General features: G+C 53.4%; 52 protein-coding genes (2 of these 52 cut by a window edge). 18 read left to right on the top strand and 34 right to left on the bottom strand.

Annotated features, from left to right (window positions below):
• A protein-coding gene (locus O59_RS03120) for a tryptophan halogenase family protein (protein ID WP_007639423.1) crosses the window boundary here: on the bottom strand, positions 1-629 show its start. It extends 877 nt beyond the left edge of the window; the window shows 629 of its 1,506 coding nt (coding positions 1-629); it begins with the start codon at positions 627-629; its stop codon lies off the left edge, out of view.
• Between the two features lie 141 nt (positions 630-770).
• Between O59_RS03120 and O59_RS03115 the strand changes: the two genes are divergently transcribed.
• Positions 771-1,661 carry a transporter substrate-binding domain-containing protein gene (locus O59_RS03115; RefSeq protein WP_157152440.1) on the top strand — a complete coding sequence of 297 codons (891 nt, stop codon included), beginning with the start codon at positions 771-773 and terminating at the stop codon, positions 1,659-1,661.
• Positions 1,662-1,664: 3 nt separating this feature from the next.
• Here the strand turns inward: O59_RS03115 and O59_RS03110 are convergent, their stop codons facing one another.
• From O59_RS03110 to O59_RS03080, 7 genes are all read right to left on the bottom strand, one after another.
• A complete protein-coding gene (locus tag O59_RS03110) occupies positions 1,665-2,090 on the bottom strand; it encodes a group 1 truncated hemoglobin (RefSeq protein ID WP_007639419.1) in 426 nt (141 codons plus the stop codon).
• A 2-nt stretch (positions 2,091-2,092) separates the two neighbouring features.
• Positions 2,093-2,989, bottom strand: a complete 897-nt coding sequence (locus O59_RS03105; RefSeq protein ID WP_007639416.1) for a DUF3034 family protein — start codon at positions 2,987-2,989, stop codon at positions 2,093-2,095.
• A 19-nt stretch (positions 2,990-3,008) separates the two neighbouring features.
• The gene (locus O59_RS03100) at positions 3,009-5,336 is read right to left on the bottom strand and encodes a bifunctional diguanylate cyclase/phosphodiesterase (RefSeq protein WP_007639414.1); all 2,328 of its coding nucleotides are present in this window, start codon (positions 5,334-5,336) and stop codon (positions 3,009-3,011) included.
• Positions 5,337-5,348: 12 nt separating this feature from the next.
• Positions 5,349-5,996 carry a methylamine utilization protein gene (locus O59_RS03095; RefSeq protein ID WP_007639412.1) on the bottom strand — a complete coding sequence of 216 codons (648 nt, stop codon included), beginning with the start codon at positions 5,994-5,996 and terminating at the stop codon, positions 5,349-5,351.
• Positions 5,993-7,726, bottom strand: coding sequence for a GGDEF domain-containing protein (locus O59_RS03090; protein ID WP_007639410.1), 1,734 nt, complete (start codon positions 7,724-7,726; stop codon positions 5,993-5,995). The genes O59_RS03095 and O59_RS03090 overlap by 4 nt, the downstream gene beginning before the upstream one ends.
• A 151-nt stretch (positions 7,727-7,877) precedes the next feature.
• Positions 7,878-8,528: a thiol:disulfide interchange protein DsbA/DsbL gene (locus O59_RS03085; protein WP_040391089.1), complete on the bottom strand. Its 651-nt coding sequence runs from the start codon at positions 8,526-8,528 to the stop codon at positions 7,878-7,880.
• A gap of 189 nt (positions 8,529-8,717) precedes the next feature.
• On the bottom strand, positions 8,718-9,401 hold the full coding sequence (locus O59_RS03080; RefSeq protein ID WP_007639404.1) for a c-type cytochrome: 684 nt from the start codon (positions 9,399-9,401) through the stop codon (positions 8,718-8,720).
• Between the two features lie 225 nt (positions 9,402-9,626).
• Here O59_RS03080 and yihA point away from each other — a divergent pair, with 225 nt between their 5' ends.
• Positions 9,627-10,283: a ribosome biogenesis GTP-binding protein YihA/YsxC gene (gene yihA / locus O59_RS03075; RefSeq protein WP_007639402.1), complete on the top strand. Its 657-nt coding sequence runs from the start codon at positions 9,627-9,629 to the stop codon at positions 10,281-10,283.
• A 549-nt stretch (positions 10,284-10,832) separates the two neighbouring features.
• Here yihA and polA read toward each other — a convergent pair.
• Complete coding sequence (polA, locus tag O59_RS03070) at positions 10,833-13,631, bottom strand: DNA polymerase I (RefSeq protein ID WP_040391423.1); 2,799 nt, start codon at positions 13,629-13,631, stop codon at positions 10,833-10,835.
• Between the two features lie 410 nt (positions 13,632-14,041).
• On the opposite strand from polA, the gene O59_RS03065 reads away from it, so the two are divergent.
• Together O59_RS03065 and O59_RS03060 are read left to right on the top strand one after the other, a co-directional pair.
• Positions 14,042-14,299 carry a hypothetical protein gene (locus O59_RS03065; protein ID WP_007639391.1) on the top strand — a complete coding sequence of 86 codons (258 nt, stop codon included), beginning with the start codon at positions 14,042-14,044 and terminating at the stop codon, positions 14,297-14,299.
• A 357-nt stretch (positions 14,300-14,656) separates the two neighbouring features.
• Positions 14,657-14,956 (top strand): hypothetical protein, encoded by a 300-nt coding sequence (locus tag O59_RS03060; RefSeq protein ID WP_007639390.1) that lies wholly within the window; start codon positions 14,657-14,659, stop codon positions 14,954-14,956.
• On the opposite strand, the gene O59_RS03055 is transcribed toward O59_RS03060, so the two are convergent.
• Positions 14,909-15,862, bottom strand: a complete 954-nt coding sequence (locus O59_RS03055; protein ID WP_007639388.1) for a zinc ABC transporter substrate-binding protein — start codon at positions 15,860-15,862, stop codon at positions 14,909-14,911. The two genes, O59_RS03060 and O59_RS03055, sit on opposite strands and share 48 nt — an antisense overlap.
• A gap of 138 nt (positions 15,863-16,000) precedes the next feature.
• Between O59_RS03055 and O59_RS03050 the strand changes: the two genes are divergently transcribed.
• The 10 genes from O59_RS03050 (at position 16,001) to O59_RS03005 (ending at position 24,829) form a co-directional block, all read left to right on the top strand.
• Positions 16,001-16,504, top strand: coding sequence for a Fur family transcriptional regulator (locus O59_RS03050; RefSeq protein WP_007639383.1), 504 nt, complete (start codon positions 16,001-16,003; stop codon positions 16,502-16,504).
• On the top strand, positions 16,501-17,304 hold the full coding sequence (gene znuC / locus O59_RS03045; protein ID WP_007639380.1) for a zinc ABC transporter ATP-binding protein ZnuC: 804 nt from the start codon (positions 16,501-16,503) through the stop codon (positions 17,302-17,304). Before O59_RS03050 ends, znuC begins: the two co-directional genes overlap by 4 nt.
• Positions 17,297-18,082 carry a zinc ABC transporter permease subunit ZnuB gene (znuB, locus tag O59_RS03040; protein WP_007639377.1) on the top strand — a complete coding sequence of 262 codons (786 nt, stop codon included), beginning with the start codon at positions 17,297-17,299 and terminating at the stop codon, positions 18,080-18,082. Before znuC ends, znuB begins: the two co-directional genes overlap by 8 nt.
• A gap of 146 nt (positions 18,083-18,228) precedes the next feature.
• A complete protein-coding gene (locus tag O59_RS03035) occupies positions 18,229-18,456 on the top strand; it encodes a hypothetical protein (RefSeq protein WP_007639376.1) in 228 nt (75 codons plus the stop codon).
• Between the two features lie 83 nt (positions 18,457-18,539).
• Positions 18,540-19,394 (top strand): UDP-2,3-diacylglucosamine diphosphatase, encoded by an 855-nt coding sequence (locus O59_RS03030; protein ID WP_151054967.1) that lies wholly within the window; start codon positions 18,540-18,542, stop codon positions 19,392-19,394.
• 105 nt (positions 19,395-19,499) lie between these two features.
• Complete coding sequence (locus O59_RS03025; RefSeq protein ID WP_007639374.1) at positions 19,500-20,012, top strand: RNA polymerase sigma factor; 513 nt, start codon at positions 19,500-19,502, stop codon at positions 20,010-20,012.
• Positions 20,013-20,026: 14 nt separating this feature from the next.
• Positions 20,027-21,013: a FecR family protein gene (locus O59_RS03020; protein WP_081489622.1), complete on the top strand. Its 987-nt coding sequence runs from the start codon at positions 20,027-20,029 to the stop codon at positions 21,011-21,013.
• 21 nt (positions 21,014-21,034) lie between these two features.
• On the top strand, positions 21,035-23,935 hold the full coding sequence (locus O59_RS03015; protein WP_050976934.1) for a TonB-dependent receptor: 2,901 nt from the start codon (positions 21,035-21,037) through the stop codon (positions 23,933-23,935).
• A 119-nt stretch (positions 23,936-24,054) separates the two neighbouring features.
• Entirely contained in the window at positions 24,055-24,303 is a 249-nt protein-coding gene (locus O59_RS03010) for a hypothetical protein (RefSeq protein ID WP_040391088.1), read from the top strand.
• Between the two features lies 1 nt (position 24,304).
• Positions 24,305-24,829, top strand: coding sequence for an AlpA family transcriptional regulator (locus O59_RS03005; protein ID WP_040391087.1), 525 nt, complete (start codon positions 24,305-24,307; stop codon positions 24,827-24,829).
• 8 nt (positions 24,830-24,837) lie between these two features.
• Here O59_RS03005 and O59_RS03000 read toward each other — a convergent pair whose 3' ends face one another.
• From O59_RS03000 to O59_RS02965, 8 genes are all read right to left on the bottom strand, one after another.
• On the bottom strand, positions 24,838-26,310 hold the full coding sequence (locus O59_RS03000) for an alkaline phosphatase PhoX (protein ID WP_007639367.1): 1,473 nt from the start codon (positions 26,308-26,310) through the stop codon (positions 24,838-24,840).
• 223 nt (positions 26,311-26,533) lie between these two features.
• Positions 26,534-29,176 carry a TonB-dependent receptor gene (locus O59_RS02995; protein WP_007639363.1) on the bottom strand — a complete coding sequence of 881 codons (2,643 nt, stop codon included), beginning with the start codon at positions 29,174-29,176 and terminating at the stop codon, positions 26,534-26,536.
• A gap of 165 nt (positions 29,177-29,341) precedes the next feature.
• The gene (locus O59_RS02990) at positions 29,342-30,091 is read right to left on the bottom strand and encodes a ZIP family metal transporter (protein WP_007639357.1); all 750 of its coding nucleotides are present in this window, start codon (positions 30,089-30,091) and stop codon (positions 29,342-29,344) included.
• The gene (locus tag O59_RS02985; RefSeq protein ID WP_007639355.1) at positions 30,088-30,504 is read right to left on the bottom strand and encodes a thioesterase family protein; all 417 of its coding nucleotides are present in this window, start codon (positions 30,502-30,504) and stop codon (positions 30,088-30,090) included. Before O59_RS02985 ends, O59_RS02990 begins: the two co-directional genes overlap by 4 nt.
• 9 nt (positions 30,505-30,513) lie before the next feature.
• Entirely contained in the window at positions 30,514-31,314 is an 801-nt protein-coding gene (locus tag O59_RS02980; RefSeq protein WP_007639353.1) for a 2-keto-4-pentenoate hydratase, read from the bottom strand.
• Positions 31,315-31,471: 157 nt separating this feature from the next.
• A complete protein-coding gene (locus O59_RS02975) occupies positions 31,472-32,875 on the bottom strand; it encodes an HDOD domain-containing protein (protein ID WP_007639351.1) in 1,404 nt (467 codons plus the stop codon).
• A 317-nt stretch (positions 32,876-33,192) separates the two neighbouring features.
• On the bottom strand, positions 33,193-35,322 hold the full coding sequence (gene recG / locus O59_RS02970; protein ID WP_007639349.1) for an ATP-dependent DNA helicase RecG: 2,130 nt from the start codon (positions 35,320-35,322) through the stop codon (positions 33,193-33,195).
• 12 nt (positions 35,323-35,334) lie between these two features.
• Positions 35,335-36,249, bottom strand: coding sequence for a hydrogen peroxide-inducible genes activator (locus O59_RS02965; RefSeq protein ID WP_007639348.1), 915 nt, complete (start codon positions 36,247-36,249; stop codon positions 35,335-35,337).
• A gap of 160 nt (positions 36,250-36,409) precedes the next feature.
• Here O59_RS02965 and O59_RS02960 point away from each other — a divergent pair, with 160 nt between their 5' ends.
• A complete protein-coding gene (locus O59_RS02960) occupies positions 36,410-37,273 on the top strand; it encodes an SDR family oxidoreductase (protein ID WP_007639345.1) in 864 nt (287 codons plus the stop codon).
• On the opposite strand, the gene O59_RS02955 is transcribed toward O59_RS02960, so the two are convergent.
• From O59_RS02955 to ftsY, 9 genes are all read right to left on the bottom strand, one after another.
• The gene (locus O59_RS02955) at positions 37,270-38,061 is read right to left on the bottom strand and encodes a rhamnogalacturonan acetylesterase (protein WP_007639344.1); all 792 of its coding nucleotides are present in this window, start codon (positions 38,059-38,061) and stop codon (positions 37,270-37,272) included. The genes O59_RS02960 and O59_RS02955 overlap by 4 nt on opposite strands.
• A gap of 168 nt (positions 38,062-38,229) precedes the next feature.
• Complete coding sequence (locus O59_RS02950; RefSeq protein ID WP_007639343.1) at positions 38,230-41,466, bottom strand: TonB-dependent receptor; 3,237 nt, start codon at positions 41,464-41,466, stop codon at positions 38,230-38,232.
• A 650-nt stretch (positions 41,467-42,116) separates the two neighbouring features.
• Positions 42,117-43,160, bottom strand: a complete 1,044-nt coding sequence (locus tag O59_RS02945; RefSeq protein WP_040391086.1) for an OmpA family protein — start codon at positions 43,158-43,160, stop codon at positions 42,117-42,119.
• A 194-nt stretch (positions 43,161-43,354) separates the two neighbouring features.
• Complete coding sequence (gene trmB / locus O59_RS02940; protein WP_007639341.1) at positions 43,355-44,101, bottom strand: tRNA (guanosine(46)-N7)-methyltransferase TrmB; 747 nt, start codon at positions 44,099-44,101, stop codon at positions 43,355-43,357.
• Positions 44,102-44,140: 39 nt separating this feature from the next.
• Entirely contained in the window at positions 44,141-44,524 is a 384-nt protein-coding gene (locus O59_RS02935) for a DUF423 domain-containing protein (protein ID WP_007639340.1), read from the bottom strand.
• A gap of 92 nt (positions 44,525-44,616) precedes the next feature.
• Entirely contained in the window at positions 44,617-45,477 is an 861-nt protein-coding gene (rpoH, locus tag O59_RS02930; protein WP_007639339.1) for an RNA polymerase sigma factor RpoH, read from the bottom strand.
• 119 nt (positions 45,478-45,596) lie between these two features.
• On the bottom strand, positions 45,597-46,667 hold the full coding sequence (gene ftsX, locus O59_RS02925; protein WP_007639338.1) for a permease-like cell division protein FtsX: 1,071 nt from the start codon (positions 46,665-46,667) through the stop codon (positions 45,597-45,599).
• The gene (gene ftsE, locus O59_RS02920; protein WP_007639335.1) at positions 46,664-47,332 is read right to left on the bottom strand and encodes a cell division ATP-binding protein FtsE; all 669 of its coding nucleotides are present in this window, start codon (positions 47,330-47,332) and stop codon (positions 46,664-46,666) included. Before ftsE ends, ftsX begins: the two co-directional genes overlap by 4 nt.
• Before the next feature lie 23 nt (positions 47,333-47,355).
• Positions 47,356-48,483, bottom strand: a complete 1,128-nt coding sequence (ftsY, locus tag O59_RS02915) for a signal recognition particle-docking protein FtsY (RefSeq protein WP_007639333.1) — start codon at positions 48,481-48,483, stop codon at positions 47,356-47,358.
• 26 nt (positions 48,484-48,509) lie between these two features.
• Here ftsY and rsmD point away from each other — a divergent pair, with 26 nt between their 5' ends.
• Positions 48,510-49,214, top strand: coding sequence for a 16S rRNA (guanine(966)-N(2))-methyltransferase RsmD (gene rsmD / locus O59_RS02910; RefSeq protein ID WP_232283025.1), 705 nt, complete (start codon positions 48,510-48,512; stop codon positions 49,212-49,214).
• Positions 49,215-49,250: 36 nt separating this feature from the next.
• Here rsmD and O59_RS20860 read toward each other — a convergent pair whose 3' ends face one another.
• Positions 49,251-51,548, bottom strand: a complete 2,298-nt coding sequence (locus O59_RS20860; RefSeq protein WP_050976933.1) for a carbohydrate-binding protein — start codon at positions 51,546-51,548, stop codon at positions 49,251-49,253.
• A gap of 198 nt (positions 51,549-51,746) precedes the next feature.
• Between O59_RS20860 and coaD the strand changes: the two genes are divergently transcribed.
• Positions 51,747-52,226, top strand: coding sequence for a pantetheine-phosphate adenylyltransferase (coaD, locus tag O59_RS02900; RefSeq protein WP_007639327.1), 480 nt, complete (start codon positions 51,747-51,749; stop codon positions 52,224-52,226).
• Between the two features lie 7 nt (positions 52,227-52,233).
• Here the strand turns inward: coaD and O59_RS02895 are convergent, their stop codons facing one another.
• The 6 genes from O59_RS02895 to radC all read right to left on the bottom strand — a co-directional run bounded on the left by O59_RS02895 (position 52,234) and on the right by radC (position 56,702).
• On the bottom strand, positions 52,234-52,746 hold the full coding sequence (locus tag O59_RS02895) for a hypothetical protein (RefSeq protein WP_007639325.1): 513 nt from the start codon (positions 52,744-52,746) through the stop codon (positions 52,234-52,236).
• 81 nt (positions 52,747-52,827) lie between these two features.
• Complete coding sequence (mutM, locus tag O59_RS02890) at positions 52,828-53,640, bottom strand: bifunctional DNA-formamidopyrimidine glycosylase/DNA-(apurinic or apyrimidinic site) lyase (protein WP_007639324.1); 813 nt, start codon at positions 53,638-53,640, stop codon at positions 52,828-52,830.
• A 45-nt stretch (positions 53,641-53,685) separates the two neighbouring features.
• On the bottom strand, positions 53,686-55,092 hold the full coding sequence (locus O59_RS20855; RefSeq protein WP_007639323.1) for an HDOD domain-containing protein: 1,407 nt from the start codon (positions 55,090-55,092) through the stop codon (positions 53,686-53,688).
• Positions 55,093-55,327: 235 nt separating this feature from the next.
• Positions 55,328-55,483 carry a 50S ribosomal protein L33 gene (gene rpmG / locus O59_RS02880; protein ID WP_007639321.1) on the bottom strand — a complete coding sequence of 52 codons (156 nt, stop codon included), beginning with the start codon at positions 55,481-55,483 and terminating at the stop codon, positions 55,328-55,330.
• 15 nt (positions 55,484-55,498) lie between these two features.
• Positions 55,499-55,735 (bottom strand): 50S ribosomal protein L28, encoded by a 237-nt coding sequence (rpmB, locus tag O59_RS02875; RefSeq protein WP_007639320.1) that lies wholly within the window; start codon positions 55,733-55,735, stop codon positions 55,499-55,501.
• A 292-nt stretch (positions 55,736-56,027) separates the two neighbouring features.
• A complete protein-coding gene (gene radC, locus O59_RS02870; protein ID WP_007639319.1) occupies positions 56,028-56,702 on the bottom strand; it encodes a DNA repair protein RadC in 675 nt (224 codons plus the stop codon).
• Positions 56,703-56,949: 247 nt separating this feature from the next.
• Between radC and coaBC the strand changes: the two genes are divergently transcribed.
• Positions 56,950-57,671, top strand: the 5' portion of a protein-coding gene (gene coaBC, locus O59_RS02865; RefSeq protein ID WP_007639318.1) for a bifunctional phosphopantothenoylcysteine decarboxylase/phosphopantothenate--cysteine ligase CoaBC. Its footprint extends 487 nt past the window's final position; 722 of the gene's 1,209 nt are visible here — the first part of the coding sequence; its start codon is at positions 56,950-56,952; the stop codon falls past the right edge of the window.

Raw genomic sequence — 57,671 nt, 5'->3', positions numbered from 1 at the left:
ACAAAAAAATCAGCAGCAATAATGCGCTCGTCCGCCAACTGCACGCTGGCAATATCACCATTTTCCCGTTGCTGTACCGCAACGACATGCGCAGACTCATGAATAACCCCCAGAGCCAGCGCTTTTTTCCGCAAAAATTGCCCGAGCAATGTGGAGTCAAAGTGATAGCCATAATGCACGTCAAACGGAAAATGCTCCGGCGCTACAGGTGCAAGGCATTGTTGTGCCAGACGCGCAGCAATAAAAAAGCGATCGGGTTGAGCGTAAACATCCGCACCACGCAAACGCATTTGCGCGTTGTGCATAAACATCGGCAAGGTCTGGCGATCCAAGGCCGCCGAAAAAGGATGGAAATAGGATTCAAAACCAGCGTGGGTTGACCAGCCATCAAAGCGAATACCGCACTTGTAGGTGGCGTTGCATGCGGGCATCCACTCACTTTCAGCGATATTCAAACGATCAAAAAATAATTTAAGTGCAGGTGTTGAACCTTCACCCACGCCGATAATGCCAATGTCGGGAGATTCAATTACACGAATACTGACGCCCTGCTGAATCCACTCGCGCGCCATAACCAACGCACTCATCCAGCCAGCGGTACCACCACCGACAATCACGATATTTTTCATAATAATTCTTTAGCAAACTTGCGAAGGATTCATCTTAACCTTACCAGCGGGAGATGTAACCGTTATCATAAATTTCGCGCAGGAATTTTTCGTAAAGCGTCGTATAGTTACGACATGCTCTCTCAAACTGTGTGGTGACAAATGATGGCTTCTGCTCAAGTGTTGATTACGCGTGTCCTTTGCGTGATAGGCATGATCGCGTTTTCCACGCTTGCCCAGGCTAATAGCGACTTATTACAGGTTAAATATATTGGCAATAACCATCAGGTCAGCGAACAATATTATCTTGCGCTGATTGCCGCCGCGTTAGAAACAACACGGGCTAGCCATGGTCCCTATCAGATTAATTTTACCGAACAGACGCTCCCGTCTGAACGCAAACACGAGTTATTAATTGCTGGGGACGCAGTTAATATTGATCGCTTGGTTGGCTTTCCGGTAGCGCAGGGGCCGCGCTTGAAATTGTTGCGGGTAGACCACCCCATTTTGCAGGGGGCCATGGGCTATAGGGTATTGGTGATTCACAAAAACAAACAAGCGCGGTTTAACAAAATTCATTCGTTAAATGAACTGCGCCAATTACGCATGGGCTTTGGGCGCGGCTGGGAGGGGCATGTCTACACCCATAATGGATTAAATGTGACTGAGTCACTCAACATGAGCAGTCTGTTAAAAATGTTGGCGGCGCAGCGCTACGCGTTTGTGCCGTTGAGCATTATTGAAGTTGAAGACAATTACCTGCTGGACGGTAGACGTGCGAATAACCTGGTGATTGAAAATAATCTGCTGCTCTATATGCCGCTGCCAGTATATTTTTATGTGAGCCCCAGCGCTCCCGAGTTAGCAGAGCGGCTGCAAATCGGCTTACAAATATTGACCGAATCAGGCGCAATAGATGATTTATTTCAGCACTACTTTGGCGCTCGATTAGCGCGCTTGAATTTATCCAAGCGCCGTTTGATTCCGCTAGAAAACCCCGATAAAAATGACAACCACCCCGAAGCAGACCATGAGTGGCTGAACAATTTTTAATACCTAGTGATACACAATATCTTTATAAGTCGGCGCCAGTTTAGCGAGTAATCTGTTTTGCGTGGCGACTGGCACATCGCATTGCTCCATGGCCAAAATCAAATCATCCACAATCGCATTAAATTCGGTATTGGTGTAGTTATACCCGGCGTGAATGGTTTTCATGGAGTCACCCTGGTATTCGCAAGGGCCTTGCACCAGGGCGCAGACATAATTGGTAAATCCGATTTTAAATTTCTGCATATTCACTCCCTTAAAGCGATGTTTTACCCGCTCATCTTGCGCGAAATTTAAAATCATCTGATGGGTGATATTGGCAATGCCCTCCTGTTGACCCAGCGCGTCGTAAAGCGACTGCTCTCTGGGTGAATTTGTGCAGGCGGATAGCAACAAGAAAATGCAAATGATGAATATCTGGCGCAGTAACATTATTAAAAACTCCCCTGCAGCGATAAATACCAACCGGTTTGATCTTTAAAGGTGGCCACTTCACCCAAGTCCACATAAGCAGCAACCAGCGCTACGCGTTTGTTAGGAAACCAGCCAACAAATACTGTCTGCCAGTCATCCTCTTTAATGAAGGATAAATTGTTGGGCTTCTGGCGATATTCCGCTCCCACTAACCAATGGCGATTGACTAAGACACCCGCGGATATCTCCGGCAGCAATTCATAGTCATCATTTTTATCGCCGCCAAAACCCACCAATCCGGTTTGATTGGCCTTGGTATAACGCAAGTTGGCATTGAGTAATAAATTGCGATGCAACAATCCACCCAGAATTAATTTGGTGGCAGTGAAATTGATATCGGTGCCTGAGTCGTCTTTTGCACCAACCGCCGCTGGCACCAAAAAATCCAAATTCTTTTTATGCTGAACACCGATACTCAGTTGCGGCATTGGTGTGTAAATTAAATCGCCCGCTACCCGCACCTTGGCAGAAACAATTCGCTGGCTAATGGAATCACTCGGCAGGGACAGCGCGGTAGTTAATGAATCGTGAGTCAATTTTTGCTGCGCGATGGATAGCTCCACACGATTGCGCCAACTCCAGCTACCGCCAATCGCTTCCAATTGATAATCGCCAGTATCCACATAACTCGCAAAGGCGGTAGCACTCTGCTCTTCCTGCGCGCCGTAACCGGAAATAACCGCCATAGGCACTATGCCACCACCGGCACTGCCTTCAATAGTTGTTGCGCCGCCGGTTGCCAATAAGCGACTGCGCTCAACGGGTTTATCAGCGGCCAAATCAGCTTCGGTCACCGCTTGCGCAAACAATGCTGGCAGCAATAACACAATACTCAATAATATTTTTTGCACAGTCATTTTTTGATAGCCCTTATTTTCATGCGCGCAGCTCCGCCAGATACCGATTCACCCACTGAATAAAATCTTCCGCTGGTAGCGGCTTGCTATACAAGTAGCCTTGAGCGGTATCGCAGCCGTAATCTTTTAATAACGTTTTAATCGCCTCAGATTCAACACCTTCCGCCGTAATGCTCAAGCCGAGGGTATGCCCTAAATCAATCGTGGAGCGCACAATCAATTGATCATCAGCGCTGGTGTCCAAATTTAAAATAAAGGATTTATCAATTTTTAATTCCGAAACCGGCAATTTTTTTAATTGCGAGAGCGACGAATAACCAGTGCCAAAATCATCAATCGACAAGGTCAAACCCAGGTCGCGCAAACGGCGCAAATTATTCAGGCATTTATCGGCCTCGCGCATGATGGCGCTCTCGGTAATTTCCAATACCAAATGCTCGGCAGGCACACGTTGTGACTGCAACAACTCGGCGACATAGGCGGGCAGGTCATCCACTAACAGGTCAAGCGCCGAGAGATTTACCGAGCAGGTGATATTAATTTGCATATCCAATAAACGACGCAAATGCGTTACTGCCGTTTTTAACGCCCAGCGCGTAAGCAAAGTAATTTGCCCGGAACTTTCTATGACGCTGATAAATTCATCCGGGCTGACAAAACCCATCTCCGGATGGTGCCAGCGCACCAGCGCTTCCGAACCCAGTTTGTCGGGCTGATCCAAATTAATTTTCGGCTGGTAATACAGGCTGATATGACCGGCATTTAACGAGGACTCAAATTCACGAAACAAATGCAAACGACGCAAATGTTTTTCATCCCACCCCGATTGATACCAACAGCTGCGCTGCTCACTCGCGCGTCCCTCATTTAAGGCGAGATTAGCGCGACGCAATAACGAATCCGCCGAATCGGCATCCGCCGGATAGGTCGCCAAACCGATATTCATTTCCACACTGACTTGAATACCGCTGACCTGTAGCGGCGTTTTAAACCCGGCATGGATCAATTCAACCAGCTCATTCACCGTCTCTTTATCGGGCGCCATTAAAATAGCTAAAAACTCATCGCTACCAAACCGCAATACTTCACCGTGCGTTAACAACCGGTGAATTTTTTGGCCGACTTCGCGCAACACCGCATCGCCAATTTCCTGGCTGAGTTCATCGTTGATCTGGGTGAAATTTTTAATATCTATCACTAACAAAAATACGGCTTGTTTCAGCGGTCGCGAGCGCGAAATCGCCTCTTCCAAACGCGGAAAAATCACCAGCCGGTTGGGCAGGCCGGTCAGCGGATCATGCTCTGATTGATACAATACTTGCTGTTCACGCTCGCCAATCGCTTTTTGCATGCTGATAAAAGCGCGTGCCAAATCGCCCAACTCATCATTGGATTTCACCGCAATCGGGGTGGAATAAAAACCACCGGCAATGCGCCGCGCAATTGTGGCTAACAAGGTCACCGGGCGCGTGACGCTGCGCGCTAAAAATAATGCCGCTATACCGGCAAGCACAGAAAACACCAACGCCAGCACAAACAACTGCACATTTAAATGCGAAAAGTGCGCGAGGGATTGGCTTAAAGATACCTGTAATACGGCAATCAACTGCTGGTTTTGACGCGCCGCCGGCACCGCCAGGGAAATAAAATCGTCATAGATAAATACATCGCCCAACTTCTCGCGCTGTGTTAATTGGCGAATTAAATTCTGTGGTTGCTCATGGCTAAGCGTGCCGTTGAGATAATGAAAGCCATCGTCTAACTGACTGACAAACGACACTTCCAGACCGGTCAGTTTGCGCAGTTCTGCGCTGAAATCCTGTTTTATTTCAAAACCCATTCCCGCAAGGCCAATTACCACTGGCGCCTTGACCGTAAACATTACAAATTGGTAGGCGCGACCATCCACAAAAATAATGTCATACGCCTGACCGCGACGCTGGGCCTGATCTTGCAAGTTGGCAAATTCATCGCCCACCTGCAATGCAAAACTTTCACTGCTAGCCACTAATTTGCCATCGCGACCAATCATCACACCGATATCCGCTTTTACCCGCGCCGAGTGATTCATTAATGCCGAGGCAATGGTTTTTTCGTCGTTAGTGGCTACCGCATCTTTAAAGCCAAAATCTTCCGTAAGCACTTTTACCGAGAGCGCCAACTGCTCAACATTTTTTTGCATGATGCGCGTAAACAACTCGCCACCAGCGAGTAATTCAACACGCGCATTTTGTGTCACCGCTTTATTAATGATGACACGTGTCGCGAGGTAGGAAATCGTTTCCAGCACAATCACTAACCCGATTAAAAAAGTTAGTAATTTGAGCAGATAACTAAACTTTGGCATTCCGGGTTCCGGTTAAAACAAGTTGGAGTAATCGTCTGCTGGCGCAGCGTTATCGGGAGGGTTCAGCTTCTCCAGGCGAATAGTCTGCGCTGCTGCACTCTCATTCAATTGCACCGCACTTGCCGGATAGTCGCCGGGCAAACGGGGATGATAGACCTGTAATTGATAGCTGCCTGCAGGTGCGCTGATGCTCACCTTGCCGGTGTTATCGGTCACTGCAAAATACTCGCTGTCCACCACATAAATATAGGCCACCATGGAATCGTGAATATTGCAGCCCAGCACTACAGTGCCGGGTTTATCAAACACTACTGGCTCCGCGGTCATACCGTGATAGAGACGCAACTCAAATTTTTTCGCTGGCGAAAAGGAATAGACGTGGTGGCGAACATCGTCGCCATTGGGAAAACGCACCTGGGTATTGGTACGAATGGCGAGCACCTTCGGCACAAACATATTCTGCCGCTGGTCCATCAGTGCGGTAGGTACATCGGTGTAATTGGGTTGCTGCGCGGGAATCAGGGCGATAACCCCATCTGCCAGCGGTGCACCGTCGGCGTCTACCAAGGTCGCCGTAAATTGCGCCGCAGCGACATTCATGGAAATAAGAAAAAAGCTGCACCACAAGGGGACTTTGCTAACCCAAAAAAAATATTTCATTGTGCAATATCTCTTATTAATTCGCAGCGATTGCGACCATTGGCTTTGGCGCGGTACAGCGCTTTGTCGGCACGTTCAAATGCACTGGCTAAATCATCGCCCGCTTTAAATTCGGTTAATCCAATAGAGATGCTGATGGACATAGGTTGGTTTTTGTAATTAAACGCCGCCTTGGCAATTGCCTCACGCAATTTTTCCAACACCACGAGCGCAGAGTCGGCATCGGTTTCCGGCATAAATGCCACAAATTCTTCGCCGCCATAGCGACAGAAAAAATCCACTTCACGCAGGCGTTTGGCAATCGAGCGGCCAATCACTTTAATCACTCGGTCGCCCGCCTGATGACCAAAGTTATCGTTTATCTTTTTAAAATAATCGATATCAAAAATCGCAATCGTCAATGGCCGTTGATAGCGCTGCCAGCGCTGAACTTCTGCTACGGCGCGTTCGTTATAGGCCTCGCGGTTAGGCAGCTCAGTGAGCGGGTCATGCAATGCTTTGTGCCGATGTTTTTCCAAACTGGAGCGATTTTGCTCCGCTTCGGTTTCCATCAGTTTTATTTTTTCGCCCAGCGTCGCTAACTGCTGCGCCAATTGATGTTGGTTGATATCGCTGCTCTGGTACTGATCAATTGCCTGGCGAATATTGCCAATCTGGGATTTCACCCGGTCTTTGAGTTGATTGATGTCGGTGGCACTATTGGCACTGGTTTCCAAATCACTCATCTCGCGCATTACGTCGTCTTGTAACTTGCGCGATGCCGCGAGTTCCTGTTGGTTATTTTTAACCGCGCCGCCCAACAACCCATAAATTTCGGCCAATTCCTGATTGACGTTTTTTAAATAATTGGCAAACGCCCGATTCGCCGCGAGGTAGGCCTCCATCACCAGATCACGCACAGCCTCCAGTGTTGGGATTAGCGCTGTTTGTGCCAACCCATTCGCCACCTGGCGGCGGATAGCGTCAACCTTTTCCTTTATCGCCGCTTCATTTTCAAGGCTGAGTAAAAACTGGTTCAGCACCCGTGCAATTTCCTCAGCATATTCCGGTGCCAGTTCAGGCACCTGACTTTTGGCGCGCGGGGCAATGTTCAGGGAAACGCGCGCCTCCTCGCGATGCTGTTCCAGCGCCGCTTGCGATTCTTCCTGTGCCAATGCATCAGGGTTATCCATATCTGCCAAGAGATCGGCGGCAGTCGTTTTAGGCTCCGCTTTGGCTCCCAGTAAGCGTTCAAAAAAACCGGTCTTTGGCTGTTCGATTTCCTCCAGCGCCAACTGTTGGATTTTGGCCAGCTGCTGCAACAGCGCCGGATAGAGGCGCACTTTCTTACTACGCTGGGGCAGCTGGGAAAGATAATCGCCCAACTCTTTTTTTACACTGCGCGACAATTTGAATTGCTGCAACGGTTTGGTCACGTCCATCAACGCCTGGCGCACATCCTGCGAGCCCTGTTCGCGCTGCTGCTCAAAGCTCAACGCCGCACGCTCCAACTGTTGGAGAATGTCGGACATATCCACCGTGCTCATATCGCCACGCAGCTTTTCACGCAGGCTGGCGAGAATCCGATCCAGTACTTCATCCTGTCCATCGGCGGCAATGCTCACGCGCACCAACGCGCTGCGCAAAATGGCCTGCTGCTCGGCAAACTTTTTTTCCAGCTGATCCTGTTCATCAAGCGCATTCAAATACTTTTCGCGCCAGTTATTTTTATCGCTGTTATTTGCTGTCATACAACCTGTGGGGACCTGCTTAATCGGGGCGTTGAAAAGGGAGTCTGTTGAGTATAGCCAGTGCTGCTTAAATCACATTTTTAGCGTCACAGAAAAACAAAACCCGCGCAGCGTAACGCGGCGCGGGTTTCAGGCAACAGCCTGGAAAAAGTTATTGCGCGGGCGCTGTGGTACCGCGTTCAGCGCGAATCTTGGCGACCAGAAAATCCACTACTTTCAGCATCTCGGCATGGCCACCCGCCAAACGCGAGCTGATGCGATATTTGCCATCAACTACCATTTCCGGTGTGCCGGTGATTTTGTAGCTGCGTGCACGGGCTTCGGCTTGTTTGATCTGGCTGGTAACACCAAAGGAGTTATAGGTGCTCAGTGCCTTGGCCTTGTCAACGCCGTAGGTAGCGAAAAAGTCAGCCCACTGTTCAGCACTATTGATTTGTTTGCGCTCCAAATGCAGGGCGTTAAAAACGGCCATGTGGGTTTTTTCTTTCAGCTTAAGCGCTACAGAGGTGTAGTAACCACGCACCAGCGGCTCCATCTGCGGATTCCACATAGCATGGGTTTGACTCAGGTAAACATCTGACCCCTGCTTTTTTTCCCAGGCTTGCAGCATGGGTTCAAAATCAAAGCAATGCGGGCAGGAATAGGCGAATACTTCCGCTACTTCAATTTTGCTGGGGTCACTGGTGCGTACCGGCTGCTCCAGTACCACGTAGTGTTGACCTTCTTTATAAGTATCAGCTGATTCCTGGGCACAGGCACTCAGCGAAAACACCAGCCCTAACAGGGCAACCAAAATACGCATAAACCGCTCCTCAATACTTATATTGTTGATGTAATAGTTGTGCAAAAACCTGTGGGTTTAGTCCTGCAATAGACTGACTAGTTCCCAACTTGGGCCGGATTCTGCGACCCAAGGTCATATCTGTAAAGAGCAGATACAAAAAAGGCGACCGGAGTCGCCTTTTTTAACACTTGTTAACTCTCGCCGCGATCAGTGCAAACCGGCGATGTAGTTAGCCAAAGCAACTATCTCGGCATCACTCAACGGGGCAGCAATCGAACGCATGGTCATTTGGTCGCCATCGTTAGTGCGATCACCCGCGCGGAAAGCGCGCAATTGTTTTTCGATATATTCCGGATGTTGCCCGCTTAAGCGTGGGAAACCAGCAGCAACGTTGCCCTTGGCATCCGGTGCGTGACAACCGGTACAAGCAGGGACACCCGTACTGATATTACCTGCGCGAAAGGTGCGTGCACCCAAGGCCAGGGCATCCACTTTCAAACCGGAGTTGACCTGCACTTGCAATGGTTTGGAACCAGACAGTTGCATAGTTTGAGCCGCGTAGTGAGCGGCTATGTCTGCCAGATCCTGCTCATTCAAGTTGGCCAACAAACCTACCATTTCCGGCACTTTACGGCCGGTAGTTTCTTTTTTGGCGGCATCCTGCTCCAGGTCCCAGGCTTGAATATCCTGCAACTGTTTAACAAGGTATTTCTCGCCCAAACCAGCCAATTTCGGGAAGGTTCCAACCAGGCTATTGCCGTCGGCGCCGTGACAGGCACCACATACGGCTGCCTTGGCAGCACCCGCTGTAGCATCACCAGCCGCCATAGCGCCCTGGGCAACCGCTACCAGACCCAGTGATAAAAGTGCATTTCGTACGATATGTTTCATTGGCTAATCCGATTTGATCGATGAATCTGATTGTTATGCGTGCGTCTTTGGTGGCAAGTATATACGCAAGAAATTCGGGTTAGGTTCGCTTAATGACAAGTCAACAAGCTACAATCTCACCCCTATTCCGCATGAATCCCGCTTTTGGCGCGCACGGCGGCCCGAAAAGCGCCGGCATTATATTACCAACGCGCTAATAACACACTATTTTGAAGGGTTATTATCTTGACCGAGATCGTATTTACCAAGGCTTATTTCACCAAGAGCGCACCCAGTATCCGCGAGTGTCCTCCAGAGACTGGCTATGAAGTCGCCTTTGCGGGTCGCTCCAACGCCGGTAAATCCAGTGCGATTAATGCGCTGACCAACCAAAAGCTGGCGCGCACCAGTAAAACCCCCGGTCGCACCCAGTTAATCAACTTTTTCAACCTGAGCGATACCCAGCGCCTGGTGGACTTGCCCGGTTACGGCTACGCCAAGGTTTCGCGCGATCAAAAAGAAAAATGGCAGCGCGACTTGTCGGAATACCTGCAAAAACGCCAGTGTTTGCAAGGTTTGATCCTGCTGATGGATATTCGTCACCCACTGCAGGACTTTGACACCACCATGCTCAACTGGGCGATCAAGGGCAATATGCCGGTGCACATCCTGCTCACCAAAGCCGACAAACTCAGTCGTATGCAGGCCAATAATTCCCTATTCGCGGTGCAAAAGCAGCTCAAACAAGCGAAGCTCGATCAATTGGTCAGTATCCAGTGTTTTTCAGCGTTGAAATATGCTGGCCTCGATGAACTCAAAGCGAAATTACAATCCTGGCTCGCACCGGAATCGGCCCAATTGGATACAGCTGGCACAGCGCTAGGCCCGACATCGCAGCAATAGAACCCCCAATAAAAAAATCCGATGATTTGTGAAAATCATCGGATAAAAAACTGGCACCCTTGGGGTGGCGCCAGATGGGCTAGAGTAAAACAACCAAAGACGGGAGGAAAATACACACGTTAAATCAATAAGTTGGCTTAACTGGTTACTCTGACCTAAGGGCTGGCAATAAAGTTCAGTGAAATTTTTCAAATACGCTCGGTGCAACATTTTTTGCACAATTTAGTGATCGAGATCACCTCTCGCGGCATCAAAACCATCCAATCGTCACCTTATCCCCCTGAATACCGCGCCTGTGATGACCAAATAACAGGCAAAAAAAACCCCGATAAAATCGGGGTTGGCTTAGCTTAATTGACTTCATGCTCAGCTGGCTTAAACGCCATTAGGGGAGGAGTTAGCTCATGATCGTAAAACACACATAACTGAGACCCACCCCTTTCAAATTAAGTTCAACAAATTTGTAAATAAATTTGCACAATCTTTGGTTAATTCAGTAAACATTAATAAAAACAAAGCCTTAGCTTGTTAAAAAAATTTACACAGCGCTTAATGTGCCTCATCCCAGTTATCGCCCACACCCGCTTCCACCAGTAACGGCACCTTCAGCGACGCTGCCGCCGACATGCGTTCAATTAACCCTGCACGTACGCTATCGAGTTGTGACTCAGCGACTTCCAGTACCAATTCATCGTGTACTTGCATGATGATTTTGGCATCCAATCCCGTTTCATCCAGCCAGGCCTGCACCTTAATCATCGCGGTTTTGATGATATCGGCAGCCGTACCCTGCATGGGGGCATTAATAGCGGTGCGCTCGGCGCCCATTTGCAGGTTTTTGTTTTTGGCGTTGATCTCCGGCAGATATAGGCGACGACCAAACAAGGTCTCCACATAACCCTGCTCATGGGCAAGCGCGCGGATATTGTTCATATAGCGCTGCACACCCGGGTAGCGCTCAAAGTAGCGGTCGATATATTGCTGTGCTTCGTTGCGCCCGAGATGTAGTTGTTTGGCGAGACCAAAGGCCGACATGCCGTAGATCAAACCAAAGTTGATCGCCTTGGCACTGCGACGCATTTCCGGGCTGACCGCATCCAACGCCACGCCAAATACTTCGGCGGCGGTGGCACGGTGTACATCCAGCCCTTTTTCAAAGGCGCTGAGCAGGCCGGCGTCATCCGACAAGTGCGCCATAATGCGCAGTTCAATTTGCGAGTAGTCCGCCGCTACCAATTTATAACCTTGGGGGGCGATAAACGCCTGGCGAATACGGCGCCCCTCTTCCGTTTTAATCGGAATATTTTGCAGGTTGGGATCTTGCGAGGATAAACGCCCGGTCGCAGCTACCGCTTGATGATAGCTGGTATGTATGCGGCCAGTGCGCGGGTTAATCACCAGCGGCAATTTATCGGTGTAGGTCGATTTTAATTTTGCCAGACCGCGATACTCCATCAACACTTTGGGCAGCGGATAATCCAGTGCCAACTCTTGCAACACCTCCTCTGCAGTTGAAGGCGTACCTGTCGGTGTTTTTTTAATAACGGGCAGCTTCTGTTGTTCAAATAAAATCGCGCCTAATTGTTTGGGCGAACTTAAATTAAATTCTTGCCCGGCAATCTCATAGGCTTTGCGCTCAAGTTGTGTTAATCGCTCACCTAATTCAATACTGTGTTTGCCGAGCAACTTGGCATCCACCAAAGCGCCGTTGCGCTCAATACGCGACAACACTGGCACCAACGGCATTTCAATATTTTCAAATACATTTTTTAGCGATTCGATTTTTTCTAACTGCGGCCAAAAAAATTGATGCAAGCGCAGAGTGATATCGGCGTCTTCCGCCGCGTAGTGTCCGGCGTCCTCAATTTTTAATTGGTTAAAGCTGAGCTGTTTTACACCTTTGCCCGCCAGCTCTTCAAAGGTGACGGTTTTGTAATCCAGATAATTTTGGGCTAGGTCATCCATATTGTGGCGACTGCCTATGGAGTTCCATACATAGGATTCCAGCATGGTATCGAATTTAATACCGCGCAATTCGATGTTGTAATTGAGCAGCACACTGCGATCGTATTTTAAATTCTGACCAATTTTTATTTTATTGGCATCTTCCAAAATGGGTTTTAATTGCTCCAGCACCCACTCCAGCGGCAGTTGCTCGGGTGCGCCCATGTAGTCATGACCGCAAGGCACATAGGCGGCAATACCGGCTTCAATCGCAAAATTCACCCCGACAATTTTGGCATCCATAATTTCCAGCGCGGTGGTTTCAGTATCAAACGAAAAAGCGCTGGCGTTTTGCAGGCGCAGCAACCACTCGGCAAATAAATTTTTATCAGTAATGATGTCGTAGCGAATTTCCTGCGGAGCAGCAGCACTAACAGGTTCAATTTTTTCTTCATCATTACTGAGCGTAAGATTATTCGCGGCGCCAGGTTGCTCTGCGGCATGTTGCGCGATGGCGCTTTCACCTAAATCTTTTACCCAACTTTTAAATTCCAACTCTTCAAATAATTCGCGCAAGCGCTGATTATCAGGTGCTGAAAGATGAATAGATTTCGGGCTCAGCGGCAATTCCACATCCACTTTAATCGTGGCCAAGCGATAAGACAGATAAGCCATATCGCGATGTTCAATTAATTTTTCCGGCATGGTTTTGGCGCCGCGAAATGACAGGGTGCGCACTTTTTCCAAATCGGCATAAATTGCATCCAACCCGCCCATGCCCTGAATTAATCCCTGCGCGGTTTTTTCACCCACACCGGGCACACCGGGAATATTGTCGACCTTGTCGCCCATAAGCGCGAGGTAATCAATCATCAACTCCGGACCAAAACCGTACTTGGCATTAACGCCGGGAATATCCAATACCGTTTCAGTCATGGTATTGACCAAAGTGACATGCTCATTCACCAGCTGCGCCATGTCTTTATCGCCGGTGGAAATCACCACATCGCGTTTTTGTTCGGTGGCTTGGCGCGCGAGGGTGCCAATCACATCGTCGGCCTCTACTCCCTCTATTACCAATAGCGGCAACCCCATGGCTTGCACTATGTCGTGAATGGGTTGCACCTGGGGGCGCAAATCGTCGGGCATAGGCGGGCGATTGGCTTTGTATTCGGCAAACATGTCGTCGCGGAAGGTTTTGCCTTTAGCATCAAAGACTACGGCGATAGGGCTGCGTGGGTAGTCCTTCACCAACCGACGCATCATATTTACCACCCCTTTGACCGCACCCGTGGGCTGGCCTTTGGAATTGGTGAGTGGTGGCAGGGCGTGATAGGCGCGATAGAGGTAGGAAGAACCATCAACAAGCACCAGAGGCGGCTGATTTTGGAGAGTCTCGGTCATAGAAATATCTGCACTAAAGGGGCTGTAAATAGGCCGCAGGATACACCAAAGGCCCAGCGATCGAGCCAGAGCCATAATGCAATCCCCCCAAAGGTAACAATCAGGGAAGCGATGATTACAAAAGTGTTACCACAACAAAAATGTGTTACCAGACGACAAAGCTCGTGCGATTTATAGGATAACCGGCTAAGTTTCGGTATTTATTCACATTTTATAGATTTCAATAACAAAAAGATTTAACCAACCACTAGCCAATCAAATTTAATGTGTTACCATGAGTAACATAAGGTAACAAAAGAGCTTAACCCGCTTCTGATGTTACCCAAACGCAAGACCTAAACACTTTACCCAAGACAACTAGGTTGCTCACAAGGCAACTGGAATTGAATGATCCATCGGAGGAACCCACGATGAAAAAGACCACACTGATATTTGCCACTTTGTTACTGACCGCAACCGGCGCTTATGCCGATGATGCCAAGAATCAAGAATTGACCCTGGCCGCTGCCGATTTAGGCGTAAAGGCGACTTGGGTTGAAACTCAGGAAGACGCGGAAGCGCGTATTGCTGATGAATTGACTGCTAAAGAAGATGCTCTGAACGACAAGGCACACGCCAAACTCGAAGAGCAATTGGAAGCCAAACTGGCCAAGCAGTTCGAACTCTGATTGAAACACTGAAACACCGGTTGTAGCCGGATTGGTCAACCGCTAATCCGGCAAGTATTTTCTCGTTATTGTTTTGTTTGACCCTTTATTTTCTCCTCGTGTATTAGCCCTGCAAAGACTTGATAAGTGTTATCGAGCCGCTGCGGGGCTCTTTTTTTGTACAGAATCACAAATTTGTCATTTGCTTTTTAGGTTGGCGTCAAAACAAACATCAGTAACTGGCAGCTGACCTAGACTGATCAGGAACGCTGCTTTTGTAAGCCGTTTTTGCGTGCAGATGTATCAGCCACAGCAATAAACCATCGCGATGTTTATTCTTTCTGTCGGGTATTAACCCCTATTTGCACAGGACTGTTTATGGATACTTTAATCTTCTCGCAAACGGCGATTTTTCGCCTGCAACAATTAGCCAGCTGCATTTATCACAAAACAGGAATTCGCCATCGCATGGCGACACAAGAAGGAATGCTGGAACTGCTGCGCGATGGCAGCGCGTCACGCGATGCGGAGGTGCGCGAGTATTACGATTCATTTGTGCTGGAGTTAAACAAACGCCAGCTGGACATGCTGGAAGCGCGCAATGTAAAACTGCGCAAACCCTTTCACAGCTCAGTGATTGGCGGCGCCACTGTCAGCACTATCCGCAAGACAGCGTAAAAAACTCTGCCCTAATTGCTCCATCAACATGCGATAGCTGGATACTTGCTCATTACCCACAGGGTCCAGCATACCGATATTCAAGCCCAACGAATGCGCCATTTCCTCTAGCGAACTGCTGTTATGGTAGGGCTCCAAAAAGACACAGCGCCCCTCTTTTGCTAGTACATCGCGCAATTCCTGCAAATGTTTCGCGCCCGGGCGACGCTCCGGCGTGAACGTTACATAGGCCAATTGATGCAGGCCGTAATGGCTAACAAAGTGGCTGTAGCCCTCGTGATACACCGCAAAACCCAAGGGCTTTACCGGCGCCAACTGCTTGAGCAACTGCGCATCCAACTCCACTAACGACTGACTAAAACGCTCGGCATTGAGGGTAAATTGTGCGCCCGACTCAGGCGCAATTTGAGTCAGGCGCTCGGCCAGTGCACGGGCGATAACCGCCGCATTGCGCGGATCCAGCCAGATATGTGGATCGCCGCTGGTGTGCTGATGCTGATTGTCGCGACTGGTATGGGCATGATCGTGATTATCGAGTTCAGGCCAAAATAAATCGCCCAAGCCATAGGTTGTCAGCACTTGTTGCGCCGGCAAACTGGCGAGTGGGCGCGCCAGAAAACTCTCCAATTCCGCTCCCACCCACAGCACCAAATCCGCATCGCGCAGGCGACGGTGATCGGACATTTTGAGCGGATAATCATGGGCTGAAGCTGTTACAGGTAGCAGAGTATCGATATCCGCATGACCGCCAGCCACCTCCTGGGCGATAAGCGCCAGTGGTTTAATGCTGGCCAACACCTTGGGTTTGGCCGCCGCCGTGCTCGCCAATGAACATAGCAACAACGCCACCAAGGTGCGACGAATAAAGGCTAGGGGGAAAACAAAACCCAAGCGGGGTAAACCCATGATTGTGAATCCTGTAACACCGCGCAACGGCGGCAGTGAAATAAATGCCCGAACAAAGGTTATATAGTAACATAGCCAACTCATTCCTCGCCTGCCCCACACAGAGATGGGCGCGCGCCAACCGACAGTGACAACGCTATGGAACACACACCGCTCGCCTGCAGCCATCACGATCACGGCCATTGTATTAGCGATGCATTAGAAGCCGCGCGCCAACTGTGCCTGAGCCGCAGTGTGCGCCTGACCGATTTGCGCTTGCAGGTGCTGGAGCTGATCTGGCAAAACCACAAACCGCTCGGCGCCTATACCCTGATGGAGATGTTGGCCAAAGCCAATACCCGCCGTGTGGCGCCGCCAACGGTGTATCGCGCGCTGGATTTCCTGCTGGAGCAGGGGCTGATCCATCGTATTAATGTACTCAATGCCTTTATCGGCTGCCCGTCGCCCGGCACCAAACACCAGAGTCATTTTTTGATCTGCCGCGCCTGTGGCATTGCGGTGGAACTGGATCAACCGCAGTTGAGCGAACAGATTCTGGCGGTCGCGCAAGACGCAGGTTTTACCGTGGAAACCCAGGCGCTGGAAGTATCTGGACTCTGCGCCAACTGTGCCAACCACACACCTGAGCGAGCGACGGCATGAGTGAGTTATTGATTAAAGCCCGCGGCCTGGGTGTGCTGCGCAATGGACGGCAGATTCTGCAAAACGCCGATCTGGATCTCGCGGCAGGCAAAATCGTTACCCTGATTGGCCCTAATGGCGCAGGCAAAACCACACTGGTGCGTGCCGTACTTGGGCTGATTAAGATCGATCAGGGCAGCATCGAAAAAGCAGCGGATTTACGCATTGGCTATATGCCGCAAAAGCTCCATTTGGATGCCAGCTTGCCGCTCACTGTGGCGCGCTTTCTGGCGTTGGGTGGCAAAGCGCGGGTGGATTTGGGCGAGATACTACAACTGACCGGTATCGATAAACTGATCAACATGCCGATCCAATCCCTCTCGGGCGGCGAAACCCAACGGGTCTTGCTCGCGCGCGCGCTATTGCGCGACCCACAACTTCTGGTACTGGACGAACCGGTGCAAGGTGTGGATGTGGGCGGTCAATCGGCGCTCTATGCTCTGATTAACGAGATCCGCAACCAGCGCCAATGCGGCGTGTTATTAGTCTCCCACGACCTGCATTTGGTGATGGCAACTACCGACACCGTGATCTGCCTCAACCAGCATGTGTGCTGCCACGGCCACCCGGAACAGGTCACCAATCACCCGGCCTACCTGGCGCTCTTTGGCGATGCGCTGGGCGGGGCGGTGGTGACGCCGCAAGTCGCCATTTACACCCATCACCACGATCACCAACACGATGCCCACGGTAATGTCATTAACGCCGCACCCGGCGACCATGTACATACCAGCAGCTGCGGACACAACCACCATGCCTGATTTTTTACTGCTCGCCTTGCTCGCCGGTATCGCGGTGGCGCTCGTCGCTGGCCCACTGGGTGCATTTGCTGTGTGGCGACGCATGGCTTATTTTGGCGACACCCTCGCCCACTCGGCACTGCTGGGTGTGACCTTTGGTTTGCTGCTGGATATCAACCTCAACCTCGCCATCGCGCTCGGCTGCCTGCTTCTGGCGCTGATTTTGGTCGCGCTGCAAAACAACCGTTTTCTCGCCACCGATACGCTGCTGGGCATTCTCTCCCACTCCACTCTCGCCCTCGGTTTGGTATGTGTCAGTGTATTTAGCGAGAGCCGCATCGACCTGCTCGCCTATTTATTTGGTGATATTTTGTCGGTCAGCCAAGGAGACGTGATCAGCATCTGGGTAATTTCCCTTGCGGTACTGGCGGCGCTGATCTGGCTCTGGCGGCCCTTATTGGCGATTACTGTGCACGAGGAATTGGCGCAGGTGGAAGGTGTACCGGTGACGCGGGTGCGCACCGCACTGATGTTATTGATGGCGCTGGTAATTGCGATTGCGATGAAAGTGGTCGGTGTATTGCTGATTACCGCGCTGCTGATTATCCCCGCTGCCGCAAGCCGCCGCCTGAGCCGCACCCCGGAACAGATGGCCATTATCGCCAGCCTGTTGGGCATGCTGGCCGTAGTTGCCGGTTTGGGCGCGTCTTATTTATGGGACAGCCCCGCCGGGCCCGCGATAGTGCTGTCAGCCACCGTTATGTTCAGCCTGACCCTGCTTAAAAAGCAGCAGAATTGAATCGGCGATGATCGGTTTGTAAGCCAAAGCGCACAAACAATAGCGAAATTTGCGACTGTTTTCACATTGTCGCTTGGTAGATACTGCGATCTGTCGTGCCGCACCCAATGACTGGAGTGGCGGCTAAATCAGCAAGGACAGAACCGATGACTACCCTCAATATTGGCAATCAGGCATACAACAGTCAGGATGTTGCGCACAAAGTGCAAAGCGACATCCAGTTTTTGGAGTCACGTATCGCCCTGCTGCGCGAGCAAACTAACCCCAACCCGCAAGTGCTGCAAATCTACGCACAAATGCTGGAGAGCCGTCAGGCCGTACTCGGCTGGCTCAACCAGAGTGAAATGCAAAAAGCCCTGGATAAATTGGGCTAGCTGTCACCCAAACTTCATCAAAATGTTGCGTTTCCGTCATGTTTTCGCCGCAATATGCTGCGAAACAGCTCAGGAAACGCACTATGAATACTTCTGCCAATCACCTCGCTGCTGCTCTAGCCCTACCTGTTGTCGCTGTGGACAACACCCCCAAACCCACCGCCAGTTTGATTAATGCGCGCACCGTGTGGATCTCCGATATCCACCTGGGCTTTCGCGATTGCAAGGCCGATTACCTGCTCGATTTTCTCAACCGGATTCACTGCGACACGCTTTATCTGGTGGGTGATATTGTTGATTTATGGTCACTCAAACGCCGCTTCTGCTGGCCCGCCAAACACTATCAAGTGATGCTCAAATTCTACGAACTGGCGGCTAAGGGTATGCGTGTAGTCTATGTGCCAGGCAATCACGACGACCCCATGCGCCACTTCAGCGGCGAACTCTTTGGCCCAATCGAAATCGCCCACGAACATGAATATGTCACTGCCGATGGCAAGCGTTTACTGATCATGCACGGTGATGCGATGGACGCCTACATCAATCACAGCTGGTTAAAACGCGTGATTGGCGATCACGGTTACGAGTTATTGCTGTTTATCAACCGCTGGTCAGACCGGTTGCGCAAGCTGGTGGGACGACCTTATTTTTCGCTCGCGGGTCTGATTAAAAGCAATATCAAAGGCGCCAAAGCGGCGATAGCAACTTACGAGAAAGAAGCCTTAGCGGAGGCAAAACGGCGCGGCTACGACGGTGTGGTGTGCGGACACATTCACTACCCGGCGCTGCGTGAAGAAGGGGGTTTGCGCTACGCCAATTGCGGCGATTGGATCGAAAGCTGCACGGCACTGGTGGAGGATCACCAAGGTGTGATGCGCCTGTTGCATCACAGCGACACCATTCAATGGCAGGAGCTGGAGCAGCTGCGCCAGGCTTAAGGCACAAGCTATACAACAAAAGGCGCCGCCACTGGCGCCTTACTCATCGAATTGTCATATTTACTGATTAAGCTGGCGCGCTAGTTAACTGCGAGACTTGCCACCATGCTTGATCCTCATCGACCTGGCCTTGAGCCAGCACCACTGGATGAGCGCCTGACTTCTGCGACTGGCCCGCTCAAGCGTTATATCCAGCGAGTTGCACCGAATAGCAGCGATGCAGCTGATATCTACCAAGAATCTATCCTGCGGGTGATAGAGCAAGCCCGCACCCAACCACTGCGCAACCCGCTGGCCTATGCGGTGCGTGTAGCGCGCAATTTGCTGCTGGGTGGCAAACGCCAAACCTTGTCACTGGACACCCTGGATGACCTCAGCAGCCCACTCCCCTGCCCTGAAGAGCGCACCAGCCAACACCAGCGCGCCGAACTGCTCAAGGGCTTTTTAGCGACCATGCCCGCCCAGCGGCGCGAAGTGTTAATTCGCCGCCGCCTGCGGGGTGAATCACGCGAGCAGATAGCAGCCGCGATGGGCTTGAGCCAGGAAGCCGTTAAAAAACACATGACCCGCGCGCTCGCCGATTTGCAGCGTTTTTTAGACAACCATCGCCACTTTTAAGCCTTTTGATTGCAATGAATACGATTCCTGTGAATAGCGACAATGATGATTACCAGACGGCGGCCGAATGGCTGGAACAGCTGAGTGAACAACCGCTGGATGAACTTTCCAAACGCCGCCTATTGCTCTGGCTGGATGGCGACAACGAACGCCGCGCGCTGTTTGAACGCATGCTGGACACCTGGGGTGACCCGGCGCTCAGCGCCGCCGTGCAAACTGCAACAGGGGTCAAGCGCCAGACGCGCGACAAACCCGTCACCGATTTCCGCCGCGGCGCCAGCTGGGCACTGTGCTTGAGCCTGTGTATCGCCCTGCTGGTGAGCACCCGGTTTTTAGGCGATGCTCCGGCGACCGGCAAAACCCTACCCTTTGCCACCGCCACGGGCATTCGGCACGACCTGCAACTGGAAGATGGATCAGTGTTGGAAATCAGCCCCGCCAGTCGCCTGGCGATCACTATTGATGGACAACAGCGCAATATCGAGCTGCAAGCGGGGGCCGCCTATTTCCGCGTCGCCAGGGACAAAAATCGCCCCTTTGCAGTCAGTATCGGCACGGCCAGTGTGGTGGCGGTGGGCACTGAATTTAATATCGACAGATTGGCGCAAGCAACCGAGGTCACTGTGTACGAAGGTGCCATAGACCTGCGCGCTCATCCCGCAGACACACCGACCCGCCTGGTCGCGGGGGATAGGGCGCAGGTCAGCGACTATGGCATAGCGCTACAAAAAGTGGAGCTGGCCGGACTAGTGGACTGGCGCTCCGGCTGGCTGGAATTGGATGAGGGCAACCTGGGGCTTTTGGTAGAGCAGCTCAATCGCTACAGCAGTAACCAGATCCAACTAGCCGACCCGGGCTTGGCCGCGCTGCCGCTGGCTGGTCGCTTCCAACTGAAAAATGTGACCGCCAGCCTCGAACTCCTCACCGAATTGCACCCATTGGAGCAGCGGCGCATCAACCGACAGGGCGTCGCCATAATCCAGCTGGCGGCGCGCAACTAGGCCGCCAGACCGGTGCCGCCAATGACATCGGGCCTCAGCAACCTCCTGACAGGGTTGATTATTAGCGGCCTGCTACTGACGCTCGCCACCAGCGGGCCAAGGGCAGAAACCCAAACAAGGTCGCCCGCTTACGCTTGGCAATTACCCGCGCAGCCATTGGGTGACACCCTTACCCACGCGGCGCGCCAACTGCAGGTGAGTATTGTGTTCGACCCACGCGCACTGGCAGGTGCCACAGCACCGGCGCTACAAGGATATTTCAGCCCGGAACAAGCACTGCAGAAATTGCTGGCGAACACCGATTTTATCGCCCTGCAGCGTCCCTCCGGCTGGTTGATTCAAACGCGTCCACCGCTCATCCCCCCTGTGCCACCGGCAGTACCAACCAGCACAACACAAACTGTGGAGCAGCTGTTGGTGCTGGGTAGTTACAGCAACAACCAGCAGACCGCCATCGATCAGAAACGCAGCAATATTCGCTTCATGGAGAGCATTTTCGCCGAAGATATCGCCAAATTCCCCGCCCACAATATTGCCGAGGCGATTCAGCGCAGCCCCGGTATTTCGGTGGTGCGCGACCGCGGCGAGGCACTGTTTTTAAGCATTCGCGGCCTACCCACCCAGTTCAATCGCGTCAGCCTGAATGGCCACCCGCTCACGGTGAACGAAAATGTACGCAACTCCGAGCAGTACGGGCGCCGCTTCCACTACGACACCTTCCCCGCCGAGTTGGTGGCCGGGGTTGAGGTGCGCAAAAGCACAGCGGCGAGCGATGAAGAAGGGGCAATTGGCGGCAGTGTGGATATCCGCTCCTTTGCGCCGCTGACGATTGGAGAGCCGCGCCTAAGCCTGAGTGCAAGCGCCAACAGCGCCGAGCTAGTGGGTGATTGGCGCCCCAAGTTGGCGGCGCTGGGCAACTGGGTCAACGGCGACCGAACGTTGGGTTTTACTCTCGCAGGCGCTTACAACCAACACCATTTGCGACAGGATCGCGCACTCAATTTCCGCTGGGAGCACCTATCTGTAAACCAATTGCCAACAGGGGGCGACCGCGACATGTTAGTCACCCCCGCCGGGGTGCGCCCCACCCTGGAACTGGAACAGCGTGAACGCTTGGGGTTGAGCAGCAGCGTGCAGTGGCACCCCAGCGAATCCTGGCAGTTGGATGTGCATTGGCTGCAGCTGCACCAGCAGATCGATTATCAGGAATACAGCTACAGCGCCGACTATGACAGCGAGGGTTTGCTGGGCGATGCCATCCAAACCCGCGGCAATGCCTTGGTCGCGGGCAGCACCCACACCGGCTCAGTGCAAATCGGCCACGAATCTGCCGGTTTGGAAGATAACAATCGCATGCTGGATATCACCCTCGGCTGGCAGGGCGACGACTGGCAACTTAGCACCAGTTGGGTGAACAGCCGCGCCAACAGCGGCAACCCAGAGGCGGTAAAACGCACCCGCCTGCGCCGCACCCGGGATGTGAGTTTCAGTTTTGATTACACCGCCAACAAGGCGCTGCCGCAAATTGACTATCAGAATATCGACCTGCTCGACCCTAGCAATTTCCCCGGACGTCGCCTGGAATGGCGCAGCACCCGCAGCACAGACAGTGACAATGCGCTCAAGCTGGATAGCACCCGCACACTCGATCACCCGCTCTGGCACAGCCTGGACATAGGCCTGCACTGGCGCCGCCACAGCCGCGACTACTGGCGCAAGGATCGCCTCGTGAGCGAAGGCATAACCGGCGTTTATTTCCCCAGCGACTATTTTGTCGCCCTGCCGGTCGCTGACTTTTTGGGCAATACCCGCCTCCTGCCCCACAACTGGTTGGTGCCGAGGGCGGAAAAATTTTGGCAAGGTGTTGATGAACAAGCGTTTTATCAATCCTCCTTAAGCAACGAGGACTTACAAAATAGCTACCGCATTAGGGAGGACAGCCGCGCGCTTTATCTCCAGCTGAATTTGGATGCCAGCCAAGGCCGCTGGCCGCTGCGCGGCGGTATAGGATTGCGCTGGGTGGCAACCGACCAAGAGGCACAGAGCGGCGTACAAACCGCGACCAACGAGCAGAGCTATAAGCAGACCTACCAGCAACTGTTGCCTGCCGCGAATCTGGTACTGGAGCTGGACGAACAACTGCTATGGCGCTCCGCACTGGCAAAGGTGATGGCGCGCCCCGAGTTTCAGGACCTGGCGCCAAGGCTCACCCTCAACTCCGGCGACATAGCCACCGCCACCGGCGGCAACCCCGAATTAAAACCCGTCACCGGCTGGCAATGGGACAGCGCACTGGAATACTACCCTGCCGAAAAAATGCTGTTATCGGCAGGGATATTTGCCAAAAACCTGGATAACTTCTTCCAAACCAGCACCCGTACTCAAGTGATTAACGGTACTGCCTACGAACTCACCCGCCCCGACAATGGCGCTCGCGCCGACATCGCCGGCATCGAACTCGCGTGGCAACAAACCCTGCCCGAACCACTGCAACACTGGGGTGTAAACGCCAATTACACCCACACCTGGACGCGCGCCAGCTATCGCACCGCAACAGGAACTGGCGATAATTTAACCGCTGGCATTACCCGCGACCGGCTCGCCGATGTCGCCCGCAACAGCGTCAACCTGGGAATCTATCGCGAAACCGACCAGTGGCACTGGCGCGCCCACTACAACTGGCGCGATCAAGTTCTCAATCAGGTCGCCAGCACCAACCTCTCGGCACAAAACATAGAAGCTTTCGGCACCCTGGACATGCACCTGAGCTGGCATCTGAATTCCAATCTCAGCCTCAGCATGGACGCCACCAACCTCACCAACGCCGCCCAGTGGGAAAGTGTGTTGGATGGCGAATTCGCTGGTTACACCCACTACGGGCGCAGTTTTTGGGTGGGTGTGCAGTGGCGACTGGAGGAGTAGTATCGTCTAAGCTAACAACTCATTCATTAGCAGATATTTCCTGCCTTCATAAATCATAGGTTGTCACTTGACAACCAATCAACTCAGGATTAGCCTATAACCATCAACAAGGAGTGATGATGCCCAGACGTAAACACCCTCACAAAACCATTGAGGCCGCACTTGATTATGCCGAACAACACGGCTGGCAAGTTGAGCCGGGAGGCAGCCATGCCTGGGGCAAAATCTATTGCCCATTCAATGATCAGCAGTGCCGCTGTGGAGAATTCTGTATCGCAAGTATCTGGAGCACACCCAAAAATCCGGAAAATCACGCCAAACAGATTCGCCGAGTCGTCGATAACTGCACGACTAAAACGGAGAAATGACATGCAAACATTCACGTTCACGTTGAAATTTACCCTACCATCAGGGCTGAATGCGGATCAGTGTATCAGCCGATTAGAGGCAGTCGATTGTGATGATGCATTGGTTGGTATAGGCCAGTCAGGTCGACTTGCATTGCAATTTGACCGCACCGCCGCGAATGCACTAGAGGCACTGGTCAGCGCCTTGAGTGCAATAAAAATAGCTATTCCCGACGCGCGTTTGGTAGAAGTAGCACCGGATTTGGTAGGGCTAAGTGATATTGCCGGACTATTGGGTTTTAGCCGCCAGAACATGCGCAAACTCATGATCAAACACAGCAGTGAGTTTCCCGCACCAGTCCATGACGGCAGTGCCACAATCTGGCACTTGGCGACTGTGCTGGAATGGTTCGTTCAACATCAACAAAAGCCGGTAGCACCAGATTTATTAGCCATTGCCAAGGCGGCAATGCAACTGAATATTGTCAAGGAAAGCGCACATTTAGAAGCTGGCCTTTCCCAACGGCTCATCGCATTAACCGCTTGACGATCAGGTCAGCCCAACTTATCAATCCCCTTGGCGCGGCTGCGCAGGTTGCCCCAGGGGCCGGTAATGGCGAGGGTGAAGCCGGGGCGCTGGATATTAACGAACAGTGTGGTGCCGTCGGGGGAGAAACAGGCGCCGCAGAATTCACCTTTGTCGGGGTGGGCGTTCATCGCGAGGGTGTAGATGCGCCCGTCCGGAGTGAGGCCGCGCAGGTAGTTCACCGTATCCGGGTTTTCCGAGTAGCTGTCTTCGCAGATGATCAGGTCGCCCCACGGCGCCACCGCGATGTTATCGCAGGATTCCAAAATGGCGCGGTTGTGGGTTTCGTAAACTAATTCCATCACCCCCGGCTGCTCTGTTTCTCGCGCCGTGCCTTCAAAGGCGCTGGGTTGATAGCGCCACACCTGGCCGATTTTGAGCGGGCCGCCACCAGTCGCCGCAAAGAGTACTTCGCGGGTTTTGTCGTCGCGCAGGGCAAAGGCGATACCTTCGCCGCGTGCAAAAATCGCCGCACCTTTGGCTTCCCCGCGAGTATTCAAATCACCCTCGGGTGCGGTGACATTCTCCAGGTCGATCCACTCACATTCAAAGCGCTGGCGCATAGCGACGGGTTGCGCATTCTTGTCCTGCGCGTCTTCCTTCCAATTGCGGGTATTGGCGCTTGGCCAGCCGCGGATGGCGAGGGCTTGCAGCTGTCCGCCCTCCGCCAGTTTGCCCGGGGTTTTGGGGATAAAGCGGTAAAACAGGCTGCGATCCGTATCTTCCGAGAGGTACACAATGCCGTTGGTGCTATCGACCGCCGCCGCTTCGTGTACAAAACGCCCCATATCCTTGAGCGGCACCGGGTCGACCAAGCCCTTGCCGAGTGACGGCACTTCAAAGATATAGCCGTGTTCGCGGCCGTAGCCCTGGGCTTTGCCGACCAGCGTCTCCTCACAGCTGAGCCAACTGCCCCAAGGCGTGGCGCCACCGGCACAGTTGCGTGCGGTGCCCACCAAACTCAGGTGACTGCGCTCCACCCGCTGGCTGCGATGGCTGTAAACCAGGGTGCTGGTGCCGCCATTGACGGGCAGACCGCCGAAGCTGTCGTAACCTTTGCGGCCGACATGTTTGCGCGCCAAATCCTTATCGCCGCCGAAGGCATCAATTTCCTCGCCCACGGAATCCAGTTCGTGGTTGCGCACCAGAATGCATTTGCTCAGATCACCCGGCAGCGGGAAGGCGGCCATACCGTCCATCGCGCTGGGGGTAATCAACCCATCGCTCATGCGGTCGCCGGTGCGGGCGATAATTTTGTAACTGAAATCGCGCGGCAAATTGAGAATGCCCGCCGGGTCGGCCAGCAGCTGGCCGACTTTATCGATCCCGTAAACCGGGTCTTGGGCGTAGACCTGTGCCTGCAGTTGCAAACTGCGCAGGCCGCCCAGTGCGATGGCGGTAGCGCTGGCATTTTTAAGAAAGTGACGACGGGTTAAACGCATAAAAAAACATCCACAAAAGTAAATAACAGACATTGGAAAACCAGCGCTGTTTTTGACGCAAAAATATGACTATTAGATGACAACCAAGCACAGCGCCAAAAAAAGGCTGAGCTGAAATGACTGCCAAGCCTGAAATTGGGAAATGCAAACTTCGTCATACCCGCGAACGCGGGTATCCACAAAATGCCTCTGGACTACTGCGTTCGCAGGAGTGACGAATGGCTTAGAAACTGGCGCGCACCCCCAAGGAATAGGTGCTGCCGTAGTCGGTATAACTGCGGAATTCATCGCCCTGCACAAAATCCTGCTGGGCTTGGTCGGTGATGTTGATACCTTCCACAAATACCGTGACATTGTCCGACAGGTCATAAGACGCGCTTAAATCCAGGGTGCCGAACTCCGCTTTGTTTTCCGAGGCGAGGCTGTTGGTGCCGATCTGGTTGAGCACACCATCGCGCCAGCTGTAGCTCAGGCGCAGACCGAAGCCGTCCTTTTCATAAAAGGCGGTGATGTTGTAGCTGTTTTTGGCGACATCTTCCAACTCGCCTTTGACCGATTGGTCGTTGTCCACATAGACGGCGCTAGAGTCGGTCCAGGTGTAGTTGGCCTGCAGACCCAGACCATCAAACGGCGCGGGCAGTTGGTCAAATACCTGTTGATAAGCCACTTCCATCCCGGTCACTTCGGCGTTGGAGCCGTTGACCTTGGAGCTGAGTTCATAGACCACACCGTTGAACAGCAAATCCGACTTTTGGGTTTGGATAAAGGTTTCAATATCCTTGTAGAAAACACCGGCCGAGAGCGCGGTTACCTTGTCCAGATACCATTCCAGCGTCAGGTCGTACTGCCAGGCTTCAAAGGGGTTGAGCAGCGGGTTGCCGCCACTGGCGGTGTTGACGTCACCGGAGTTAAAGGTCAGGCGCGGCGCCATGTCTTGCAGATCCGGGCGGGTAATTACCTTGGCCACGGCAGCGCGGGTGAGCAAATCGTCCGTCCAGTTGAGGGTGAAGTTGGCCGAGGGCAGCACATCGGTATAGTCCTCGTCAAAGCTCACCGGCGTAGTCACACCGCCTACAGACGCATGACCGGAAGAGGTCTGTTCAGTTTGGGCGACGCGCACACCAACATTACCTTTGAGTGGCAAACCGCCCAGCTGGTGCTCCATATCCACCATCCCATAGGCCGAGGTGATGGTCTCTTCGATGCGGTAGGAGTTGCGCAAATCGCCCGAGGACAGGGGCGCTGCCAAGTCGGTCGCGCTGGGGTAGTTGCTCCAGAATTTACTTTCATCCGGCACCAGCCACAGGGTGGGGAATTCGCCTTTGGCGTCGCCGAGGAAACCACTCACCGGGAAGGGTTCAAAGTAGCTATCGTCAAACACCTCACCTTCAATGCCATTGATCAGCACCAGGTCGCGGCGGTCATAGTTGCGCGAGCGCTCACGCAGTTTGATGCCAGTGGTGAATTTGGTAAGACCGGCAACATTCAGCTCGCGCTCGGCATCAAACTTAAGCGCCTGCTCTTCGTCTTCCGCGCGGATGGTGCGCCATTCCAAACGGCGCCCCAACCATTGCTCGGGGTCGGTCAGGTCAGCGTTTTGATAGGTGATGCTGGGCACCGAGTCGCCATCCACTTTGGGGAAGTAAAAATCAAACGCCACGCCGCTGGTGCGACGAAAACGGGTGCGGATAATCGGGTCGGCGTCTTCGCTGTCGGCGGTGGAGTGGAACAGGTCGCCGGAGAGTTTCCAGTTGCCCAGATAGAGCGCGCCGTTTAAGCCCAGCGCCAGGTTTTCGTCGTTGATGCCCGAGCTTTCGCGGCCGATTTGCACCGCGCCATCGGTGGTGGAGCCGCCAATCAAAGCGCCGTTGCGAATCACCGCCGAACCGGGGGTGAGTTTGTTGACGTTGTAATCCGCGCTGTAGGTGAATTCGTCGTAGTTCACCGTTTGATCGACGTAGAAAATGTCGAAGTTGACTTCGGCTATGTCACTCGGGCGCCATTGTAACGCCGAGGCGATACCCATGCGCTCGCGGTCTTCCAATTCCAGGGTCGGGCGAATACCGCCGGGGGTGATTATAGGGCCTGAATCAACTGTGCCATCGCCGTCTGTATCAATCCCGGCGGATTGGGTCCAGCCAAAGTTGAGCGAGCGATCCTGACGCACACTGCGCTCGGCGTAAGCGGCGGAAACCAGCGCGCCAAAGGTGTTGTCGCTGTTGGTCCAACTCGCCAAACCGGACAGCCGCGGGTCGGTTTTGTCGGCTAATTCAGCGTGGCTGGCTTGCAGCGAGCCGGTGTATTTGCTGCCGTCCAAATCCAGCGGCTTGAAGGTTTTGATATTGACCGTGCCGCCGATGGCGCCTTCATCCAAATCGGCGGTGGGGCTTTTGATCACTTCCACGCTGGAGACCAGCTCGGCGGGCAAGGTGTCAAAACGGAACTGACGGCCAAATTGCCCGGAGGTGCGCACGTTTTCGTTGACCGCCATGGCGCGGTTGTTGAGGCTGGTCACCTGAAAGTTGGAACCCAGACCACGCACCCGCACATACACACCTTCGCCCCGGTCGCGCACCACCGCCACACCGGTTACGCGCTGCAGGGCTTCGGCGATATTTTGTGCGGGGAACTTACCGATATCTTCCGAGGCGATGGCATCCACCACGCCCACGGCGTTGCGCTTGGTATCCAACGCCGATTGCAAACTTCTGCTGTAACTACCCTGCACGACCACTTCTTCGAGCAGGTCGGCTTGCGCCACATCATTTTGGGCAACAGTGTTTTGGGAAAAAACAGAAAGGCTGGTTAAGGCAATACTGCCGATGGCAGCGGCCAATAAATTACTGGGGAAAAATGGGGTTTTCATGAGTCTCTCTCTGGTTAGTGGTATTGGCCGCAAGGCCTCTGGCAACTACCAAGAGAGAGATGGAACGCAAAAGGGGACACATTTTTTTATATTTTTAACGGCGCGTTCAATTCACCGTTTTTGTCATGCAACTGCAACTTGCCACTGGTTGAATAGCGCGTTTTTTTACGCCTCCAGCGCTTGTAATGCCACTGCCACCACAAAACCCAGCGCCGCAATCAACCCCGACATTTCATGGGTTTCGGCAAAGGCTTCAGGGATCATGGTTTCCACCACCATCGCAAAAATACCGCCAGCGGCCACACAGGTGATCAGCGCTTTTACCTGCAGCGGAGCAGCGCCAAAAAACACCGCGCCCAGAATCGCAAATACACCCGAGCAAAACGCGATGCCGCCCCACAGGCGCAACATAAACCAGCCGCTGCGCCCGGCACGACGCATACCGGCAGTGCTGGATAGCGCCTCGGGAATATTGGAGATAAAAATCGCGGCGATGGTGGCCAAACTGAGTTTGCCTCCGCTCGCCACTAGCAACCCTATGGCGATGGATTCCGGGATGCCGTCCAGCAGGGTGCCAGCGGCTATGGCAACACCGGTATTTTCCGCCGCCGGTTGCTGGGTGTGGGAGCGTTTGCGGTGTTTTACACCGGGGCTATTCAACCGATGATTCACCAGCGAGAACACCAGTGCGCCGCCCATAAAACCACCGGCAATCCACAGCACACTGGCCTGCGCCAACGCCTCGCCCACCAATTCAAAACTGAGCGCTGCAACCAGAATACCGCTGCCAAACGCCATGACATAGGCGACAGCTTTGGGCGGGAAGCGGATAAACCACCCCAAGAGCGCGCCGATCAACAGCGCACTGGAGGCGACAAAGCCCCAAAATCCCGCCTCCAGCCATGCCGGTATCACTGGGGGTCGAACCAGCAGCGCACATTGTCCGGCAGGGGCACGGATTTTCCGTCCACTGCACTCACCCACACCACTTTGGAATAGCCTTCAGCGGCGGGTGTATCCGGGTGGGACTGGGTGTAAACCAGGTACTTGACCATAAAGCTGGAGCGCCCCGGCTCACTCAAAAACACATCGATACGCAGCAGTTCCGGGTGGAAAATCGGCCGCATAAAAGTGCAGCCAATAGTGACCACCACCGGATGGGTGTCACTTTTGAGTGGCAGGCCTTTTTCCAGCATCCACTGGAAACGCGCCTCTTCAAAATAGCGAAAGTAGAGGGTGTTATTCACATGGCCGTAAGCGTCCATATCGCCCCAGCGCACGGGAATCTGGCAGGAATAAAAGGGTTTAACAGCGGTTTCGTTACTCATAATAGCTCCTTAGTTTGCCTTCCTTGGGGTAAAACTGACTTCCATACTGCCCAGACCAGCATAGTCGATCTTGATCGCGCTATTCACCGGTACTTCAATCACTCCGGCATAGGAACCGGTAATCACCGCCTGCCCGGCCACTATGCCCTCGCCGCGGCTGCGCAGAAATTCCGCCAGCCAGTAGAGCGGCGCACGCGGATGGGTATTGGGGTGCTGGCCCTGGCGCTCAATTATTTCGCCGTTAGCGCAGGTCATGGTCACGGTAAAACTGCTGGCGCTGCGCGCGTTGCGGGAATCCACTTCCGGGCCGATAAACAGGCCCTGATTCACCAAACCGTCGGCGAGCATTTCGGGGAATTCACAGCTGGACGGGTCGGTGTAGCGGCTGTTGATCAGCTCCAGCGCCATATGGGTGCGGGCGATGGCGGCATCCACCTCCTCCGGGGTATAGGGTTCAGGGCGCGGGGGCAGATCCTGATCAAAGAAAAACGCCAGTTCCGGTTCGATGCGCGCACGCTCACCCTCTGCTGTCGTTTTAGTCCACAGACTCACCGGCGGAACCGAATCGATAGTGCGGGTATAAATAGGGCCGACGATCAGCTTATCTTCCGGCGGCAACAGGCATTTCCAACCACCAATGCTGTCGTCCATTTGCTCGCACCACTGCTCGCTAACGACAGCCTGAATCGCCAGCGCCTGCTCCAGATTTTGCGGGCGGCAGGCAAGTGGTAGGCGTTCACCTTGGGAACCCTTGATACGGCGCTCAACCAGAATGGCGGCCGCCTCAGCAGCGGGAAATAAATTGCTCATTAGAATTCTCTCACTTGTGGGGCGGAAGGCTTAAACCTCCCGTATACAAATTCAGCTTACACATTGGGCGATTAATCAGGGAATAAAACAGGTCGTACTATAAACACAAAACCCCTCGCAAAAGGGGTTTTGTGTCACGCGCATTAACGGCAGCAGCTTAGTGGTGTGGAGCCAGCTCGTTGGCGATGTGCTTTAAATCGTCGCTGCTCTCAATGATATTGGCTACCGTGGTATAGGCTTTTTCCGGGTCCAAATGCAGGTCTTCAAACACTTGTGGTGGAATCGCTAGCTTGGGGCCACGGCCAATATTGTGTTGATGCAACAGGCGCTGGGCGACAAAAATCAGCTTGGCGTAGGCAGAGTATTCACCTTGGTAATGCGGGTTGGCCTGATGGCGCAAACCCACCACCACCTCCTCCGGCATGGACCAGAGCGACATCAATGACGCCGCCAGCTGCTCGCGGGTAATACCCAGCAAATGGCGTTCAATAACCTGATGCTCCACGTGGGGGTTGGCATCCGCCAGTTCACAGTAGTTGTGGAAATAAGGTGGGAATACCTCGGCCAGAATCAAATAACCAAAGTTATGCAGCAGGCCGCACAGGTAGGCCATACCAAAACTGGGGCGGTGATCGCGCGGGATTGCCGTCACCAAACCCTCAATGGTCGCCGCCATGTATACCGCTTGTTGCCAGTAAGGCAGCGCGCCGTGGGGGCCTTCTTTGGGGATGGTCATGGCTTTGCCGAGCGATAAACCCAGTGCGAGGTTGAGCACCATGTCAAACCCCAGCACGCGCACTATAGCATCGTGGATGGATTTGATTTTGCCCGGTGCTGAATAATAGGGTGATGCCGCCCAGCTAACGACCTGCGCCGCGAGGCTCGGGTCGGTCTCTACGATTTGCGCCAAATCGCTGATATCCGCATTGGGGTTTACTCGCAATTTGATGATGCGCTGGGCGGTATCGGATAAGGGCGGTAATTCCAGGGTTTCTTCCAACCGCTGTTTGATACGCAATTGGGTGAAGTTGCGCACCGCACCCAGAATCTGGTCGCTATCGCTACTGCTGGTATCGTCAATTTCCAGCGGCTCCAGCGGTACGGCGAAATCGCAAATAGTCGCGTCATCCATAATCTGTTGGAATTCTTCGCGGCTGAAACGCAGCAGTTGCTGCTCATCGCCCGAGTCGGCCAGCAGCTCACTGCGCTCGACCAGGCTGCGGTCAATCAGGGTCAAGAGCCCCGCCAACTTGGGCAGCGCGGGTATGGATTGTAAATTGTGGGACAGGCAAAACTTGTGAATATCCTCCGGCTTGGCGGCGTGAAGTTCGCGCCCCAGCTGCCGGTTCACGGCCTTGAGATCCAACAGGCGGTCGGCGGCAAAAATCACCTGCACACGGCCTTTGGTGTCTTGCAGTATTACGGATTTGGCTGCGCTCATAGTGCGTAGATGCTGGTCATGCCAGAGCGCTCGTTCATTCTCATCGAACGGCACCTCAGACACCTGATAATGCACATTCTGTTTGCTGAGCAATGATTGAACACTGGAAGGGACTGGCACGGCCTACTCCTCTTATTGACGATAACTGATTGATATACATAGGGTTAGGCGACTCCTGAGCTAGTCGTGAACGGGAGTGTAATGCAGTAAAAACATTTCTCATATAGCGCACGAAAAGAATTGTTAGCACCCGCTGGCCCTTGCACACGTGTTTTCAAGCATAGCCGAGATTTTGGAGGCGAGAATGACAAACAAGGGGCAATGGCGAATAAATGCGCCAAAAATACGACAATCATTCCTGCTTATGCAGAAAAATACGCCAAACCGTCAAAAGCAATCAATACACCTGTGTTAAAACCAGCCCTGTTAAGCAAACCCTAGACCTGAAGGTAGCGCTGGTTTTGCCCCAACCAACGCAATACCAACTGTTCGCAAAGTTGCGGATAATCGCTCATTAATAACAGCGCGGCATCTTTTACTACCGGCAGTAAATGGCCATCGCGCTGCAGGTCGGCGATTTTGAATTGCATCTCACCGGTCTGGCGCGTGCCCAGCACCTCGCCGGGGCCGCGCAACTGTAGATCCTGTTCGGCGATATAAAAGCCGTCGCTGCTTTCGCGCATCACCCGCAAGCGCTCGCGCCCGTTGTGCGATAGCGGCGAGCCATACAGCAATACACAGTGACTGGCCGCCGAACCGCGCCCCACTCGCCCGCGCAGCTGGTGCAACTGGGCAAGGCCGAGGCGCTCGGGGTTTTCGATAATCATCAAACTGGCGTTGGGTACATCCACCCCTACTTCAATCACCGTCGTCGCCACCAGTAAATCCAATTCATTGGCTTTAAAGGCCGCCATCACCGCCTCTTTTTCCGCGGGTTTCAAGCGCCCGTGGATCAGCCCGATACGCAAGTGCGGCAGGGATTCCGTAAGGTTCGCCGCAGTCGCCTCGGCCGCCTGCGCCTCCAGCGCCTCGGACTCTTCAATCAGCGTACACACCCAATAGGCCTGCCGCCCCTGTTCACAGCCCAGGCGCACCCGCTCGATCACCTCCTCGCGGCGGTTGTCGCTAATCACCACCGTAGTAACCGGCGTGCGGCCGGGCGGTAGCTCATCGATCACCGAGCAGTCCAAATCGGCATAAGCGCTCATCGCCAAGGTACGCGGGATGGGGGTAGCGGTCATGATCAACTGATGGGGGCGCAGCAACCCGGAGCGGTGCTGTTCGTCGCTGTTAGTACCTTTTTCGGAGAGTGTTAGCCGCTGATGCACGCCAAATCGATGCTGTTCATCAATCACAATCAAACCCAAGTTGGCAAAACTCACCGCCTCCTGAAACAGCGCATGGGTGCCGACCACCACCTGTGCTTCGCCGCTGGCAATCGCCGCCAATTGGGTGCGACGCTCCGATACTTTGAGTTTGCCAGTGAGCCAACCAAGCTTGATGCCGAGTGGCTCCAACCATTTGCCAAAGTTGAGGCGATGCTGCTCGGCGAGGATTTCCGTGGGCGCCATAATCGCCGCCTGTTTACCACTGGCGACGGCCGCCAGTGCTGCAAGCGCCGCCACCACCGTTTTACCCGAGCCGACATCGCCCTGCACCAAGCGCAACATGGGAATCGGTTTAGCCAAGTCATCGGCGATTTCACCCACCACCCGGCGCTGGGCGCGGGTCAGGTCAAACCCCAAACCGGCAAGAAACCGCTGCTGCAAGGCGGCATCCAGCTTCAAACGGGCAGCGCCATCAGCCTGGGTTTCGCGGCGCAGCAATAACAAACTCAGGTGATGAGCAAGCAGTTCCTCAAACGCCAACCGCTCTTGGTAAGGGTGTTCGCCAGCCATTAACTGCTGGATATTGGCGCTGGTGGGCGGCTGATGCAGGTAGCGCAGCGCCTCGGCCAGCGGCACCTGATTGAGCTGGCGGCGCACCACCTCGGGCAGCAATTCTTTCAGCGCGTGTTTGTCCAGCCAGGTCAATGCCTGCACCGCCAGCGAGCGCAGGCGCGGTTGGGTCAAGCCTTCGGTGGCGGGGTAAATCGGGGTGAGCGACTGTTCCAGCGGCAGCGGCGCGGCGCTATCCAGCTCGTCGTATTCGGGGTGGTAAATCTCCAAACCCGCGGCACCACGCCGCGTCTCACCAAAAATACGCAGGCGGGTGCCCTGCACCAACCGCTGTTTTTGCGCATTGTTGAAATGATAAAAACGCAGGGTAATAGTGCCAGTGCCGTCCTGCACCTTGCATACCAGACTGCGGCGCTTGCCAAATACCACGTCGCAGGCGCGCACCTCCGCCTCCAACACCGCATTGATATTGGGCTGTAGCGCGCCAATCGGCGTAATACGGGTGCGATCCATATAGCGCAGGGGCAGATGGAGCAGAATGTCTTGCACGCTAAACAGGCCGATCTTTGCCAATTTAGCCGCTAAAATGGCACCAACCCCCTTTATCGCGGTGACCGGGATCTGGTCGAGAGTTTTACTGGTATTGATGGCTATGCTCACATTGGACATCAAAGATCATGCCTAATGGCGACAGGCCTTGATCGCCGTGCGCAGCGCGTCAATCGCTTTGTGACGGGGGAAACTCGCGCGCCAGGCCAGAGCCACAGTGCGGCTGGGTGAAGGTTCGGTAAAGGGGCGAGTGACCAGTACTTCGGCGCTGTAGAGTGAACTTTCAGCGGCAGACGCGGGCAGAATGGTCAGGCCGAGACCCGAGGCCACCATGTGGCGCAGGGTTTCAAGGGAACTGCCCTCGGCGGCGGTGCGCACGTTGCTGCTATTGGCGCTGGCTTCGGCGCTGTGTTGCAGGCTCGGGCAGGTAGTGAGCACCTGATCGCGGAAGCAGTGACCTTCGCCGAGCAATAACAGCTGCTCACTATTGAGATCGAGCGGGTCGATGGCGGTTTTGGCGGCGAGAGGGTGATCCTTGGGCATCAATACCACAAAGGGTTCGTCGTACAGCGCCTGGGTGACTACGTCCGGTTCCACAAATGGCAGGGCGACAATAATCACATCCAGCTCACCGTTGCGCAGTTTTTTGCGCAGGTTGTGGGTATAACCCTCTTCCACATAGAGCGGCATTTTGCTCGCCAGCTGTTGTAGATGGGGGATAAATTTGGGCAGCAAATAAGGCCCGATGGTGAAAATCGCACCCACTGACAGCGGGCTGCTGAGCTGGTCTTTACCGGCGTCAGCCAGGTCTTTAATCGCCGCCGTTTGCTCCAGCACTAAATTGGCCTGGGCGACAATTTGTTCGCCAAGTGGCGTAGGCTGCACCCGCGACTTGGTGCGTTCAAACAGGGCTACCCCCAGCTCGTCCTCCAGCTTTTTCACCGCAATACTCAAGGTGGGCTGGCTGACATAACAGCGGTCGGCGGCGCGGCCAAAATGTTGTTCCTGTGCAAGGGTGACTATATAGCGCAGTTCGGTCAGGGTCATAATACAGCTCCGCAGGATGGGCTTTTTTAAAAAGCGAGGGGCGTTTCTTGGAATAGCCTAAAACTATCAGATAAGCACCATTTATCAAATACTAATTAACGCAACTTCACACCATCGCACCATCGCACCATCACACTATCACCCAAATGAAACCGAACCTATGAATGAACCTGTGTTGAGTGAAAAGTTATTAATTATCGGCTGCGGCGATATAGGCCAGCGCCTCGCACAGCAGGTGGCGCCGCGCGGCTATGACATAACCGGCCTGCGCCGCCGCGCCTTTAGCGACCTGCCCTATCTCCGCTATCGCCAATGCGATGTGACCCAAACCGGCCAACTGGCGCCGATCCTGGCTGAGGGTTTTGACGTGATTGTGATCAGCATGACGCCCGCCGAGCGCAGCGATGCGGGCTATCAACAAGCCTATGTGCAGAGCTGCCAGCAGTTGGTTGCCGGGCTAAAACAACAGACACACACACCGCGCCTGATCCTCTTTGTGTCCAGCACGGCGGTTTACGGCCAAAACGATGGCAGCTGGGTGGATGAAACATCGCCCACCCAGCCCGAGGGCTTTAGCGGTCAACGGTTACTGGAAGCGGAGCAAACCCTGCTTAATAGCGGATATAACAGCAGTATCCTGCGTTTTAGCGGCATTTACGGTCCCGGCAGGAATCGCTTGATTGAGCAGGTGATCAACCACCGCGCCTCCGCCAGCCCCCATTACACCAATCGCATCCACGTTGAGGATTGCGCCGGGGTGCTCGCCCACCTGATCGAATTGGCCAAAGATCAAACGCTGGAGCCGGTTTATCTGGCCACAGATTCCAGCCCCACCCCCATGCGGGAAGTGGTGAGTTGGATTGCGCAGCAACTGGATGTTAGCGACTTTTTGGCCGCCGATGCCGTCAACGAGCGCGGTAATAAACGTATCAGCAACCAGCGCTTACTCAGCACTGGCTACGTACTGCGCTACCCGGATTTCAGGCTGGGCTATCGCGAGTTAATCGCCGACTATCGCCGTTAATGGGCGGGTTGGAGGAGCGGAATCAATCCATCCACTACCAGTTTGGCGGTGACGGCAGCGCCCTCGGCTTGGAAGTGGGTATTGTCCTTGAGGCCGTCGGGATAGGCCGGATACTTACCGGCGGGCAAGTTCATAAAATAATGGCTGCTGACGTAGGCTTCGCCCTTGGCGCTAAAAAATTCAGCCGATAACAAACCCAAATCCAGCAGCGGCACCGCTAACTCCTGCGCCACGTCCCGGGCGGCGGCGGGATAGTCGCCGTGGGCATTGCCTAATTTACCCTCCATCCAAGGGTAGTTGCGGCTCACCGGGGTAAGCACTACCGGCCGTGCTTGTCGCCCCCGAGCCTGCTGCACAAACAAGCGCAAATACTGTTTATAGGCGGCGATGTTGGTGTAGCGCTCGGTTTTGTCGATGGCGGCATCGTTGTGGCCAAACTGTATCAATACCCAATCACCCGGCTGCAGGTTGCGATAAATTTCATCCCAGCGCCCCTCTTCAAAAAAAGTCCGTGTGCTGCGCCCGCCGCGCGCTTTATTCGCCACAAGCAGTTGTTTTGCACCAAAGAGCTGCTGGCGCTGCGCCACTGGCAGCACATCAAGTTGCGCCTGCAACGCCTGGCCCCAGCCGGTGACCGGGTAGCGTTTGGCTTGATAGTCTTCATTCAAGGTGTGGTCAGCGGCGGTGGAATCCGAGGCGATATAAATAGTGCTACTACTGGTCTTGGGCAATTGACTGCAACCGCCCACGACTAAACACAGGCTCATCAACACAACATAGATTTTCACGGACTACTCCTGGTTGTTAAAAAAACCGGAGCACAGGGCTCCGGAAAGGGTCATTGGCATCATGACAACAGCGGGGAAACTGCCGGCTTACACCGGCAGGTGGTACTTTCAATTACCTAAGCGCATTCACTTAAATGCAATCATCTAAACACAATCACCTGAGCGGGCTTAGAACTTGTAGCGCGCGCCCAGGTAGTACTGACGGCCCGTATGCGAGTATCTGAGCGGGGTCATTAGCTCGGAGTTATCGTAACGGTCATCAAACTCATCGGTCAGGTTGATGGCTTCAAAGGTCATGGTCAGCTGGTCGCTCAACTTGTACGACATATTAAAATCGTAGTTAGTGGTCGCTTGCTTACCCTGCACATCAGCGGTGTAGACATCATTACCATCCAAATCAAAACCCAGCTCGGGCACCAGAATGCCGGTCAGGTAGCGGTCGCGATAGGAAGTGGAGATACGCGCGCTGAAGGTGCCATCATCGTAGTAGAAGGTGGCGTTATAGGATTTGGGCGACATATTCACCAGATCATTGGTCTTATACACCGTGGTCACTTCACGGGTAGTGTTGTTCACAGAACTGCTTTCCACATAATCCAGTTCCGACTCCACCTGGGTGTAGTTTGCCTGGAAACCAAAGTTCTGCCACAGGCCGGGCAGGAAGGTGAACGGCTGCTGATAAGTCAACTCAAAACCCTGCAGCGGACCGCCGGGGGTGTTGTAGTAGCTCTGTACACTGAAGGATTCATTGCCATCAAACCCTTCCGGCAGTAGTTCCACTGGCCAGCCGGTCTGGTCCCAGGTTTGCACCTGACGCACGCGCTGGATATAGCTCTTGATGTCCTTGTAAAACACCGCTGCCGACAGCAATGCACCCTCGGAGAAATACCATTCCGCACCCAAGTCGTAGGTATCAGCGCGGTAGGGGTTTACCTGGGGGTTGCCCGCATTGATGCTGTAGAGCGCATCGTCATTGCTATAAGTGCTGGGGTTGCCGCTGATGGTGGGCGACAAGTGGTTGAGGTTAGGGCGCGCCATGGTTTTAGCCGCACCAAACCGCAATACCACATCCTCGGCCAGATCCCAGGCGAGGTTGATGGAGGGCAGCCAATCGTCGTAGTCATGGGTCGCCTCAATCGGTAAGTAATAACGCATACCCGGGGTCGCCGTTGCACTGGCGATACCGTAAAACTCCTCACTGCCCTCACAATTATTGTCGCCCGCCGGGATGGCCGGAATAGCAGGTGTAGTGTCTGTGGCCGGTACCGCGCGCACGCCGGGACAGGTCACATAACCGGAGGAGGTAATATTAGTTTTGCTGTAGCGTGTGCCCAGGTTGCCGCGCAGGTCGCGATCCCAAAGATTGGCGGTAAAATCGATTTGGAAATAGGCGCCGTAGGTTTCTTCGTTCACGTCATAATTATTGCCCGAAGCACCAAAGTGACCAACGCTGGCCAGGGTGTAGTTACCGCCGGGTTGCCCGTTATCCTCATTGTTGTAGATGCCGAGCAGATCGGCGACCTGGCCAAAGTCGGGTACCAGCCAGCTGTCCACTGCACCATCCAACCCTTTGCCATAACCATCCAATACTTCACTGATATCGGCAACTGTCACCCCGCTGGGCAGGGCTTGGGGCAAGAGGCCATAACTCAGATGGCGGAACTCCTGCGAGCGCATGGTGTAATCCTTGTAATTGACACCCGCGGTAAATTTCACCGCGTCATTCAGGTCGTAACTTAAATCGACCTTAGCCGTATCAAAGGTGTTATCCACATACATTGGGTTCAGACGCACTTCGCTGATATTGGAACCACGCGCCGAACCGTTGGAGTTTACGGGTACTTCGCCGTAACCCAGCCAGTCCCAGTTGTTGCTGTCCGTCAAGTCAAAGGGGAATACCATCGTGGGTTCTTTGAAACTCTGGCGCGCATCCCATACAAAACCGTCAAGGTCGGTATTGTCGAGGGTAATCAGCGAGTTGACCGGGCGCTCGTAATTGGACTCGGAAGTACCCACAATCGCATCCAGACGCAACTGGTCGTTAAACTCATGCTCCATGCTCAGGCTGTACTGCGCAAACTCGGTAGTTTCTTCAAACATCGCCGATTCGGTGCGGAAATCCACGTTATCCATCACCGCGTAAGTCAGGCGATTCAGTGAATCCTTCTCTGCTTCACGCACCACAATCTGGGTTTTACCCCCCAAATTTACCGCGCGATGCAGGTTGACCCCCAGGGTATCCTCGCGCTGGTTTTTTTCGTAATTGGAGTAAAGGATATCCAGGTTAAACAGCGTGGAATCACTCGGCTGGAATTGGAAAGCCGCGGTCACACCCAAACGGCTCAAGTCATGCTCCTGGCGGCGCCAGCCAGGGTAGCGCGGGTGCCAGGATTCCGTTGCGGTTTCATAGGCGGCGATATTTTCCGGCGTATTGGCCGGGCGCGGCAGGCCTGTGGCACAGTTGTTCTCATCGATACCAAAAGTGCCGTAGCCGTTATTGCGATTGAGGTTGGCTGCACTGCCGGTTTCATTGCTAATCGGGTTGCGCGGTGTTTGTGGGTCATAGCCCACTGGCGAGCAAAAACCGTACATGTTGTTCGGATTGGCAGTCCCCGTTACCGGGCGACCAGTATTGGCGTTGCCGCCAGTACCAAAACCATTGCCCCAGTCAAAGCGCACCGGGTTGAAGCCCTCTTCCAAAATTTCCCGCTCGCTGTAAGACAGCGACATCAAGGCACCAAAGCGGCCATCCTCGGTTTTATTGCTGATCAATCCAGAGAAACGGGGGTCGGTGCTTTCACTCAGTTCGTTGTAACCACCCTGGGCGCTGGCTGAAAATTGAAAGCCATCAAAATCAAAGGGGCGCGATCCGCGTAAATCCACGGTAGACCCCAAAGAACCCTCATCGATTTGAGCTGATTGGGTTTTATTCACCTTCACCTCACTAAAGAGTTCGGAGGCGAAGGTATTGAAATCAAAGCCGCGACTGCGGTTGGGACCGTTGGAACCCTGCCCGGCGGTGGACAAGGCCTCCAGGCCATTGATGCGTACCCGGGTAAAATCCGAACCCAAACCGCGGATCGAAATCTGGCGCCCTTCGCCACCATCGCGGTCAATAGAGACGCCGGCGATGCGCTGCATGGATTCTGCCAGGTTCATATCGGGGAATTTACCTATATCTTCGGCAACAATCGCATCCACCTGGGTGGTGCTATTGCGCTTGATATCCAGTGCCTGCGCCAAACTGGCGCGGTAGCTACCGGTTACTACCACTTCTTCCAAATCTTTATTGTTCTCTTGCGCAAATACAGCCGGAGCACTCGCTGCACAGGCAATGGCAACTGCCAGCAATTTTTGGTGATAGGTGTGAGTTGTGGCCGCAGGGGCCTTGTCTTTGTTGAACACAGCGTGATCTCCCTCATTATCTTTATGGTTTTGGTATCAATCATTAACTTCATCAATCACAACCCCCGAGAATAATGCTTAAAACTATTCCCGGATGATGCTAACTCGAAAAAGCTAAGTTTTAGTATAAAAGACCATTTGATAAAAAGAGTCAACAGCTTGGAGGTTGGTCGCAAAATAAGGCGCCAAACAGGAAACATATCCTAAAAATGGGGCTTTTATATTAAGTGGAATTTGAAACAAGGCGGCGAGCGATCCATTTAATGGAGCTAATTTGATTAGCACGCAATTTTTGTCATCTATCGGGTTATTCAGCCATGTTCTTTACTTACGGCACAAGTGAAAACGATTACATATTGTGCGATGGCAAAACTGATCAAGTTACATGGGGAACAAGGTCACAACTGGCGCCAATATCAACATAACAGAGCAGGTTTTTTCCTTAGTTGCCGCAAACGAATTTACTGGTAGGGCAGATTTGCTACCTGCCCTACCAGTTATAAAATGTATAAAAAAATATGCGTAATCGATTACACAGCACCCAATCAAGGTTGAATCCCGTCACCTTGGGTAACATCCACGGGAATCACCCAAATCGCAGGCAATAAAAAACCGGCACTCAGGCCGGTTTTTTAACAAGCAAGAAACTATTAATTGCGAGTTTCGGTCTTAGTTACCTTGGTAGACACTTGACCAACTACGCGACGGTTTTGCTCGCGACCATCAGCAGTCATGTTGTCTGCAACCGGTTTGGCTTCACCGTAACCAATTGCATTTACGCGATCAGCAGCAATACCGTACTTGGTAATCAGCGCTGCTTTCACTGCATCAGCACGGCTTTGTGACAGCTTTTGGTTGTAGGCATCAGAACCTTGGCTATCAGTGTGGCCTTCAACAGTCACTTGAGTATCAGCATACTGATCCATAAAGGTAGCCAGTTTAGCTACTTCACCTTCAAAATCAGGCTTGATAACTGACTTGGCAGTATCGAAGGTAATGTTCAGTTCAATGGCAACAGTTTCAGTCAACTTCAAAGAACAACCAACAGCGTCAACCTTGTGAGTTGATGGGGTGTTAGGGCACTGGTCTTTGGAGTCAAATACACCGTCGCCATCGCTGTCTTTTTCAACAACCGGTGCTGGTGCTGGCGCTGCTTTTACTGGCGCAGGTGAACCGCCAAACAGATAGCTAATACCAGCATTCAGGGCCAGATCGGTGTACTCATTGTCCAGGCTATTGAAAGCGCGAACATCGGTGCGGAATTCCCAATTACCGCCCAGTGAACGCTTAACACCGGCACCGAGGTTCAACAGGGTGTCGCGCTCGGATGATGGAATAGCGGCGTTGAATTCACGCTCCTGGTCACCTACACCAAAGGCAACATAAGGGCGCCACAGGCTTTCAGTGTTGATGTTGTACAGGGCATCCAAACGGTATTGAGTGCCATCTACGTCAACAGCGCCCGCTTGGGTTTCACTGTCCCACTTGCTGGCAACGGCTTCCAAAGTCCAGTTTTCGTTCAACACGTAACCAAAACCCAGACCCCAGGTATTGGCATCTTCAAGAGCTTCGTCAAAGAATACACGGCCAGCATCGGCACGTACTTCGAATTTGTGGTTATCGGCGCTAGCGCCTGCTGATAAGGCGGCAATTACTGCAGATAAAGCTAATACTTGTGTGTGTTTCATAGTCATAGTTCTCCGTTGAAAATAGCGAGTTCCAAAAAAACAATCGGGCTGGTTACTTTATACATACCCGGATTGATAAAAAATGATCAAAACGATCAGTCAACTACACCGGCTTAAAATCCGTTTCATGATTATTTTCAGTCGCTTACATTAACAAATTAAAGTGCTGTCTGCCAATTTAAGCGACTTTGAACGCCAGTTTATGCTGTTTTCTTGAACAAAAGATCCCAAACACCATGCCCCAGGCGCTCACCGCGCTTTTCAAACTTGGTGATTGGCCGATACTCCGGTCGTGGTGCATAGCCGGTTTCTTTAAATTCAGTGGCAAATCCCGGCGCCCCATTCATCACTTCCAGCATATGCTCCGCATAGGCTTGCCAGTCAGTGGCCATGTGAAATATGCCGCCGTCGACGAGTTTAGGGCGGAGTTTCTGAACAAAGGCTGACTGCAGGATTCGCCGTTTGTGATGCTTCTTTTTATGCCAAGGGTCAGGAAAGTAAAGTTGCAGGCGATCTATGCTGCCGTCGGGAATACAATCTTCCAGTACATCCATGGCATCAGCCATGTACACCCGCAGGTTGGTTAACCCCTCCTGCCCGGCTACGTTAATCAAGCGCCCGACACCTGGCGGGTGTACTTCAATACCGATAAAGTTTTTTTCCGGCTCGTTGCGCGCCATCTCCAACAGGGAATCGCCCATGCCAAAACCGATTTCCAATACCAGTGGCGCATTGCGGGCAAACACCACTGCCGGGTCAATTCGCCCCTTAAACAGGCTCAAACCAAAGCTCGGCCAATAGGTATCAAAGGCATTTTTTTGCCCAACAGTAATACGCCCGGCGCGGATCACAAAACTGCGAATCGCTTTGGGTTTAAATTCAGGCTTGATAAGAAACCCTTGCTCACCGCCTTCAAGGTCGGGAGTTAACTCAGGAAAATCAGACATAGAGGTTATCAATCGTTAGATAAGAAAAAGGCCGCGCCATCAGGCATCCGGTTTGGTTTGCCAGGCCGCCAGCAGTAGCAACAGCCAGCCCAGCAGGAGGCACAGACCACCAAGCGGAGTCACTGGCCCCAGCCAGCGCGGTGCACCCAGCGCCAATCCGTAAAGGCTGCCACTGAATAACAGGATGCCCAGTATAAAGGCTAGGCCAGCAGCTTTTAACCCTGGTGTTGCCGGTTTATGTAACAACCACAACCCCAGAAACAACAAGGCAAAGGTGTGATAGAACTGGTACTGCACCCCCGTTTTTACAGTCGCCAAGGCGCTGGTTGAAAGTAGTTGCGCCAAGCCATGTGCCGCGAATGCGCCGATAATTACCGCTAAAAAACCGCTAATTGCAGCGATTATAATCAATAAACGCGCCATTCATTCCTCCGCAAAAGGCTTGTTATAAAACGAAAAAGCAATAAAAAAGCCGCGCAATGCGCGGCTTTTTAGTAGTCAATAATCGCTGTTGGTCAGGCTTCCAACATCATGGTTTTGACTTTATTCATAGCATTTTTTTCCAACTGGCGGATGCGCTCCGCTGAAACACCGTATTCGGCAGCCAGGTCATGGAGTGTCGCCTTGTCTTCATTTAACCAGCGGCGCTGCAAAATCACACGGCTGCGATCATCCAACTGTTCAATCGCTTTTTCCAAACTGTTGACATTGGACTCCTCCCAATTGGACTCCTCCAAACGCACAGCAGGGTCGTAGCGATTATCTTCGAGGTAATGGGCTGGCGCCACATAACCATCGTCTTCGTCATCTTCACCGGCATCAAAACCGGCGTCATAAGAAGCGAGGCGGCCTTCCATTTCGCGTACTTGCTTAACATCAACACCCAGATCTGCCGCGACGGCGTGGGCTTCGTCGTTGCTCAACCAAGCCAGACGCTTCTTGGCGCCGCGCAGATTGAAGAACAATTTGCGTTGGGCTTTGGTGGTGGCGATTTTCACGATGCGCCAGTTTTTCAGGATAAATTCATGGATTTCGGCTTTGATCCAATGCACGGCAAAAGACACCAAACGCACGCCCTTATCGGGATCGAAACGTTTAACGGCTTTCATCAGGCCGACATTGCCTTCTTGCACCAAATCGCCCAACGGCAAACCATAACCATTGTATGAACGTGCAATGTGCACGACAAAACGCAGATGGGCCATTACCAATTTACGCGCGGCATCAAGATTGCCGTTGTGGTGCAGATCGCGCGCCAGCTCTTGCTCCTCCTCCACAGTGAGGATAGAAAAAGCACTGACCGCTTGAACATAGGCGTTCAGGTTTGCACCAGGGGCAAGGATGCCAATAGGTTGCAGACTTGTACTTGCGCTCATGTATACCTCCAATAACTGTGGTCCGAGTGTACCACCGGCTATTTAGTTGTGCTAGCACCGAAAAAGTTCACTTTACGCGAATGTTGCACCGGCTAGGGACACCAGATTTACCCGCCGATTTAACGTGGTTGGATCTGGTACAAGTGGCGCGCCACCGCGATCCAGGCGCCGATCAACCCCGTTACTCCCGCAAACAGGATTAACTGTAAGCTCTCTATAAAACCTAAGCCTTGTAAACGAAAGCTGCTTTGATACAGATCAGCCAACTGTACAACTGGCGCCGCTAACCACCAAAAACCCAGGCCCAATAAAATGGCCGCGACAATGCCCCCGCCGACACCAAACCAAAGACCGGTATAGAGAAACGGGCGGCGCACATAGGCGTCGGTGCCACCTACCAGTTTCACGACCAGAATTTCATCGCGGCGATTTTCAATCGCCATACGAATGGTATTACCGATAACCAACAACACCCCCAGCGCCAGCAGCCCCGCCAAGGCGGTGACAAAACGCTCGGCCAAGGCAATAAATTGATGCAAGCGCTTCACCCAGAGCATATCCAGTCGCACATCCGCAACCAGCGGGTTGGCGATCAAGGTCTGCTGCAGATCGGCCAGCGCCGCCGGTGTATTTTCGACCATTTTCGGGGTAACCAAAATCACCCCGGGCAGTGGATTTTCATCCAAATGATTGGCAAGTTCACCCAACCCGGAACCCTGCTTGAACTCTGCAAGTGCCTGTTCGGGCGAGATATAATTTGCCTGTAACACATCCGGGCGCTGGGCCACACGGCCGCGTAAATCCTGGGCTTGGGTAGCAGTGACATCCTTCTTTAAAAACACCGATACCTGACTGGAATCCTGCCAGGTTTGGCCAATTTGCTGCAGATTATTGAAAACCACAAACAGCGCAGCGGGCAGTGCGATAGCAATCGCAATCACCAACCAGGTCATGGCACTTTGCAGCGGCGTTTCAAACATGCGCAGCAAGCTTTCAATAGCCGAGTTGCTGTGATGGGCACTCCAGGCGTCAAACTTGTCGCGCCAGGACATTTGGCTCTGCACCGCACCTTGCGGACGCACAGTTTCTACACGCGGCGGCGCTTCGCGGCGCGGGCGATCAGCACGGCTAGTGGTGCTCGCGCCCATACGATTGCGGCGCTCGGGTTTTGCGGGACGATTCGATTTCACCAGAGCACCCCGTCGTGTACCAGTTTACCTTGCACCAAGCCCAACACCCGTTTGTTCATCCGCTTTAACAATTCCACGTCGTGGGTGGCGATCATCACGGTGGTGCCCACCTCGTTGAACTGACGAAACAAGGTCATGATTTCATTGGCTAACTCAGGGTCTAGGTTGCCGGTGGGTTCATCGGCCAGTAATAAGGTAGGTTTATTGACTACGGCCCGGGCGATGCCCACACGCTGTTGTTCACCACCGGAGAGCACCACTGGGTTGCTGCGTTCTTTATCCAGCAGGTCAACCTTGTCGAGCGCGGCGCGCACGCGTTTGCCGATTTCCTGATGGGGGTAACCGGCAACCTGCAGAGGCAGGGCAACATTATCGAACACCGTGCGATCAAAGAGCAGTTGGTGGTTTTGGAAGACTACGCCGATATTGCGGCGAAAATAGGGGATCTGGCTTTTGGGCATGGTTTCCAGATGATGACCATCCACAAATACCTGCCCCAGCGATGGCTGCTCCATGAGCATGATCATTTTCATCAGCGTGCTTTTGCCCGCCCCCGAGTGGCCGGTGAGGAAAACCATCTCCCCCGCCTGCACTTCAAAGTCGACGCGTGCCAAGGCTTCGTAGCCGGTGTCGTAGCGCTTGCTTACGGTTTCAAATCGAATCACAACAAACCCTGTTTGCTAAATAGTTAAGCGGCATCCGTTTGGTTAAACAGCGCCTTGATAAACGGCTCAGCCGCAAACGGCTGTAAATCATCAATCGCCTCGCCGACACCAATAAAACGCACCGGCAGGCCGAATTTCTTGCTCAGGGCAAAAATTACTCCGCCTTTGGCGGTGCCATCGAGCTTGGTTAATACCAACCCGGTTACCCCGGCAGCGTCGCGGAAGGTTTCGGTTTGGTTGACCGCGTTCTGGCCGGTTCCAGCATCCAGTACCAACAACACTTCGTGAGGCGCAGAGCCATCAACCTTGGCCATCACTCGTTTGACCTTGGACAACTCATCCATCAAATGGTTTTTGTTGTGCAGGCGGCCCGCAGTATCGGCGATGATCACATCAATTCCCCGCGATTTGGCCGCTTGCAGGGCGTCGAATATTACCGACGCCGAATCCGCACCGGTATGCTGGGCAATCACCGGGACATTGTTGCGCTCACCCCAAACCTGCAGCTGTTCGACCGCCGCCGCGCGGAAAGTATCCCCCGCCGCCAACATGACTTTTTTACCCTCGTTTTGCAGGCGCTTGGCAAGTTTGCCGATGGTGGTCGTTTTGCCCACCCCATTCACACCCACCACCAGAATCACATAGGGTTGCCTGCTGCTGTTATCGATCACCAGCGGTTTTTCCACCGGGCGCAGCAGGTCAGTAAGCTGGTCGCGCAGGGCTTGATAAAGTGCATCCACATCGTTGAGCTGCTTACGGGCGACGCGGGCTGTCAGGCTATCGATAATTTCTGTGGTTGCATCCATCCCCACATCGGCAACCAATAATTGGGTTTCCAGCTCTTCAAACAGCTCATCATCGATGGTTTTGCGACCGAGAAACAGATTGCCCAAACCCTCGGCAAAGTGACTGCTGGTGCGGCTTAAACCCTGTTTGATACGGGCAAAAAAGCCGAGTTTCGCGGGGGCTTCCGGTGGGTTAACTACTACCGGGGACTCGACAACGGGTGCGGGTTCGCTCTCGCTGACCACCTCGACAGCAGGCGATTCGATAAGCGGGTTGTTATCGGAATTGTTATCGAAACTGCCATCGGGCTTGGCATCAACCTTAGCGTCAGGCTTATCGGATTTTTTAAAGAGATTGAAAAACATAAGTGTGATCTGGGGTGTTGGCAAAAATGGATGAGTGGCGCACAGCAGCAGATATGGATTCTGCAAAGCCAGCAAAGGCGCTATCCTACCACTTCTTCACCGCCCGCAGAGAAAAAGCCTTGTCCAAACCCGTCGCAAAATCGCTCACAAAATCACCCAAGGGTAGCAACCAACTGCGCATTATTGGCGGCCTGTGGCGCGGGCGAAAACTCGGTTTTCCTGATGTGGATGGCCTGCGCCCCACCGGTGACCGGATTCGCGAAACCCTGTTCAATTGGCTGGCGCCGGATATTCAAGGCGCTCACTGCCTGGATTTGTTTGCCGGTTCCGGTGCCTTGGGGTTGGAGGCACTGTCGCGTGGTGCCGCGAGCAGCCTGCTGATTGAACGCGATAGCCGCGCCGCTGCTCAGCTCAACGCCAACCTTGAGTTACTCAAGGCAGATGGTGGGAAAGTATTGCAGATGGATGCACTGGGGTATTTAGGTACTGCAACGGCACAACGCCAGACACCGCGGTTCGATGTAGTGTTTATCGACCCGCCGTTCCAATTAAACCTGTGGCAAGCCGTGATCGACCGGATAGAACAGCAGCAATTATTAAGCGAAGGGGCGGCGATTTATATTGAGTCCGGCCTGCATGACCAGTACCTACCCCCTGCCAGCTGGCGCTTGCACCGAGATAAAACCTCCGGCAGCGTTCACTACCGGTTGTTCTATCGCGATGCCCCCTGACCAAACGCAAACCTCGACCTAAATCACGGCCATCACTCAGTTAGGTGCGATTTTGATAAAACGGCTGTAGAGACCATTTTTATCAAACGCGGCCACCTCAAACACATAAGTCCCTTCCAACCAAGCTAGATTCAGCTCATTGGTGTAGGCATTCTCGACGCTCACATAGGTGTACTCGGTATCAGTCAGCCGGCGATAGCGCACCTCATAACCACCTAACTCACTGATGTCGAGTGTGGTTCCGTCTTCACGCAAGCTTGGGATATTCCAGCGCAGATACACCGGCCCTGCAACCGCGCTGCCCTCTGAACCCAGTGAACTTGCAGCTGACGAACTTGATGAACTGGTGATCGGTGCTGCCGAACTGGAGGATGAACTGGATACCACCGGCGCGCTGCTGGTTTGCGAGGAAGTTGATGAGGCAACCGACGAAGTGGAGCTGGACGAACTGGACGAGCTGGAAACTGGCTCCGTATTACTCGGTACCGAACCGGCAGGTGCCTCCTCAATTTTAAACCAGTTAATGTTGTAACCCTTGGCAAGCGCGGTCATGCCAAAAATATGGGAGCCAGCCTCCAATGTGACTATACGCTCCACATCCACCCATTTTTGGAAACCTCCGGTTTTGGGCACGGCAACCACATCGTACTGTTTGCTGCCATCCGCCTCATGAAACGCAAAACTGCCGCCGCCGTAGAGGCTGGAAGTGCGATAAGTGACTTTGTAATTACCGGTAACGGGAATATCGATCACCTTATTTTCATAGGACAACCAATCGCCCGCGTCGATAGCGCCAATGTTTGAACCACCACCCACATCGGTCGTGGCCTCCACTTTGATACCAGACATAGCAGCAAAATCTTCCGCCTGGATTGTGACTGGCAGAGCTATGCCTTTGTAGTCCACTTGCATCCAATTGAGATTAAAACCCTTGACGAGGGCAGTGATGCCCAACTTATGAGTGCCCGCTGGCAGGGTAATGGTCTGTTCGATGGTAATCCATTTCTGGAATCCGCCCGTTTTGGGCACGGCCACGGGTGCAAATTGATGGCCCGTATCCAGATTGTAGAGGTAGAAACTTCCGCCCCCATAAAGGCTGGAAACGCGATAGCTCACCTTGTAATTACCGGCGGTAGGCGCATGGATTTCATGGTTGCCATAGGCCAGCCAATCACTGGCATCTATCGCACCGATATTGAAGCCGCCACCTTCATCAGTGGTGGGTTCAACTTTAATACCCCCCATCGCGGTATAAGCTTCTGATTCGATGCGCAGCGAGGTAGTCGGCGCAGTGCCCGTGCTGCTTGCCGTGCTGGATACCGCAGCGCTGCTGGGCTGCGATGAACTCGATACGGCCACACTGCTCGGTTGTGACGAGCTGGATACCGCAACACTGCTGGGCTGGGAGGAACTTGACACTGCCACACTGCTCGGTTGCGATGAGCTGGATACCGCTACGCTGCTGGGCTGGGAGGAGCTCGACACGGCCACACTACTCGGCTGTGACGAGCTGGATACCGCAACACTGCTGGGCTGCGATGAACTGGATACGGCAACACTACTCGGCTGTGACGAACTGGAGGTGGGGGCCGGTGCCTCTTCCGCTATCTTGTCCAATTTAAACCAATTGATATTAAAACCCTTGCTCAAGGCTTTAATACCCAAAGTGTGGCGCCCCGCGGGCAAGGTCACTGTCTGCTCCACGCTAACCCAAGTTTGCCAACTACCGGTTTTGGGAACTGTAACCCTGTCATATTCGGTATCGGTGTCGAGCTCGTACAAATAGAAACTACTGCCGCCCTGCGGGCTGGATAGGCGATAAGTGATTTTGTAAGTGGTAGGTACCGCTATCTCGATAACCGTATTTTCATAAGCAAGCCAATCGCCCGGATCTATCGCACCAATATTCGAGCCACCGCCCGTATCTTTGGTGGCCTCAACCTTGATCCCTTTCATGGCCGAAAAGTTTTCCGCCTGAATCACCAGCGAACTGGTCGTTGAGCTGCTGCTCGTGGTGGTATTCGTCGTCGTGGTCTGGGCCACCGCACCACCGGCGGCACTCATCATCGGCGCCACCAGGCTCATCACCAGGGTCATTTTCCGCAGGTACATCTGCCAATTCAGACCGCGCTTCAATTGTTGGCGCGTGATGTAGCCCATTTCAATCAGGATTTCACCCAAAGAGGTTGCATCCATCATGCGTTTATCGCTGGGGTCTACCGTGGCACGACGGCGTTTTTGCTCCGCGATGGCCAGTTGCAATTGATCCTCTCGCAGTAGTCCCTTCTCTCGCAGGATGTCCCCTAACCGCGTCGCCTTGATGTTGCCAGCCATCTCACACCTCCAAAAACCCTTGTCTATACTTCAGTTCGTCCATCGAGAACTGAAACCTCTGTTCAGTCTAGTAGAGGCTAACCCAGGTTTGTGGAGCGCCTATAGACAAATTGGTGATTTACAGTTTGCTGGTCAGTTCATTACGAATTTTGTACCATGCCGGCCCCGCCAGCCGGCGTCTTCTCTGGAACTATCCCTATGCGCACAGTGGTCTATCCGGGCACTTTTGACCCCATCACCAACGGCCACATCGATTTAGTGGAGCGCGCCTGTCGCCTGTTCGACAAAGTGATAGTCGCCGTCGCAGCGAGCAATCGTAAAAACCCGCTGTTCAGTCTGGACGAGCGTGTAGCACTCGCGCAGCAAACGCTCAGCCACTTAACCAATGTGACCGTCGTGGGGTTTGATATTTTGTTGGTGGAGTTTGTGCGCCAGCAGAATGCGCAGGCGGTATTGCGGGGGTTGCGTGCGGTATCGGATTTTGAATACGAGTTTCAGCTGGCCAATATGAACCGCGCACTGGCGCCAACCATGGAGAGTATCTTTCTCACCCCGGCGGAACACCTTTCTTATATATCTTCGTCAATCGTGCGGGAAATCGCCATTTTGGGCGGTGATGTCAGCAAGTTTGTCGCCGCTCCCGTAGAAGCGGCACTCAAGCAAAAATTTGGTCGCTGATCAATTCTCATCCGCCATTACGGACGAATACCGGCTTAAGGCGATCAATGTTTTTAGGCCCATTTTTGGTGCTGTTGCAGGAAGTACACATGGGCTGTAGGTTGCTAAAATCGTTGTATGCCTCAATCACATCGCTTTTACGCAGCCCTTCCCAATAGCCATTAGCAGCCCTGACACTTATCCAGTCACATTGATCGAGCACGTGGCTCGTCCAATTTTTGCGGTGATCAATACTGTCTGCCGCTTTGCCACATTTCACACAGGCGACTTTTCCTCGGCCGCCCCATTTATTCCAAACATCGTCCGCATTCTGCCATCCCGGACGCGTACCTTTGAATAGATAAGAGGGAGCGGCAGGCTGAATGAAATACTCCCCACTCTCAAACTCCCGCAATACTTTGGCTTTACTGCGCGTATTGCGAGGGTTGCGCAAAGCAGCCTGCCTGGGTTTATCCAACCCGAATTGACTCTTCATCCGCGCCTTGCGCAGGGTTCTCGCTTTTGTATCTGAATGGGGCATAACCTATCTCCTTATGATTGATCGATATCGCTGATTCTACGTCTCTACCCACGGCACACCATTACACCAGATAACGTCAGCCTATTTCTGGCACGCCACGCAATACACCGTGGTGCGATCACTCATGCGCACCTCTTTGAGCGGTTTTTTACAGGTCATACAGGGCTGATTACCGCGCCCGTAGACCAGTAGTTGCTGCTTGAAGTACCCCGGTTTGCCATCACCACCGACAAAATCGCGCAATGTCGTGCCGCCCTGATCAATGGAGCGTTGCAGTACAAATTTAATATCGCGCACCAGTTGCTCACAATCCTTACGCGTCAGTGCGCTCGCTTTGCGAATCGGTTTGATGCCCGCCATAAATAGCGATTCATTGGCGTAGATGTTCCCCACCCCCACCACGATTTTGCTGTCCATGATGAACTGTTTCACCGCCTGGCTGCGCTTGCGGCTGCGCTCGTATAAATAGTCTGCAGTGAATGTATCGGTAAGCGGCTCCGGCCCTAAATCGGCCAATAGCTTGTGAGTTTTGGGGTCGCCCTCCACCCATAACCAGCAACCGAAACGGCGCGGATCGCAATAACGCAGCGCCTGTTTACCGAAGATCAGGTCAACATGATCGTGAAACAGCGGCGGCTCGTCGGCTTGCACAATACGCAGGCTGCCGGACATACCCAAGTGGATCAACGCATGGCCGTGACCGAAATCCAGCAATAGATATTTGCCGCGCCGGTAAGCACCGCGCAGTGAATGGCCGACAACCCGCTCCTGCAAGTCGGTGGGGATAGGCCAGCGCAGGCGCGGCTGGCGCACAATCAATGCCGTGGTTTTACGGCCGACGACGTGGGGCGCAATACCGCGCAGGGTAGTTTCAACTTCGGGCAACTCGGGCATAGGTAATCCTGTGAGCGGTAGACGCCGCTATTATGCCAGCGGCGCTCACTGGGTACCCGCATTCAAACGCATCATCAGGTTTAATTGATTGGCGATCAGCTGGAATTCCTCAAATTGGCGTGCGTTCAAACCACTGCGTTCACCATCGGCATAAGCGATAGCCAGGAGCCGTTTATTGAGCTGCAAGGGCGCCAGAAATAAACCACCAGTAGCTCCCATCACTTGTAACGCCCCCATGTCTTTTAACGCCACCTTGGGTTGATACCAATAAGGTTCCTGCTGGCGCAAAAACTCATGCAGTAATTCACCTTTGTGCAATTGTTCCAAGTTGATTTTGACCTGCTGCCGCCACAGGTGCGTTCCCTTGCCCGCCACGTAACGCACGTCCAGTTGTTTGGTTTTATGATCGACAAACAAAATGGCGACCCGCGCTATAGCCGCGCCCTCATGCAGGGCCGCGAGCGACAATTGAGTCACTTTGGGCAAGCTGTCACCAGCCATCATCGCTTTGTGGATCTGGTTCAAGCGCTGCTGGAACAGGTAGTCAGCCACATCGCTGGAGGGCTGCTCTTTGGCATCTATATCATCGGGGTCAGGTAAGGCGCTGATGAGCATATCCACGCCGTAAATCTTGGCGATTACCGACGCCTCATCTGCCATCAATAGAATCTGCTGCTGGGCGTCTTCCAGTGGCAACTTACAGAGGCTGGCCGTCTGCTGGCAGAGCTTATGCATTTCGGGGCTTTTAATCCCGCGCTGGATATAGGTCGCAATCTGGTTGCCCAGATTCACGGCGCGTGCCGCGGCGCTGGAATGCACATGATTCTCGCAGGCCTCGCTCAGCAAATCGCCCAGGGTCCAGTCTTTGATCAAATGGCGGGAGAGCAGGCTGGTATCCACCCCCAAATACTCCAGGGCAAGGCTGTGCTCCGCCTGCGGTTCGCGGTCGCGCGCCTCGATAAACTCCGCCACCACCGGCAAGCCAGTCGATATAAGCGCCAACTCGCTGATATTGCGCAACAGCGCCGCGATAAATATCTGTTCTTTTTTATCGCCATCCAAAAACGGCACCATCGCCTTGGCTTGCACTGCGGCGTGGAAGGAGCGTGCGAGACTTTGGATCAAGAGCGCTTTGGGTTTGCCCTGCAAAAAGTTCTCGATCAGGGTAGTAGCGAGTGTGATATTACGCAGGTTGTCAAAACCCAAGTGCACTATCGCGCGCGATACCGTCTTAATCGATGCAAATGCCGGATTATAATGCACAGAATTGGCGATTTTTAACACTTTGGAGGTTAAGTCCGCATCGCGCAGGATGATTTTGGTGAGATCCTCTGCGCGACACTTTTCGTTTTCACTCAGCTCGCAAATTTCCCGCACCACCGCATTCAAGGTGGGTAACTCCTGCTCCGCGAGTGTGTCCATCCACTCCTGTAAACCCTGGGGGTTGATCATAGTTGGCACCGGGAACTCGTCACTGAAATAGGTTTTTTTATTCTGTCTTGAGTGTAGTTCAGCGCCGGATTTACGCCGACCTTGGCGCGAATTTCTTTTTTGGGTGTATGCAGCGGCGCAAATTGGCGCCTAAGTAGCGTCGGAAAAGGCTGGGGGAAAGCTGGAGCAGGTACACAGGCAATAAAAAACCCGGCGCTGGTTAACCAGGGCCGGGTTTTTAAAGCAGATCAAGTAATTACTTGATTTTGCCTTCTTTGTAGACCACGTGCTTACGCACTACTGGGTCAAACTTTTTGATTTCCATCTTTTCTGGCATGGTGCGCTTGTTCTTGTCAGTGGTGTAGAAGTGACCAGTACCAGCAGAAGAGTTCAGACGAATTTTTTCGCGCATGACAATAGCTCCTAATTACACTTTGTGGCCGTTGGCACGAACATCAGCCAACACAGCGTCAATGCCACGCTTGTCGATGATACGCATACCTTTTGGAGTCAGGCGCAGAGTTACGAAACGCTTCTCAGCTTCTACCCAAAAACGGTGGGATTGCAGGTTTGGCAAAAAACGACGCTTGGTGTGGTTTTTTGCGTGGGAAACATTGTTGCCGGTAATGGGACGTTTACCAGTAACTTGACATACCTTGGACATTTTAGTGCCTCATTAAATAAATCAGCGCGCTAAGCTGGAAGCGCTGTGCTAGAACCGTAAAACAGACTAACAACCAGCCTAGAGCATTGTTGTAAGCAGCCTATTCTTTCCTAAACGCGGCTTGAAAACGGGGTCGGCGCAGCAAATTTCATAGGGGGAAACTTGCGCGAAAGTGGCGCTCTTTTATACGCCTTCACAACCCTGCCGCAAAGAGCCGCGTTTTATACCAAAACAGCCCTTCAATAGCAATGAAAAGCTGTTTTTTTGACCAAAAAATCTAATCCTCTGCGCTTTACAGTATGCCTCGCTCGGCAAACGACACCACTTCGCTATCGCCCACTACCATGTGATCCAGCACCCGCACATCGATCAGATCGAGCGCCGCCATCAACCGCTGGGTAATGCGCTGGTCCGCTTGACTGGGCTCGGCCACACCACTGGGATGATTATGCGCCAGAATGACCGCGGCAGCGTTGTGCGCCAAGGCGCGACGAACCACTTCGCGCGGGTAGACTGAGGCGCCATCGATAGTGCCGAAAAACAGCTCTTCATAAACAATCAGGCGATTTTGGTTATCCAGAAACAACACCGCAAACACTTCGCGGGGTTGATGGCGCAACTGGGCGCTAAGATAGCGCCGCACCAGTTCAGGGCTATTGAGCATATCGCCGGACTTCATCGAGGCTGACAGGTGCCGCCGCCCCATTTCCAATACGGCCTGCAATTGGGCATATTTTGCGTCACCCAGCCCCAAGCCTTTGCAGAAGTCGCGTTGTGATGCCTCCAGTAGCGGGCGCAGGCCACCATATTGTTGCAATAGTTCCCGCGCCAGATCCACCGCTGATTTCCCCACGCAGCCAACGCGCAGGAAAATGGCGAGCAATTCGGCATCGGACAGGGCTCGCGGGCCGAGGGTGAGTAGTTTTTCGCGTGGACGCTCAGCGGCGGGCCAATGGGCGATGGACATAATCGTCTCCTTTATATAAGCGCCATTAAAAAGCGCGATTCCTTGTAGTAGCAACTGTTGCTCACTGGCGCAGATAGACGCGCCAGCGGATACGAAAACGCTGGCAAGAATGGTATCTTAGCCAGCTTTCGTCAAGCCCTGCGCGGTCAGCGCCGTAAGTGGCCAATTACGTCAATGCAAGCTAAGGTTTGCACTAGCTGCTTGTTTATTCACCCGTGCGTGTAGCGCCAGAGCTTTGTGGGTACCTATGTCATCCCTTACCAATAAACAGATTCTCCTCGGTGTCACCGGCGGTATTGCGGCCTATAAAAGTGCCGATCTGGTGCGCCGCCTGCAAGATGCGGGTGCCAGCGTGCAAGTGGTGATGACGCCGGCGGCGCAGGAATTTATTACGCCGCTGACCCTGCAAGCGCTATCGGGGAACCCGGTACATACCCAATTGCTCGACCCCGAAGCGGAAGCGGGCATGGGCCATATCCAGCTGGCGCGCTGGGCGGATTTAGTATTGATCGCCCCCGCCAGCGCCGATTTTATGGCACGCCTGACCCAAGGCATGGGTAATGATTTGCTCACCAGCATTTGCCTCGCGACCGCCGCCCCTATTGCGCTGGCGCCGGCGATGAACCAGGGGATGTGGCGCAATCAGGCGACACAAGCCAATCTGGATTTGCTAATCGAGCGCAAAATTCATATTTTTGGCCCCGCCGACGGCGGTCAGGCCTGTGGCGATATCGGTCCCGGGCGGATGCTGGAACCTTTACAGTTGGTCGATGCCACCGCCAGCCTGTTTGCGACCGGTAGCCTCGCGGGCAAAACGCTTGTGATTACCGCTGGCCCCACCCGCGAAGCGATTGACCCAGTGCGCTACCTGAGCAATCACAGCTCCGGCAAAATGGGTTATGCCCTCGCCGAGGCTGCTGCAGAAGCGGGCGCCAAGACGATTCTCATTAGCGGCCCGACCCAGCTGAA

Source organism: Cellvibrio sp. BR (assembly GCF_000263355.1).
GTDB lineage: Bacteria > Pseudomonadota > Gammaproteobacteria > Pseudomonadales > Cellvibrionaceae > Cellvibrio.
The sequence above is the reverse complement of the archived record's forward strand: the minus strand, read 5'-3'. Positions and strand labels throughout refer to the sequence as shown.

Coding starts and splice junctions, on each gene's coding strand:
- rsmD (WP_232283025.1), top strand. CDS start 48,510: ATGGATGAGTGGCGCACAGCAGCAGATATGGATTCTGCAAAGCCAGCA.
- O59_RS03055 (WP_007639388.1), bottom strand. CDS start 15,862: ATGGGTTTACCCCGCTTGGGTTTTGTTTTCCCCCTAGCCTTTATTCGT.
- O59_RS03095 (WP_007639412.1), bottom strand. CDS start 5,996: ATGAAATATTTTTTTTGGGTTAGCAAAGTCCCCTTGTGGTGCAGCTTT.
- O59_RS03025 (WP_007639374.1), top strand. CDS start 19,500: ATGCTTGATCCTCATCGACCTGGCCTTGAGCCAGCACCACTGGATGAG.
- rpmG (WP_007639321.1), bottom strand. CDS start 55,483: ATGCGCGAAAAAATTCGTCTGAACTCTTCTGCTGGTACTGGTCACTTC.
- O59_RS02895 (WP_007639325.1), bottom strand. CDS start 52,746: ATGCCCCATTCAGATACAAAAGCGAGAACCCTGCGCAAGGCGCGGATG.
- rpoH (WP_007639339.1), bottom strand. CDS start 45,477: ATGAGCGCAAGTACAAGTCTGCAACCTATTGGCATCCTTGCCCCTGGT.
- O59_RS02985 (WP_007639355.1), bottom strand. CDS start 30,504: ATGAGTAACGAAACCGCTGTTAAACCCTTTTATTCCTGCCAGATTCCC.
- O59_RS03035 (WP_007639376.1), top strand. CDS start 18,229: ATGACTACCCTCAATATTGGCAATCAGGCATACAACAGTCAGGATGTT.
- O59_RS03060 (WP_007639390.1), top strand. CDS start 14,657: ATGGATACTTTAATCTTCTCGCAAACGGCGATTTTTCGCCTGCAACAA.
- O59_RS02980 (WP_007639353.1), bottom strand. CDS start 31,314: ATGAGCAATTTATTTCCCGCTGCTGAGGCGGCCGCCATTCTGGTTGAG.
- O59_RS03010 (WP_040391088.1), top strand. CDS start 24,055: ATGCCCAGACGTAAACACCCTCACAAAACCATTGAGGCCGCACTTGAT.
- radC (WP_007639319.1), bottom strand. CDS start 56,702: ATGTCCATCGCCCATTGGCCCGCCGCTGAGCGTCCACGCGAAAAACTA.
- O59_RS20860 (WP_050976933.1), bottom strand. CDS start 51,548: ATGGCTGGCAACATCAAGGCGACGCGGTTAGGGGACATCCTGCGAGAG.
- O59_RS02960 (WP_007639345.1), top strand. CDS start 36,410: ATGAATGAACCTGTGTTGAGTGAAAAGTTATTAATTATCGGCTGCGGC.
- trmB (WP_007639341.1), bottom strand. CDS start 44,101: ATGTCTGATTTTCCTGAGTTAACTCCCGACCTTGAAGGCGGTGAGCAA.
- O59_RS03090 (WP_007639410.1), bottom strand. CDS start 7,726: ATGACAGCAAATAACAGCGATAAAAATAACTGGCGCGAAAAGTATTTG.
- O59_RS02965 (WP_007639348.1), bottom strand. CDS start 36,249: ATGACCCTGACCGAACTGCGCTATATAGTCACCCTTGCACAGGAACAA.
- O59_RS03085 (WP_040391089.1), bottom strand. CDS start 8,528: ATGCGTATTTTGGTTGCCCTGTTAGGGCTGGTGTTTTCGCTGAGTGCC.
- mutM (WP_007639324.1), bottom strand. CDS start 53,640: ATGCCCGAGTTGCCCGAAGTTGAAACTACCCTGCGCGGTATTGCGCCC.
- O59_RS20855 (WP_007639323.1), bottom strand. CDS start 55,092: ATGATCAACCCCCAGGGTTTACAGGAGTGGATGGACACACTCGCGGAG.
- O59_RS03015 (WP_050976934.1), top strand. CDS start 21,035: ATGACATCGGGCCTCAGCAACCTCCTGACAGGGTTGATTATTAGCGGC.
- znuB (WP_007639377.1), top strand. CDS start 17,297: ATGCCTGATTTTTTACTGCTCGCCTTGCTCGCCGGTATCGCGGTGGCG.
- O59_RS02995 (WP_007639363.1), bottom strand. CDS start 29,176: ATGAAAACCCCATTTTTCCCCAGTAATTTATTGGCCGCTGCCATCGGC.
- znuC (WP_007639380.1), top strand. CDS start 16,501: ATGAGTGAGTTATTGATTAAAGCCCGCGGCCTGGGTGTGCTGCGCAAT.
- O59_RS03080 (WP_007639404.1), bottom strand. CDS start 9,401: ATGAAACATATCGTACGAAATGCACTTTTATCACTGGGTCTGGTAGCG.
- O59_RS03005 (WP_040391087.1), top strand. CDS start 24,305: ATGCAAACATTCACGTTCACGTTGAAATTTACCCTACCATCAGGGCTG.
- rpmB (WP_007639320.1), bottom strand. CDS start 55,735: ATGTCCAAGGTATGTCAAGTTACTGGTAAACGTCCCATTACCGGCAAC.
- O59_RS03050 (WP_007639383.1), top strand. CDS start 16,001: ATGGAACACACACCGCTCGCCTGCAGCCATCACGATCACGGCCATTGT.
- O59_RS03105 (WP_007639416.1), bottom strand. CDS start 2,989: ATGACTGTGCAAAAAATATTATTGAGTATTGTGTTATTGCTGCCAGCA.
- O59_RS03110 (WP_007639419.1), bottom strand. CDS start 2,090: ATGTTACTGCGCCAGATATTCATCATTTGCATTTTCTTGTTGCTATCC.
- polA (WP_040391423.1), bottom strand. CDS start 13,631: ATGACCGAGACTCTCCAAAATCAGCCGCCTCTGGTGCTTGTTGATGGT.
- O59_RS03115 (WP_157152440.1), top strand. CDS start 771: ATGATGGCTTCTGCTCAAGTGTTGATTACGCGTGTCCTTTGCGTGATA.
- O59_RS02945 (WP_040391086.1), bottom strand. CDS start 43,160: ATGACTATGAAACACACACAAGTATTAGCTTTATCTGCAGTAATTGCC.
- O59_RS02935 (WP_007639340.1), bottom strand. CDS start 44,524: ATGGCGCGTTTATTGATTATAATCGCTGCAATTAGCGGTTTTTTAGCG.
- recG (WP_007639349.1), bottom strand. CDS start 35,322: ATGTCCAATGTGAGCATAGCCATCAATACCAGTAAAACTCTCGACCAG.
- coaD (WP_007639327.1), top strand. CDS start 51,747: ATGCGCACAGTGGTCTATCCGGGCACTTTTGACCCCATCACCAACGGC.
- O59_RS03030 (WP_151054967.1), top strand. CDS start 18,540: ATGAATACTTCTGCCAATCACCTCGCTGCTGCTCTAGCCCTACCTGTT.
- O59_RS03100 (WP_007639414.1), bottom strand. CDS start 5,336: ATGCCAAAGTTTAGTTATCTGCTCAAATTACTAACTTTTTTAATCGGG.
- O59_RS03000 (WP_007639367.1), bottom strand. CDS start 26,310: ATGCGTTTAACCCGTCGTCACTTTCTTAAAAATGCCAGCGCTACCGCC.
- O59_RS03020 (WP_081489622.1), top strand. CDS start 20,027: ATGAATACGATTCCTGTGAATAGCGACAATGATGATTACCAGACGGCG.
- O59_RS03065 (WP_007639391.1), top strand. CDS start 14,042: ATGAAAAAGACCACACTGATATTTGCCACTTTGTTACTGACCGCAACC.
- ftsY (WP_007639333.1), bottom strand. CDS start 48,483: ATGTTTTTCAATCTCTTTAAAAAATCCGATAAGCCTGACGCTAAGGTT.